Below are 57671 nucleotides of genomic sequence, written 5' to 3'. Positions count from 1 at the left end.
CAATCAACGCGACAATGCCAGAACCAAGTCCTGCTTTTGCCTCATCCACCATTGGCTTTAGATCACGCGGTGAAACGCCGCTGACAACACGGCCAAGGAACTTGACCCCATTGATCTCGCGTACGCCATCATCGCCGCCGCTTGATGCTGGACCTGCAAGTGCAAGCGCTTTGCGTGCTTCGGTTAATTCGCGTTCCATTTTCTTGCGCTCATCAAGCAAGCCTTCAACGCGGCTAACAACATCATCTGGTGATGTTTTAAGCAGGCCCGCTGTGCGGCGCATCAAAGCATCTTGATTTTGCAAATAGTGACGTGCCGCCTCGCCTGTCAGCGCTTCAATGCGGCGAACGCCGGATGAAACTGCGCTTTCGCCAATAATTTGCGCAACGCCGATTTCACCAGTCGCAGCAACATGTGTTCCGCCGCACAATTCAAGCGAATATGTCTGGCCTTGCTTGTCGCCGCGTAGCGCTGTGCCCATCGACACAACACGCACTTCGTCGCCATATTTTTCACCGAACAACGCCATAGCGCCAGCGTCGCGCGCATCATCAACATTCATCAGACGTGTCGTGACAGGACTATTTTGCAGCACGATTTCATTGGCAATATCTGACACTTTGGACAGATCATCATCTGAAATCGGTTTGTTGTGCGAGAAGTCAAACCGCAGGCGATCTTCTGCCACGAGCGAGCCTTTTTGAACAACATGTGTGCCCAGCACTTCGCGCAGCGCTTCATGCAGCAAATGGGTTGCTGAATGGTTTGAGCGCAGCTTTGAGCGACGTTGATGATCAACAATCAGTTCAACCGATGCGCCTTTGGCAACAGTGCCGCTGACCACTTCGCACACATGAACAAAAAGCCCGTTGGCTTTTTTCAGCGTGTCGACAACGTTTAGTTCAAAACCATCACCCTTGATGATGCCGCGGTCGCCTTGCTGGCCGCCAGATTCGCCATAAAATGGTGTCTGGTTCACGGTGACAGAAATTTTGTCACCTTTGGCCGCGCTATCTGCAATGTCGCCGTCTTTAACAATGGCGTTAATCACGCCTTCTGCTTTTTCGGTTTCATAGCCAAAGAATTCCGTTGCGCCGAATTCTTCGCGTAGGCCGAACCAGATTTTCTCATCGGCCGCATCGCCTGAACCGGACCAATTGGCACGCGCTTCAGCCTTCTGCTTTTCCATCGCCGTATCAAAACCGACTAGATCAACCTCGATATTGCGCGCACGCAAAGCGTCCTGTGTCAAATCAAGTGGGAAACCATAGGTATCATAGAGTTTGAAAGCGGTATCGCCAGCAAGCGCATCACCTTCTTTTAAATCTACAGTCGCTTCATTGAGCAAGCCAAGGCCGCGCTCGAGCGTTTTGCGGAATTTTGTTTCTTCCAGCTCTAGCGTTTCAGTAATCAAACCGCGCGCGCGATCAAGCTCAGGATAGGCTGCGCCCATCTGCGTGATCAGCGACGGTACAAGACGGTGCATCAATGGGTCTTTTGCACCCAGCAAATGCGCATGGCGCATCGCACGGCGCATGATACGGCGCAGCACATAACCGCGGCCCTCATTGGATGGCAAAACGCCATCGGCAATCAGAAAGCTGGTTGCGCGCAAGTGATCGGCAATAACACGGTGGCTGGCCTTATTGGCACCATCGGCTTTTGTCGATGTTAGTTCTTCGGACGCACGAATGAGCGCCTTGAAAAGATCGATATCGTAGTTGTCATGCACACCCTGCATGACCGCAGAAATACGTTCCAACCCCATGCCCGTATCAATTGATGGGCTCGGCAAATCATTGCGCACATCCGGTGAAATCTGCTCATATTGCATGAAAACGAGGTTCCAGATTTCAACAAATCTGTCACCATCTTCTTCAGGGCTACCTGGAGGGCCACCCCAGATGTGGTCGCCGTGATCGTAGAATATTTCTGAACATGGACCACATGGCCCTGTGTCACCTGCCGACCAGAAATTATCGCTTGTCGCAATGCGAATGATTTTCTCATCCGGCAGGCCAGCAATTTTTTTCCAAAGGTCAAAGGCCTGATCGTCGGTGTGATAGATCGTCACCAGCAATCTGTCTTTGTCCAAACCATATTCTTTGGTGATCAGGTTCCACGCATGGGTGATTGCTTCTTCTTTGAAATAATCGCCGAAAGAGAAATTGCCCAGCATTTCGAAAAATGTGTGGTGGCGTGCTGTATAGCCAACATTATCAAGGTCGTTGTGTTTGCCGCCTGCGCGCACGCATTTCTGCGATGTGGTCGCGCGGGTATAATCACGGGTTTCAAGTCCCGTGAACACGTTCTTGAACTGCACCATACCGGCGGCCGTGAACATCAATGTTGGATCATTGTGCGGCACCAAAGAACTCGACGGAACTTTGGCATGGCCGTTTGAGCCAAAATAGTCGAGGAATGTATTGCGTATCTCGTTAACGCCGCTCATTGGAATACCTGCCTGATCATCAGCATTGATAGTTATTAAGTGCGTGTTGCATCATTGTTTTTCAACTTTGCGCATTGCACTTAACGTTCAGCGCATTGATTAGTCGAAACTATGGGTCAGTGTCCAGCGGTTGCGGGCCTTTGTGGGGTACAAAGCAACGAAAACCCGCCTCTTGGTAAAGAAGCGGGTTAAATCGATCAGATTATGCGACGAATTATCTTATTTGCCGCCGCTTGCTGCATCGGGCAGATCGTCTTTTGAACCGTCAAAATCTTCGCCGGATTTTGCTTTGCCTGCCGTTTCATCATCATGCAGGAATTGTTCTGCAATCAATCCAGCATTCTGGCGCAAAGCCAATTCGATTTTGTCATAGACATCACGGTTATCAGCAAGGAATTGCTTGGCATTTTCACGGCCCTGTCCCAAGCGCTGGCTATCATAAGAGAACCAAGAGCCGGATTTTTCAACGATGCCAGCTTTCACGCCAAGATCGACCAATTCACCGGTTTTGGAAATGCCCTGACCATACATGATGTCAAAGATCACTTCTTTGAATGGCGGTGCGAGTTTGTTTTTAACAACTTTAACACGGGTCTGGTTGCCCACAACTTCGTCGCGGTCCTTAACGGCACCAATACGGCGAATATCGAGGCGAACAGAAGCATAGAACTTCAAAGCATTACCGCCGGTTGTTGTTTCGGGCGAACCGAACATCACACCGATTTTCATGCGAATCTGGTTGATGAAAATAACCATTGTGTTGGAGCGTGAAATCGAACCCGTTAATTTACGCAAAGCTTGGCTCATCAAGCGCGCTTGAAGGCCAGGCAGTGAATCGCCCATTTCGCCTTCGATCTCAGCACGCGGCGTCAATGCAGCAACAGAGTCGATAACAAGCACGTCACAAGCGCCTGAACGCACAAGCGTGTCGGCAATCTCAAGCGCCTGTTCACCATTGTCTGGCTGCGAAATCAAAAGATCTTCAAGATCAACGCCCAATTTACGCGCATAGACAGGGTCAAGCGCATGCTCGGCGTCCACAAAGGCGCAAATGCCGCCGCTTTTCTGGGCTTCGGCGATTGTGTGCAGCGCCAATGTTGTTTTACCTGAACTTTCAGGGCCGTAAATTTCAATGATGCGGCCTTTCGGCAAACCGCCAACGCCAAGCGCAATATCCAAAGACAATGAACCTGTTGGAATTGTCTCAATCTCTACGATCTGTTCATTCGCCCCTAAGCGCATGATTGAGCCCTTGCCAAAAGAGCGTTCAATCTGAGCCAAAGCGGCATCTAATGCTTTCGATTTATCCACTGATTTTCCTTCAACCAAACGCAAGCTATTCTGGGCCATATTTTCCACCTTTAGGTATCGCACAACTGGGGTACGAATTGTCAACGTGATTTATTTGTACCGCATTTGTTCTATCTTTGCAATGCATTCAACCTATTGTTTTTATGTATAAATTTAATTTTGTTCCACTTTCGTTTCACCGAAACACTATTCCATCCCAATCTCTTCACCACCAAAACACGGCCCGCTTTTGCCAATTTAAGGGAATCGGTTGCCGCAATTGGCTCAAGCACTTAAGTAGATTTGAGAAACATCACTCATTTGCGGATATAAGATAAATGACACCTGAAGTGGTCAGGCTCCTTGCCGTTGGCGGCGCCCATATAGACCGAACCGCACGCATGATTGCGCCGCATATTGCTGGTGCGTCAAATCCCGTGACCTTTAGCGAACATATTGGCGGCGGCGCATTTAATGTGCTGCGCGGTGCGCATATGCGCGGTGTTGGCTCTGCTGCCATGATGTCTGTGCGCGGCGGTGACAGCGTTGGTGCAGCTGTTGAGCAAGCAATTGAAGATGCCGGAATTGATGATTTCAGCGGCACATTTGTTGACCGTGCAACCCCAACATACACCGCTATTTTGGATACTGACGGCGAATTAATCACCGCCTTGGCCGATATGGCGCTTTATGATGTGGGTTTTGACAGGCAAGTGCGCCGGATTGAAGGCCGCTCGCGCATTGCCGCGGCCAAGGCTCTATTAGTGGATGCCAATTTGAGCGCGACTGCGCTGATTAAAACGGCAGAACTTAGCGAGCAGCCCTTATATGCAATGGGCATATCGCCGGCTAAAGTCACGCGGCTAAAACCGATTGCGCAGCGTATATCTGTGCTTTTTATCAACCGGCGAGAGCTGACCGCCTTAACCGGCAGCAATGATGCGAATGCGCTGACCTCTTTGGGGTTTCGCCGTGCGGTTATTACCGATGGTGCCAACAGCCTTCTAACTCTTGAAGACGGCGCTTTGTGCACGCATATCATTCCGGCAAGCGCGTCAATCGTGGATGTTACGGGTGCTGGCGATTCGCTGGCTGGCGGCACGATTGCTGCCTTAATCACACAGCGCGCAAACACATTGAAAGACGCAGTTAGATTTGGCATTGCCTGCGCACAAATGACCTTGCAGGCGAACGGTCCGGTGTGTCAAGCCCTCGCCAACGAAGAAGAATTTAACGCTGTCCACGCCCGCGTCCTTGCGGCGCAGTGATATCAGCGACCAACAGAAAGCTAAAACAATGGATATTCATTATACTGAAGAAGTCAGCAATGCGCTGAAAGAGAACCGTGCGGTCGTCGCGCTTGAATCAACCATCATCACGCATGGCATGCCCTACCCTGATAATTTGGAAATGGCGCGCTCAGTTGAAGCGATTATTCGCGACAATGGTGCCGTGCCTGCAACGATTGCCGTGATTGAGGGCAAGCTTCATGTGGGCCTTAACGACGATCAGGCCGAATGGCTTGCCCAGCAAAAAGGCACCATGAAGCTTTCGCGTGCTGATTTGGCATTTGCAATGGTGCGCGGCGCAACGGGCGGCACAACGGTTGCGGCCACCATGATGGCGGCGCAAGCAGCAGGCATTGCCGTGTTTGCCACGGGCGGTATTGGCGGCGTTCACCGCGGCGCAGAAGAAAGCTTTGATATATCGGCAGATCTCGACGAGCTTGGCCGCACGCCTGTTACCGTTGTGAGTGCTGGTGCCAAAGCTATTCTTGATATTCCAAAGACAATGGAAGCGCTGGAAACGCGCGGCGTGCCGGTGATTGCGTATGGCCAAGATGCGCTTCCGGCGTTCTGGTCACGCGATAGCGGTTTTACAGCCCCTCTTCGCCTTGATACAGCGTCGCAGATCGCTGAATTCATGCAGATGAGAACGCAGCAGGAAATCTTTGGCCATGGCGGTATATTGATTACCAATCCAGTGCCGGAAAGCAGCGAGATCCCCTATTCGGAAATGGCGACGATTATTACCGTTGCGCAAAACGAGGCGGATCAGAAAAACGTATCCGGTAAAGCTGTCACGCCTTGGTTGCTCAGCCGCATTGTTGAAATTTCAGGTGGCAAAAGCCTTGAGACCAATATTGCGCTGGTGAAGAATAATGCCGATCTTGCGGCTAAAATTGCCGTCGCATATTCAAAGCTCAAATAAATTTTGATTCCGAGGTCAAAATAAAATGCAAGCTTAGTTGCGAAAGTTTATGCAAATTCTTGCAATTGTCACAATTACAGCCTACGTAACTCTTATCGAACTTGACGGACTATTGAATTGCCTGCCCAAACTATCGGTCGCGCACGTTTAAGAATTCTGAGAATTTCGAAATAAACCGGAGTTGAGGAAATGTTTTTTCAGCTCCACGCGAAGACGATAGTGAGAAGGAATTCACATCATGGCTACAGGCACAGTTAAATTTTACAACGACCAAAAAGGCTACGGCTTTATTGCACCAGACGATGGCGCGAAAGACGTATTCGTACACGCAACAGCACTTGAGCGTGCTGGCATGAACGGCCTTACAGAAGGTCAAAAAGTTAACTTTGAAACTGATGTTGATCAGCGTTCAGGTAAAACAGCAGTTTCTACAATCTCTGCTGGTTAATTTATTTTTGTAACGTTTTCATAACGTTACAAACTGATCTTAAACCGCCGTATCATTTATGATGCGGCGGTTTTTGTTTGTCTTGATGATTGCGAACTGCGACGGCTCGTGAAATGGTTTCACCATGAACACCACGGCTCCTTTAGAGATTCGCGAAACTGTCAAAAACTTGCTGGGCGTTGAGTTTCAGCGGGCAAAACTTTTGCCTCCGCAAATACGCTCCACGGAGCAGCGCGCTCATGGCACAGCCAAAAGACTAAATTTCAAAACACAAGATGGCAGCAACATCGCGGCCATATTGCTTGAGCCAACGGGCGCAAATTCAGAATCACCTAGCCCGGCTATTTTGTACTGTCATGCCCATGGTGCGCGTTACGATATAGGGATTAATGAGCTTATCGACGGTCGCCCTGCACTTATAAATCCTTATGTCGATGATCTTTTAGCGCTTGGATTGGTTGTTCTGTGCTTAGAAATGCCTTGTTTTGGCGCGCGCGCTCACCCTGAAGAAAGCGCCGCATCTAAAACAGCATTATGGTTTGGCAAAACATTATTTGGCCAAATGCTGGCAGAGCTCTCCGCTGGACTGGATTATCTGAGCGATCTTTCCCATGTGGATTGCGCACGCATTGGCACGCTTGGCATTTCGATGGGCGGCACACATGCGTGGTGGCTGGCAGCGCTCGACACACGCATTAAGGCGGCGGCACATTTATGCTGTTTTGCTGATCTTGAATCGCTCGTCAAATTGGGCAATCACGATAATCACGGGCATTACATGACTGTTCCTGGCTTGCTTGCAACCTGTTCTAGCGGACAATTGGCAGGCCTAATTGCGCCGCGCGCGCAGTTTTGCGGTGTTGGGCTTCAAGATTGGAGCTCACCGCCAGATGCGTTCAAAATCGCAAAGGATGAGCTGATTGAAGCCTATGAAAACACGCCGACCATGCTGTCTTTTCATATTGAGCCAGATGTCGGACATGAGGAAACACCGGCGATGCGCGCAGCCGTACTAACTTTTCTGAAAAGACGCTTGATTGCGCGCTCGCTTTAAAAACCAAACAATTTATTTTTTTGCTCTTTCATCCCACACCTGCATAATACTGGGCATATTGATTTCAATCCAATCGGCCAGCTCACGAACTTTTTCAGCAGCTTCCAAACCAAGAGAGGTCAGGCTGTATTTTAATATCTGCTTAATCCAGCTTTTTTAATACGATCTGCAATCAATTTTTCTCGACTTTTAACAAACTCAGGTAGCTTATCAATAGACCAAAGCGTCTCATCAGATGGAATCAAATGCCTACTCAGGAAGTCTTCATCTCGAGTCTGAACCCACTCATTAAATGGAGTATCACTCTTTTCTCTGTTCTCACGTCCTATAAGTATTTGTAAATTACCAAGACGATTCACGCTTGCGAGAATTTCCTGAATTCGTACTTCTGGAATATTCATTTGCATAAGCCGTTCTCTATTCGCTAGAGATTGTGGGATTATATGATCGATATGAAATCCAGATGTGCCCCACTGATAAGAATCGTATAATAAACTCAGCACCAAGAAACAGTTTCTTTTTCCATAGGTAATTTCGAACAGCGCTGGAATATTTTCTTCATTAAAGGATGCAAGGCGTCCACGTCGAGCAAGGCCTGAAACAAGTTCAACCAAAGGAAAATCTGCTTGTGTCCTCAAAGCGTCTCGAATTAAGCCGCGCGATGTGGATATTGCCTGATCGGATGTTCCACTAAATGTGCCATTCAAAAGACTTCCTAAAAGGAAGCTCTGAATATTAGCGACATTCTCAGTCTCGAAAGCGGAACTACCGTCTAAACTTTGCTCAATGTTATGGAGATAATATGCAATAGGCATTAGGGCATTTGTAGAAGTAAGCGTCTCTTTATCGATACCGAGAGAATTAATTAAGCGAAGTGTTGCTTCTAAAGTTTTCTTTATCTTAGGCCAATTTTCTTCAATTATAGCCAAGTTAGCGTTTGTAAAGTTATTGATTTTATAGGCTACATCAAGATCGGTAAGCACCAAACAAGCCTTCATTAAGAAGTCTTTACTCAAGCTGTTCCGAGCGGATAGTCCGTCATTTAGATAATCAACTAAGTCAAATATTTCCTGCCTAGCGCTTACACCTTTCCATTTAGATGTAATCATCGAAAGAAGAAGATCTGACTTAGATAGTTTAGTGCCTCCATCGTTAGCACGTATAAAGATATCTAGTACTCGGTCTAAAGATTGATCCTTTTCCGTATAATATGAGATCACATCATCTTTCCATATTACTCGATACAAACGGCCTAAGTTTTGTTCAATTACACGTCGCTCAGATCTAAGGATTTCATTAGGCAAAGAATCTATAATATTATCTGTTAATTCGTCGAACAAATCGTCGGAAGTACAGTCAAGAATTTTTCCGACTTTGAACCACTGGTGAATTGAACTATTTTGTGGTGGATTCTCAAAAAACTTAAGCCCGTAAGTTATACCGATTTCGTTATCATCGGAATCATCAGAGACTTTGGATGACTTTAATAAATCTAGATAGAGTCGTTGCTTCGTCCATGCATCAGGATTATCTTTTCTGCCGTGTTTTCGGCGACTCGTATACGTTCCACGCAGTCCAATTAACAACGATGTTAAACGCTGTTGACCATCGAGAACCAATGTAATTTCTCGACCATCTGGTTCTGCTGGTTCATTATGGATACCACCCTGTCGAAAGTTATCAATAAACTTGTAAATTTCCCAATCAACACGACGTTCTGAATCAACATTCCAAAACAAAAAAGAACTGATCGGATACCCTTTCAGTAACGAATCAAAGAGCGCTACAATTTGATCATTCTCCCATACATAGGGACGTTGAATTGCAGGTAAAAAAAGAGAAACATTAATGTCATCAATGACAGTTGCAATTTGAGTTGATGCATAAGACATTCAATAATAACCTCTTTTTACTAAATTCTATATTTAGAGAAACTTAGTTTGAATCTTCTACTGTTATAAACGAATAAAAAAGCTATCGTTGACAATCCACCAGTAAAGCTAATCACAAGATAATCTTTATTCTTAGTTTTACAGAAATATCTTAGCGGCCCAGATCTTCCTAAATATCTATTTATGAATTCGCCTTTTCCGGCAGGCTACGGCGGGCAAAGGCGGCAATCAGGTCTGTTTGCGTAACAATGCCAACGATGGAATTGCCCTCGAGAACAGGTATTGCATCGACCTCACCTTGCGCCATCAATGGCAAAAGCTTGCCAATGGAAGTTGTCGGCGTTGCGCGCGGTCCATCAACATCCATCACCTCATGCGCCAATACGGGCCTGTCTGATTTTTTGGTCAGCAAACGCGCCATGGCAGCACTAAATCTGAGTGTTGAATTATCCGCATCTTGCGTGCCGCGGCTAATCAGATGAATTTGAAAAATCACCCCTAAATAATGGCCGTCATGATCGACAACAGGCAGTGCGGTAAATTTATGACGGCGAAACAGTGCCGCAATGTCCGCCAGCACGGTGTCCGGTTTTACCGTCACAAGATTGCGCGACATAATATCATCGGCGCTCAGCGGCCCTGTTCTGTGGGTTGCGGCTTGCATTTCGGCTGCACCAACAAGCCGTGCCAAATCTTCAACACCCAAATTGAATGATTGTTTATAGCGCTCCAGAATTTCAACCAATTCATCTTCTGTCAAGCCAAGGCGTTCTATGGGCGCCGGATCTTGCGTGCCATAATTGTTAGGTTCATCAAACTGGCGAAATGGATATCGACGGCCAGTTAGTTTTGCATAGATTGTAGCCGTGATAACGAGGAATATTGTACCTGTGGCTACCGGCGTTAGCGCAAACTGAAATCCGAGTTCAGCCACCGCATCAGAATTCAAGGCAGCTGTCATAGCCACTGCACCTGCTGGCGGGTGAACCGCCCGAAACAAAGATGTCGCAACGATGGTTAGGCCAACAGCCAGAGCAATGCGCAAAGTAGGATCAGGCACGGACAGGCACACGGCAACGCCAACTAAAGCTGCAATTATATTACCAACAATTGCCGACCAAGGCTGCGCCAATGGACTGTTTGGAACCGCAAAAAGCAAAACAGCGCTCGCACCAAAAGGCGCAATCAAATAGAGGCGCAGCTGCAAATCTATCGGCAGAAGCGAGAGAAAATAACCTGCAATTGCGAGGCCTAACAACGCCCCAAAGCCTGCTCGAAGCGCTTCTCTTGGCGATACAAGACCGATAGGCGGTCCAAGAGACCGCAGCATGTTGGATACAAATGTCATTGGTAAAATCTATGTGCCCTGCGTTGCACAGCGCTTTGTCACATGCATTTTGAATTGTATAGGCAAGTATTTTTCAAATAAGTGCGAATATTGAATTATCATTCTACAACGATAAAATGAGTGCAAAAAAGGCGGCCATTGCTGACCGCCTGATTTCTTTAAATTCGCTAAAATCTATTCAGCGTTTTTAGCAATCGCTTCACGCGCAGCTTTTACCAGCGCTGCACCATCGATGCCCTTGCCATCCATATCGGCAATCCAGTCCGCTTCAACTTCCGCACCGACTTTCATCCATGCTTCGCGCTGATCTTCCAGATCAATGATTGTATTGTCTGTTTCTTCAGCTTTCGAACGACCAACCTTATCCATGTCGTCCATGGCCAGACCAAAGATTTTGGACACTTCAGGACCGGAATTGTTGTCGATCACCGCTTTCAGATCATCCGGCAGGCTCTCATATTTTGCTTTGTTCATCGTCATGACGAATGTTGCTGTATAAAGGCCCGGCGCTTGGGAAAAACCAGAATGGTTTTTCGTCAATTCAGGTATTTTCAATGGGATTGTTACTTCCCAAGGAATAACTGCGCCATCGATAACCCCTTTTGAAACCGCTTCAGGCACAGCTGGAACCGGCATGCCGACAGGTGTCGCGCCGAGTTTACCGAGCAAATTCGTGATCACCTGAGTTGGGCCGCGTAGTTTTTGGCCCTTAATGTCTTCAATCGTTGCAACTGGTTTGATCGAATGGATAAAGCCCGGTCCGTGTGTGTGGAACACGATTGGATGCGAATCTGTGTATTCATCCATCGCATATTCATTGACGAATTCATGGAATGCTTTTGATGATGTTGCCGCATCGCCGCTCATGAACGGTAATTCAAACACTTCAGATTTCGGGAATCGGCCAGGCGTGTAGCCCACAACCGTCCACACAATATCGGCGACGCCATCAACAGCTTGGCTGTAAAGCGCTGGTGGTTTGCCGCCCAATTGCATTGACGGGAAATGCTCGATCTTGATGCGACCTTCTGATTCTGCTTCGACTTTCGCAATCCACGGCTCAATGGCGCGGCCTGGAATTGATGCCTGTGCTGGCAGAAATTGGTGCAAGCGCAGTGTAATTTCCTGCGCATAAGATGATGTTGTACTCATCATTGCTGCAAGTGCTGCACCAATGATTAAATGACGTCTATTCATAAAAGCCTCCCGTTTATTTGTCGCCCTATCGGGCTTGGCGGCATAATGTCATGTAAAAAATGCGTTGCAACGTTTATTCGGCACCACACTAGCAAAAACAGGCGCCCTAATTCAGGACACCTGTTTGTTTTTTCAGCAATATTACCAATTAGCGCGTTATTATTCAGCCGCGAACTGGTTCATTGTGTTGTCTTTACCGCCTGCTTTAAGCGCAGCTTCACCGGCAAAATATTCCTTATGATCGTCGCCCATATCAGAACCAGCCATGTTCTGGTGCTTAACGCAGGCAATACCTTGGCGAATCTCTTTGCGCTGAACACCTTCAACATAGCCAAGCATGCCCTGCTCGCCGAAATATTCCTTGGCAAGATTGTCGGTCGACAATGCAGCCGTGTGGTAAGTCGGCAACGTGATCAAATGGTGGAAAATACCCGCCTCACGCGCTGAATCTTTCTGGAATGTACGGATGCGTTCATCGGCCTCGATTGCCAATTCCGTTGCATCATAATCAACACTCATCAAACGGTCGCGCTGATAATCAGAAACATCCTTGCCCTGCTCCTGCCAAATATCGAAAACCTGCTGGCGGAAGTTAAGCGTCCAGTTAAATGACGGCGAATTGTTATAAACCAGTTTCGCATTTGGCATAACTTCGCGGATACGGTTCACCATACCGCCAATCTGGCCGATATGTGGCTTTTCAGTTTCAATCCAAAGCAGGTCGGCTCCATTTTGAAGCGACGTGATACAGTCAAGAACACAGCGATCTTCGCCCGTGCCAGCTTTGAACTGGAAGAGGTTTGAGGCTAAACGTTTTGGACGCAACAACTTGCCATCGCGCTTGATAACAACATCCGATGAACGCAGATCGTCGGCCGTTACTTCTTCGCAATCAAGGAAGCTGTTATATTGGTCGCCGATATCGCCGTCTGTTGCAGAATAAGCGATCTGTTTTGTAAGGCCCGCACCCAGCGAATCTGTGCGTGTAACGATGATGCCATCTTCAACGCCCAGCTCCATGAATGCATAGCGGCACGCGCGGATTTTCGCCAAAAAGTCATCATGGGGAACCGTAACTTTGCCGTCTTGGTGACCACATTGCTTTTCATCAGAAACCTGATTTTCGATTTGCAGCGCACAAGCGCCCGCTTCAATCATCTTTTTGGCCAGCAAATATGTCGCCTCAGCATTACCGAAACCCGCATCAATATCCGCGATGATCGGAACAATATGCGTCTGGTGCTCGTCGATCTCTTTTTGAATCGAGGCAGCTTTAACCTGATCGCCGCTCTCTTTGGCGCTATCTAAATCGCGGAAAAGACCGCCCAATTCACGCGCATCTGCTTGGCGCAAAAATGTGTAAAGCTCTTCGATCAATGCAGGAACCGATGTTTTTTCATGCATAGACTGGTCCGGCAATGGGCCAAATTCCGAGCGAAGCGCAGCAACCATCCAACCGGAAAGATATAAATAGCGCCCTTTTGTCGTGCCAAAATGTTTCTTGATAGAAATCATTTTCTGCTGACCGATAAAGCCATGCCAGCAACCAAGCGACTGGGTGTAATTGGCAGGGTCGGCATCATAAGCCGCCATGTCTTTGCGCATGATTGCCGCTGTGTAACGGGCAATATCAAGACCGGTCTGGAATTTGTTCTGCGCACGCATACGGGCAACTGATTCCGCATCAATGCCGCTCCATGATGGACCGTTCTTCGCGATTGTCGCTTTTGCTGCGTCGATTTCAGCTGTGTAGCTCATCTTACTTGCTCCTTGAGACGCTCTGCGCCTTTAGTTGTAAAAACTGTAACAACGAACGCATTCGCTGTGTTCATGGAGCAATGTCTAATGAGTGCGGTGCAGCAAAAGCCAGATAAATCGTGTTTCACCGCGCAAAAATGATGTAAATCCGTGACAGAAAATTAGGAGGGGTTTTGTCGGATTGTAAAAATTGTGACAGAATTGGTGGCATTTTAAACTTCAAGTAAGACCTTCGTAATTCAGAGGGTCAGCCTCCAATTCCTATCGCTTCCATACTCCCCGTCATTCCTGTGCTTGTCACAGGAATCCATAGCGGCATGTTTGCAACACGCTCAATTCTTCCAAGAATGTACTCTTCACCAGTTTCACGGAATGGATTCCTTCCCACGTCACTACGCTTGTTCTAGTCAAGCTCAGGAATGACGGCGGCGGTGATTTTAACCTCGCAAACTAAAATCTTATCCACCCCGCCGCTCCCTTCCTCATAATGTGCGCCAAACAACGGAGCGCGTATGAGCATCGCCGTCGCCATAGAAAGAAACAGGATTGCGCTTTTGCGCATTGTTTTCTGCTGGCTAAGTGCGGCCTATTTTATCAATGTGCGCGCAGACAAGCCGCTACCGCGTCGTTTGTCCGCATGGGTTCTCGATCTCATCATAAATGCTGAAAAAGCCACCCTGTGCTTGCTGGTTGCAATTTTCTATTCTGGCCAAACTAAAAAGCGTTTTGCGCCGGACTATGAGAAAGCGGCCAGTGTCCTTATGGCTTTCAACAGCGCGTTCACGCTTGGCACGCTTACAATTGGTGGCATCATCAAACGCCTAAAATCTTTGCGGCATATATTGCTTAATCTGCGCGCTATCATGCGGCGATTGGCCAACTTTATGGCTGCGCGTGCGCGGGTTGCAGCGATGAAACTTGCCGCGCAAAGCAATGCGTTTTCTGACGGCCTATCAATGACACACCCTGCCCCTATGCTTGAAGACGCCATCCCGCCCTGATGCCACTTACATTGTTGTGTCGTTTAAATTGCCTCAAACCAGAGTGCGATGATGCAGCTGCGCGAATACATCTCCGCGCGTCACACCCTCTTGGTGATTGGTTCGCAATACTGCTTTCGTTTAAACCGATTTAAAACATTTAAATTTACCAGGCCTGTGAATTCTTTATTATTTCAATCGTTTAATAAATTTCTGGAGGGTTTCGTTTTTAAAAAAATTAAACTAAGTGGCGGCGAAGATGTGTGCGTTAGCACTAAAAATTGGAGATTTTTAATGACTATTCGTGTTGCCATTAACGGGTTCGGACGCATTGGCCGACTAACATACCGCGCCATTCAAGAGCTTGGATGCGATGATATTGAGGTTGTTGCGATCAACAATTCCGGTCCAGTTTCCACCCACGCACATTTGCTCCGCTATGATTCTGTGCATGGTCTATTTCCGGGTGAAATTACCGAAACTGAAAAAGGGTTCGATACGGGTCGCGGTTTTGTGCCGTTCTTTGCAGACCGCAATCCAGCGAACTTGCCTTGGGATGATTTGGGCGTTGATATTGTGCTGGAATGTACGGGCGCGTTTAATTCGACGGAAAAATCCATGCCGCATATTGAGGCTGGCGCAAAACGCGTGTTGCTTTCTGCCCCTGGCAAACCCGCAGACAAAACAATTGTTTACGGCGTCAATCACGAAGAAATAACGCCGGATGATTTGGTTGTTTCAGCCGCATCATGCACCACCAATTGCCTTGCGCCGATGGCTTATGTTTTGAACAAAGCAATTGGCATTGAGCATGGCTTTATGACCACGGTTCACTCTTTTACCGGCGATCAGCCAACGCTCGACCGTCACCACAAGGATGTTTACCGCGCACGCGCTGCTGCCAACTCCATGATCCCCACATCAACCGGTGCCGCAAAAGCTGTTGGTCTCGTAATCCCTGAGCTTAACGGCAAATTGGACGGCTCATCTGTGCGCGTGCCAACGCCAAATGTTTCGCTGGTTGATTTGAAGTTCGTTGCCTCACGCGCCACCACAATCGACGAGATCAATGAGGCGATGCGCGTTGCCGCTGAAGGCCCGCTCAAGGGCATCGTGTCTTATGATCCTGCGCCAAAAGTTTCCATCGACTTTAACCACAACCCTGCATCATCATGCTTTGCCCCTGCGCAAACCAAGGTTATGAGCGACACAATGGTTCAGGTTATGGCTTGGTATGACAATGAATGGGGGTTTTCATGCCGCATGACTGATGTCGCGCGACATATGGGAAAAGTCATGCAAGCGGCTCAGCCCGTAAAAGCTGATAGATTGGTTGCCGCGGCTTAAGATCAGTTTAGATCGTCCACATCGCCTTTAGCGCCGTCAACTTTGGCGGCCAAGGCAGCTTCCATAAACGGGTCAAGCGCACCGTCGAGCACATCTTGCGGCGATGTTGATTCAACGCCGGTGCGCAAGTCTTTGACCAGCTGATAGGGTTGCATCACATAAGAGCGAATTTGGTGGCCCCAGCCAATATCGGTTTTGCCATCATGGGAGGCCGCAGCCGCATCTTCGCGCTTTTTCATTTCCATGTCATAAAGCCGCGCACGCAATGCTTTCATACAGTTCGCACGGTTTTGGTGCTGTGATTTTTCTGATGAAGTCACAACGATGCCCGTTGGAAAGTGTGTGATCCGAACCGCGGAATCCGTTGTGTTCACGTGCTGACCGCCTGCACCGGATGAGCGGAATGTATCGATGCGGATATCCTTATCCAACACTTCAACTTCAATGTTATCGTCAATCACAGGATAGACACCAACGGAGGAAAACGATGTGTGGCGGCGATCATTGGAATCAAATGGCGAAATGCGCACTAAGCGGTGAACGCCCGTTTCTGTTTTCAGCCAGCCATAGGCGTTGTGGCCTTTGACAAGAATGGTTGCGGATTTAATGCCAGCTTCATCACCGGCAGAATATTCCTGCAATTCCACTTTAAAGCCGCGGCGTTCTGCCCAGCGCGAATACATGCGGAACAGCATGCTCGCCCAGTCTTGGCTTTCCGTTCCGCCAGCACCAGAATGCACTTCAACAAAAGTATCGCTGGAATCAAGTTCGCCAGACAGCAAAGCCTCAATCGACATTTTCTCAATGTCGCCCTGCATGGATTTAATGATCTCTTCGGCGTCGGTTACCGTATCTTGGTCACCTTCTTCTTCGCCCATCGCAATGAGTTCAACACTATCGGCCAGATTTTGGTCAAATGCTTTGATCGCGCCTGTCATCTCTTCAAGGCGCTGGCGCTCTTGCATCAATTTTTGCGCTTCATCGGGGTCATTCCAAAGATCAGCATCTTCGGCGCGTGAATTTAGATAATCTAATCTTTTGGAAGCTGCATCCCAGTCAAAGATGCCTCCTCAACAGGGCAATCGCCTGCTTGATGTCATCGACAAGTGCCGAAATTTCCGCGCGCATAAATAAAGGTCCAAATTTGAAATGAGTTACAAATGATATCTCAGGCTTTTAGGAAAAGCCTGAGTACAATGTAAAGGGGTCAATGGTTAGAAAAGTCCACCGGAGTTTGTTTCTACAGCGCGTTGTGCATTGGGTGAAATTGCCCGCTGGCGTTCGCGCTGCTGCGCTACTTCTTCACCAATCACGAAATAAGTATCCGCAGGACCAGTGCCAGGCTTAAAGGCTTCAGCGATAATATCGCCGCCAACAGGACCATCCGCCTGCAAACCAGTTTTGCGGTTGATGTTGATGATCGTCATGCCGTCCGGCACTTTGAAGCTCACGGGCGCTACGCCCTCAAGCGCTTCGGACATAAAGGCTTGAAATACGGGCGCTGCAAGTTCACCGCCTGTCGACCCTCTGCCCATCGCACGTGGACGGTCGAAACCGATATAGACGCCGGTTACCATATTGGGCGTATAACCAACGAACCAAGCATCCTTTTCATCATTGGTCGTGCCCGTTTTACCAGCGATCGGACGGCCGAGCGCTTGAAGTTTCGTGGCAGTACCGCGCAGGACAACGCCTTCCATCATTGATGTGATTTGGTAAGCCGTCATCGGATCAAGAATTTGGTCACGCGTATCAACGAGCTCTGGCTCATCTTGGCCAACCCAGCGCGACGCGTTGCAGCCTTCACAAATCCGGCTGTCTTGCTTGTAAATCGTTTTGCCATAACGGTCTTGAACGCGGTCGATAATTGATGGCTTTATCTGACGTCCGCCATTTGCAAGCACAGAAAAGGCTGAAACCATGCGCATGACAGTTGTTTCACCAGAACCGAGCGACATCGCAAGGACCGGCAGCATTTTATCATAAATACCGAAATGCTCAGCATAATCAGCAACAAGGCGCATGCCCATATCTTTTGCAAGACGGACCGTCATCAAGTTACGTGAGCGCTCAATACCAAGACGCAATGTCGATGGTCCAGCACCGCCGCCTGAATAGTTTTTTGGCTCCCAGACTTCGCCGCCCGAAACAAGCTTAATAGGCGCATCTAAGATAACAGAAGCTGGCGTGTAGCCATTATCGAGCGCAGCGGCATAAACGAACGGTTTGAATGATGAGCCGGGCTGACGATTGGCTTGCGTGGCTCGGTTGAACTGCGATTCATAATAAGAAAAACCGCCCGCCATTGCCAATACACGTCCCGTATTTGGGTCCATAGACACCAAGGCGCCAGACACTTTGGGAACTTGGCGAAGGTCATATTCGTTGCCCTCACCTGATTTTTCGACAAAGATGACGTCGCCAGGTTTAAGAACATCATCAATTGATTTGGCGGTTACGCGATTGCTTTCTTTGTCGCGCATGCGGAAAGCCCATTTTAAGCCTTCGGCTTTAATGAAGCCGCGCTTACGCTCACCGTCGACGGCACCTGAAACCTCTGTAGCTGGTCTAAGACCGATATCTGCGCCATTTTCAGACACGGATAAAACAGCGGCAACATCCCATTCTGGACGATCTCGCAATGCTTTCTGCGCAGCAAGTGGGATACCCCAATCGCCAGAAATGTCGATTGTTTTTTCTGCACCACGCCAGCCCCAACCGCGGTCATATTTAATCAAAGCAGATTGTAATGAGCGCCGAGCAATATCCTGCAAGCGAGGGTCAAGTGTTGTACGAACCGATAAGCCGCCTTCATAAAGTGCATCTTCGCCATAGCGGTCGATCACTTCTTTGCGGGCTTCTTCGGTGAAATATTCAGCGGCAAAAACGTAAGAGCCAGATCGGCGATAATTAACGCCAAGGCCTTTGGCTTGCGCTAATTCAGCCTCTTCTCCAGTGACATAACCGTTTTCGACCATACGTTCGATAATCCAGTTACGGCGTTCGGTTGCAGCTTCTGTGTCATCAAATGGGTCATAATTGCTCGGTGCCTTTGGCAAGGTCGCCAAATATGCAGCTTCATGCAAATCAAGCTCATTAACGGATTTGCCAAAATAGGTGAGCGACGCACCAGCAATACCATATGCACCTGCTCCAAAGAAAATCTCATTAAGATAAAGCTCAAGAATACGGTCTTTTGAGTAAGCTTGTTCGATTCGGAACGATAGAATCGCTTCCTTGATTTTACGATCAACCGTTCTGTCATTTGTAAGAAGGAAGTTTTTCGCGACCTGCTGCGTGATCGTGGAGGCACCAATCATACGTTTATCGTTGCGATAATTTTGTATGTTCGTCACCATAGCCCGCGCTAAGGCCAAAAAGTCTACGCCCTGATGCTGATAAAAGTTTTTATCTTCAGCAGAAAGAAAAGCAGCTTTTACACGATCCGGCACAGCCTGAATTGGTATAAACAAACGCCGCTGGCGTGCAAATTCGCCCATTAGCTGCCCGTCGGAAGAGTGAATACGGGTCGTCACCGGAGGCTCATAACTGGCCAAAACTTCGTAATCAGGAAGATCTTTTGATAAGTCACCAATATAGATGAATACACCCGCCGCAACGAGTAAGAACATGACAACGCCTATGCCAAAAAAATAGCCTAGCAGTCTCAACATTATGAATTCACCTATTGAACCAGTGTCCAAGGACACTCTTAAATCTTCGTGTTTGCGCCTGAACGCCAAATTAGACGTTAAAATGGCAACCGCCAATCCACGCCAGCTATTTTCCCCTACACTTCGTGCTATCGTTGCTATTGTGCAACAAAAACGACAAGGGATTTATTGTTCAGATCATTCTTTCTCATTGGCCACTGAGAGTCTCCTGCCCGACAATTCAGCAAAACGACTCACAGATTCCGCAATTTGATTGACAATTTTTGCGCGCCAACTCGCTTGCTTTAGCTGCTTTTCATCTTCTGCGTTTGATAAATAACCAAGCTCTATCAATACAGACGGCACATCTGGAGCACGCAAAACTCTAAAACCAGCATGACGATGCGGGTTATTGATCATTTTAGTCTCTTCTTGGAGCTTTGATACAGCAAGCCGTGCGAACTGAACCGAAAAGCCAAGCGTTTCTCTGCGTGCGAGATCAACAAGTATATCTGCTACATCTTCAGGCTCATCGGCAAAATTGATACCGCCAATTTCATCGGCTCGGTTTTCAGACTCAGCAATGCTTGCAGCAACTCTATCCGATGCTTTGTCTGAAATCGTATAAACGGTCGCGCCGCGCACATAATTTTCACGAATAGAATCAGCATGAATAGAAATGAATAAGTCGGCATTACTTTGGCGCGCAAACTGGACCCGATCATTAAGCGGGATAAATACATCGCTGTCGCGGGTCAAAATCGCTTCGACATTGCCTTCAGTATCAAATTTTTTCTTCAATTCTTTGGCAAAGGCCAGAACGATTTCCTTTTCCAACGTTTGGTGACGTCCAACAGCCCCAGAATCAATGCCGCCATGGCCAGGGTCAATCACAACTGTAAATTTCTTTGACACTGCAGGTGCTGAAGACGCGCCGAGACGATCAGATTTCGTGTCGCGCTGCACCACTGCATTTGTGCGCATATTATCAATCATTGCCGCATTAAAAGTGTCGCTGTCACTCTGCTTTAACGAAAGTGTGAGGCTGAATGTATTATTGCCTTTGTTTTCCTGCGCTTTGACTTCAGCAATACGGAATGGTTTATCCATTTCAAAGATAATGCGCGAATTTACATCGCTCATATCGCCCCACCGCATATCAGAGGCAAAACCGGACCAGTCTTTCTGGTCAATTTCAAACCCAAAGCCAAGGCGCTCAAAATCAAGCACCAAACGCCATGGATGATTAAGCAATTGCGGAACCATATCAACTTTGCGGTCAAAGATAAGAGTGATCGACATATCTTCATCGCCGCCCTCAACTTTTGCTGACAGGGCGAGTGGTACACTGGTGTTTTGTGCGTAAGCGACGGAAATTCCGCCAATCAGCCAACCGATGAGCAGTAGCAAGGCAAAAATTTTGCGCAGGATGACCATTTGCGTCCAATTTGTTCGTTGATTTTGCTGCCGTGCTAACACGCAAACCATCCCGCTTGTTGGCATATACGCAATTACACGCATGATTGATCGCTATTTATCCTGCATTTTATGCATTTATGGTTAACCAGTGCTTTACAAATAATATTGAGCAAGAACTTGACGTTGCCTTAGGTTTAACACCTTACCACAGCAAGCATTACGTAAGAACAAGTATTCCAAGACAACAAATTCACACTAATCGTTCCTCTTAATGCGCCTCTGTGAATTAAATCACTTGCGACTTTGCATGCGAAAACCTAAGTTGAAGCAATCCACTGAGCGAATACGCGCCAGTGTGACAAAGAATTTACCACTGTCCGACATGCTAGGTCAGAGGTTTTTAACAGGGGCCAAGCGTCTTTAATTACGAGATTGCACGTCCTAGCCCGATACCGGGCACATATCACCGACTGCTATATGCGGTCATAAATTGGAATGCCGACGGGCCATGAGAATGTACAAAAACGCCATGAGGAATGAGACAACGCTTCGCGCGTTGCCCCTCTTAGCGATCATCATGAAGCTTCGTCGCAGCCACATCACACAAAAATCAGTTCGCCTCGGCACATTTACTTATCACCGCCTATCCGCAGCAGCGCATAGGCTTATAAGAGGTGTCACGTGGACTGTCGGAATAAACTACAATGTCCAACAAAATGCTTATCGATTCCTCCCACCCGGAGGAAACACGGGTTGTCGTCACTAAAGGGAATCGCCTCGAAGACTTCGATTTTGAATCACAACACAAACGCCAAATACGCGGTAATATCTATCTCGCAAAAGTAACGCGCGTAGAGCCATCGCTACAGGCTGCATTTGTCGATTATGGTGGCAACCGCCACGGATTTCTCGCATTCAGCGAGATACACCCTGATTATTATCAAATTCCGCTGGCAGACCGTCAGGCGCTTCTTGAAGAAGATGCCGCGATTGCGAATGCTGAAGAAGAAGATGATGACGCAGAAGCCGAAGCGCGCAGCCAAAACAAAGGTCGCGGACGCGGACGCCGTCGGCGTGGTCGCAAAGATGACCGCAACAGCAATGGCCGCAATCATCAACCAAACGCACAAAAATCTGTTCCTGAAGCCGAACCTGTCGCATTTGATGCGCTGCTGGCTATCTATGAAGAACGGATGAAAGCCAATAATGGCGAGAACGCTTTTGTTGAAGCTGTCGTCAATGTTGCAGCCGCAATAAACAATAATGATGTCATTTCAGAAGAAGTCGATCTTGATACATCAGATGATGATGAAGATGACGCCAATGAAACTGATGATCAAAACGACGAAGATGTCGATGTTGTTGCCGATGATGATGACGCGATTGAGGATTCACGCCCTCGCCGCCGTCCTTCGCGCAAACAATATAAAATTCAAGAAGTTATCAAACGTCGCCAAGTGATTTTGGTACAGGTTGTTAAAGAAGAGCGCGGCAACAAGGGCGCAGCTTTGACGACTTATATGTCGCTTGCGGGTCGCTATTCTGTTTTGATGCCAAACACCGCACGTGGCGGCGGCATTTCTCGCAAAATCACAAGCGCGGATGATCGCCGCCGTTTGAAAGACATGGTCAAGGATCTCGAAGTGCCGAAAGGCATGGGCGTTATCTTGCGGACTGCAGGTGCAAACCGCACACGCGGCGAAGTCAAGCGCGACTATGAATATCTGATGCGTCTTTGGGATAATGTGCGCGATCTGACATTGTCATCTTCTGCACCGTCTCTGGTCTATGAAGAAGGCAATCTGATCAAGCGTTCGATCCGCGATCTGTTTAACAAAGATATTAGCGAAATTACGGTTGCTGGCGAAGAAGGCTTCCGTCAGGCAAAAGACTTCATGCGGATGTTAATGCCGGGCAGCGCAAAGCTGGTGAAGCCTTGGCTTGATTCATCGCCCATTTTTGCCCGCACCGGCATGGAAGCGCAGCTTGATAAGCTGATGACACCGCAGGTGACGCTGAAATCGGGTGGTTACATTATTATCAACCAAACCGAAGCTTTGGTGGCCATTGATGTGAACTCGGGCAAATCCACCCGCGAGCATTCCATTGAGGAAACGGCAATAGCGACCAATCTGGAAGCTGCCGAAGAAGTTGCGCGCCAGCTACGCTTGCGTGACCTTGCCGGCCTTATCGTGGTCGATTTCATTGATATGGAAGAAAACCGCAACAACCGTGCGGTTGAAAAGAAGCTTAAAGACTGCCTGAAAAACGATCGCGCCCGCATTCAAGTTGGCCGGATATCGCATTTTGGTCTGCTTGAAATGAGCCGCCAACGTATGCGTGCCAGCGTGCTTGAAAGCACAATGCAGATCTGTCCGCATTGTGAAGGCACTGGTCTCGTGCGCTCGTCGCAGTCTGTTGCTCTTCATGTTATTCGTTCAATTGAGGATTATTTGATCCGCAATGATAAGAATCACGTGACAGTGCGCACACCTGGTTCGACTGCGCTCTACCTTCTAAACGACAAGCGCGAATCGCTTATCGACATGGAGCAGCGCTTTGGTCTCAAAATTACCGTTGAGATTGATGATAGTGTTGGTGCTGATATGGTCGCGATTGATCGCGGCGAGGTTTCAAACCTTCCAAAACGTGCGCCAACCCATGTGACCATTGATTACGACGACAGCGAAGACGAAAACTACGTCGAGATTGTTGAAGATGGTGATGACGAAATTCTCATTCAAAATGCGATTGGCGAAGAAACGCCGGAAGCACCAAAGACTGAGGAAGAACAAGGCAATCGCAATAAGCGCCGCCGCCGCCGCCGTGGGGGTAAAAACCGCGACAGCAATGGTGATGAGACACAAAATGCCGCATCCGATTCTGAAAATGATGAAAGCGGCACTCAAGAAAACCAAGATGGTGACGATAACGACGATAATGACAGCAACAATGGTCGCGGTAAGCGCCGCCGTCGTTCACGTGGTCGTCGCGGCGGTCGTGGTCGTAAAAACCGGTTCGACCGCGTTCCAAATGTAGAACTCATCGGCCCTATGGTTGAATTTGCGGCTGCTTGGGATGAAGCCAACCCGAAAGCTGAAAGCGAACAGCCTTCAGACAATGGCAACGATCAGCAGGACAATGGTTCATCTGACCAAGACGGTGATAATCAAGGCAACGCAAAAAGCCGTAACCGCCGAAATCGTGGACGTGGCCGAGGACGTAATCGTAATGAAAATGGCCGCGATAATACGGCCAATGGTTCCAGCGAGAATGATGCTGATACCAAGAACGATAATGATAAGGCCGCCTCTCCTGAGGTAGAATCTCAACCGGTTGCTGCACAAAGCAACAATGCGGTTCAAGTAACTGCTGCTCCCGTAGAGACGCCAAAAGTTGAAACAGCCGAAAAGCCTGTTCTGGCAAAGCGTGAAGAAGTGGCGGTTGAAGCTGCTGCCGAAACAGCGCCGCCTAGCAACAGCGAAGAAGATGCGCCTAAGCGTGTTCGGGCAACAGAGGCCAATATCAATAATGATGTTGAACCGATTGTTGTTTCTGAAACAAGCGACAAGCCGAAGCCTAAAAAAGGCGGATGGTGGGCACGCAAGCTGCTTGGCTAAAGCCTAACGATCTGAATCAAAAGCCCGCTCTATCTTATTGGTAGAGCGGGCTTTTTTGTATCTAGGATTTAAAAACTGGTATTAGACAGATACCCAGTTTTTCATTCTCTCGATTGATTCAGCAATCGCATCATGGTTTCCAGCATAGGAAAAACGCATGTAGCGATTGCCATTTATCGGGTCAAAATCAACGCCCGGCGCTGCGGCGACAAAAATCTCACGCAGCATCGTTTTGGCAAAGACCATCGAATCATTGGTATGTTTTGACACATCGCACCACGCATAAAATGCCCCATCTGGCGGCGCAGCGAAAGTGATGCCCATTTTCGGCAGTTCTTCCATCAAAAGCGCACGGTTGGCGCGGTAACCGTCCTTAATCAGTTCCAAACTCGTGGTCGCTTCAAATGCTTTGGGTGCAGCAATTTGGCTGATTTCAGGCGCACAAATATAAAGGCTTTGGGTCAGTCTTTCGACGGTTCTGACCATGTTTTGCGGCAGCACCATCCAGCCAATGCGCCAACCCGTCATGCAATAATATTTCGAGAATGAATTGATGACGATGGCATCATCACTGACCGACAATGCCGTTAGATCATCAGCCACATAGTTGAGGCGATGATAGATTTCATCAGAAATGAAACTAATGCCTTCGCGGTCACAAACCTCGATAATTTGCGTCAGCTCAGCCTTGCTCACTGTTGCACCCGTTGGATTTGCAGGGCTAGCAATCATCAGCGCATCAATCTTCTTCGTCCTATGCGCAGCAAGAAGCGCATCCAGGTCAAATACGCTGCTTGACGCATCACCAGACGGTATTTCGACAGCCTCAAGCGATAGCGATTTGATGATGTTGCGATAAGCAGGATATCCCGGCGCTGCAATGGCAATGCGCCCGCCCGGCTCTGTGATCGCTAAAAATGCCAGCATAAAACCAGCGGATGACCCAGTGGTAATTGCAATGCGATCCGGTGAGACGCTTACGCCATAATGGTCAGCATAATGCTGTGCAATCGCTTCGCGCGTATCGGCACGGCCAAGCGCATCAGTATAACCAATGGGCGCATGGAGCGCTGCCTGCGCTGCCGCATCGCGCACCCCTTGAGGGGCTGGCGACCCTGGCTGACCAACCGCCAATGATAAAACATTATTGCCTGCTGCTTTCAGCCGGTTTGCTTCTGCAAGCACGTCCATTGCGTGAAAAGGTTCAACATTGCTTCTTGTAGAGAGTTTCGGTTGCACAGACTTTTCCTAATTTGCTTTCGCTTTTGCACTTCACGTTGATGTTAAGTGCCATGATTTTGCTTTGTTTGATGCTCAAATGACGGTACGAATGGCTCAACACGAGGTAAGGCGTGTCTCATATGGAATCATTGGAAGGCTTTGCCAATTGATAAAAATCAGCTTTAAATCACTATGGCGCAAAAATATTGTCGCTGGCTTAATGCTGGTTGCTATTTCAATGGCACCCGTGAAGGCAGCCTATGCTCAATCAAACTTGCCGATTGTTCGCGATGCGGAAATTGAAGAGCTGCTGAATGACTATGTCGTGCCGCTTTTAAAAGTAGCTGGCATTCGGCGAAACCGCGTCGATGTGGTTCTTGTCAATTCCAAATCATTTAACGCATTTGTTTCTGGCACCAAAATCTTTGTCAATCTGGGCGCTATTGTGGACTCAGATACGCCTAATGAATTGATCGGCGTTTTGGCCCATGAAATTGGCCATTTGGCCGGTGGCCACCAAGATAGGCTTCGCCAACAGCTTGACCGCGCGCAAACAATTGCCGTTGTGTCATCCATTCTTGGGGCAGCAACCGTCGTTGCCGCAGCTTCTCAAGGCAGCGGCGATGGTGCAAGAGCTGGCGCTGGCATAGCCATGGGCGGCGCGGAGCTGGCACAACGTGGCCTGCTTTCATATCAGCGAACAGAAGAATTGGCCGCAGACCGCTCAGCCGTTGATTATCTGAATGCGACGAAACAATCGACCAAAGGTATTTTAATAACCTTTGAGCGCTTTCATAAAGATTTGTCGCTTGTGCGCGACCGCATCAACCCTTACCGCTTGAGCCACCCTCTGCCCCGCGAGCGCATTGCCGCACTTGAAATTCTGGCCAAGCAAAGCCCCTATTTTAACAAGCAAGATTCATCGTCGCTGCAAGTGCGCCATGATAAGGTTCGCGCTAAAATTCTTGCCTATACCTATGGTCCAAATGCTGCGGAAAGCGCGTTTTCTGGCGCAAAAGGCTCTGTTGCTCACCAATATGGACAAGCCATATCCACCTTTCTGTATCGCAATCCGCGCAATGCTGTTCCGATGATTGATAAGCTCATCAAGAGCAGCCCAAACAATGCCTATTATCATGAAATCAAAGGCGAAATACTGCTGCGTGCGCAAGATGCAAAAGGCGCGGCAAAAGCTTTTTCTGATGCTGTACGCATTGATGGTGCCCGTTCGCCGACCATGATGGTGGGTTTAGGCCATGCGCTTGTGCTAAGCGGTACAAATGAAGATTTGCGCCGCGCGGTGGGAGAGCTAGAAGTCGCCATTTCGCTTGATCCAAACAATTCCAATGCGCATCGGCATCTAGCAATGGCCTATGGCCGCTTGGGCGATACTGGCAGCGCTAATCTTGCCACAGCTGAAGCGCAGTTCTATGCAGGCCAATATAAGTCTGCAAAACAATTTGCGGCACGTGCTAAGCAGGCATTTCCCAAAAATGCACCGCAATGGTTACGTGCAGACGACATACTCCGATTCAAAAGTCCAAAAAGATAAACGGGATAATTATGACGCCAATTACACTTAAATCGACAGCACAACGCATTCAAACAAGCGTTTCTGCTATGGCTTTCGCATCCTGTTTGGCTGCATCTGGCATCATGATGTCTATCGGCACGGCCTCAGCATTTGATCAAGCTGAAAAAGAAGAGATTGGACAAATCGTTCGCGAATATCTGCTTGAAAATCCAGAGATCATGATCGAAGTTCAGCAGGCTCTCGAAACAAAGCAAGAGCAGGAATCGATAAAGCAAAAAAGCGAAATTCTCGCGCAATCTAGCGACGCTATTTTTAACAATCCATTTGATCCGGTTTTTGGTAATCCTGATGGCGATGTCACGATTGTTGAATTCTTCGATTATAATTGCAGTTATTGCCGCCGCAGTCTTCCCGACATGCAGCATATTCTTGAAACGGACCCAAATGTGAAATTCGTGCTTAAAGAATTTCCTATTTTCGGCCCGAATTCCATTGCCGTACACAAGGTCGCCCTTGCCTATAAAAACACTGCGCCAGAAAAGTATTTTGATTATCATGTGACAATGATGGGCCAAGACACAGAGCTTAACGAAGCACTCGCGCTCAAAATTGCAGAAGATAGCGGCGTTGATATGGATGCCTTGCGCGATGAAATGAACAATCCAGCAATCATTGATAGCTTTCGCCAAACGGACAGCCTAGCCGGCGGTTTAGGCATTACCGGTACTCCATCTTATGTTATTGGCGGCGAAGTTGTGGTTGGCGCACGTGGTAAAGACTTGCTGATCGAAAAAATTGAAAATATGCGCAAATGCGGCAGTACAAACTGTTAAATACGATAAAAAATGCGATTTAGTGTGGGTATAAGGTTGATTCTGCCCATAATTCAGGCACAAGCCTTGCAGCAAAGTTAAGGGCGTTCTACGCCTTTTACTCGTTGCGTTGGACAGGTAATATGAGCGCTAAAATACTAATCTTAAATGGACCTAACCTGAACATGCTGGGAAAGCGTGAACCAGGGGTTTATGGTTCCAAGACTTTGGACGATGTTATTTCAGCCTGTACGACCCTAGGTAATGAGGTTGGCTTGGCGGTTGAAAGCTATCAATCCAACCATGAAGGTGATCTGGTTACTCGCATTCAAGAAGCGGGTCTGGCAGGCACACCTATCGTTTTCAACCCCGGCGCATACTCACATACTTCGATTGCCCTGCGTGATGCGATCACCAGTGCAAAAGCGCATGTTATCGAGGTTCATATCTCGAATATTCATGCGCGCGAAGAATTTCGTCACGTGTCATACATTTCAGCGGTCGCCAATGGTGTGATTGCTGGATGCGGCACGGATGGTTATTTGATGGCAATTCGTGTAATCGCCAACCAGTTGCAACTTGCAGAACAGACAAAACAAGCTTAACCACGCCGCAGAGTAGTGGATATTGAGGATAAAATGGCAGAGAAAAAATCAGCGTTTGACAAAGAACTGGTCAGCGATCTGGCCAATATTTTGAACGATACAGATCTCACAGAGATTGAATTCGAACATGGTGAAATGCGCATTCGTGTAAGCCGCGAACCAGCACAACAAATGGTTAGCTACGCAAACGCACCGGTTGCTCAAGCAGCGCCTGCACCTGTGGCTGCACCCGCAGCGGCAGACAGCGCCCCTGCCTCAAAAGCTGCATCAGGCAGCGAAGTCCCTTCTCCAATGGTTGGCACCGCTTATATGGCGCCGAGCCCAGATGCGGACAATTTTATTGCTGTTGGCACTAAAGTTAAAGAAGGCGACACATTGCTGATTATTGAAGCGATGAAAGTGATGAACCAAATTCCTTCGCCGCGTTCAGGCACTGTTACTGCTATTCTTGTAACAGACAGCGAGCCGGTCGAATATGGCCAAGCACTCGTCGTGATTGAATGATAATTCTGCCCAAAGGCAAACCATATGTTTAACAAGGTTCTTATTGCCAACCGCGGTGAAATTGCATTGCGCATTCTGCGTGCCTGCCGTGAGCTTGGTATCCCAACTGTCGCTGTTCACTCAACAGCTGACGAAATGGCGATGCATGTACGTCTTGCAGATGAAAGCGTTTGTATTGGCCCGCCGCCATCACGTGACAGCTATCTGAATATTCATCAGATCGTTGCTGCCTGTGAGATTACTGGCGCAGATGCTGTGCACCCAGGTTATGGCTTTCTTTCAGAAAATGCGAAATTTGCAGAAATTCTGGAAGCGCATAATATTACATTTATCGGCCCGACTTCCGACCATATCAAAATTATGGGCGACAAGATCGAGGCGAAACGCACAGCTGCCAAGCTTGGCATTCCGGTTGTACCGGGTTCTGACGGCGGTGTGAGCGATGTAAATGAAGCAAAGCGCATTGCCAAAGACATTGGCTTTCCTGTGATTATTAAAGCGACTGCCGGCGGTGGCGGCCGCGGTATGAAGGTTGCTAAAAACGAAGCCGAACTTTCTAACGCACTCGACACAGCACGCCGCGAGGCAGAAGCTGCGTTTGGTAATGCGGAAGTTTATATCGAGAAATATCTTGGCAAACCGCGCCATATCGAAGTTCAAATTGTGGGCGACGGTAAAGGCAAGGCCATTCATTTGGGCGAACGCGACTGTTCATTGCAGCGCCGTCACCAGAAGGTTTGGGAAGAGGCTAACTCCCCTGCTCTGAACTCAGAACAACGCCATGAAATTGGTATGATCTGCGCCAATGCGGTTGCTAAACTTGGCTATCGCGGTGCTGGCACAATTGAGTTTCTCTATGAGAACGGCGAATTCTATTTCATTGAAATGAACACCCGTCTTCAGGTTGAGCATCCAATCACCGAGGCTATTACGGGCATCGATCTGGTGCATGAGCAATTGCGCGTTGCATCTGGTGCTGGCCTTTCGGTTACGCAGGATGAAATCAAGTTTAATGGTCATGCGATTGAATGTCGTTTGAACGCGGAACATCACCGGACTTTTGTGCCTTCACCGGGCAAAATCACGCATTATCATGCACCTGGTGGCCTTGGTATCCGTGTTGATTCAGGCGTTTATGCCGGTTACAGCATCCCGCCATATTATGACAGCTTGATCGGCAAACTGATCGTGCACGGCCGCAATCGGTTGGAATGTATGATGCGTTTGCGCCGTGCGCTTGATGAACTCGTTATTGACGGTATCAACACCACTGTTCCACTGTTTCAAGAACTGATTGATTGTCCTGATATTGCCAATGGTGATTATGATATTCACTGGCTTGAACAATATTTGGCCGCGAAAGAATAATAGTAAAGTTCTTTCAACGAAAGATATTTCATGTCCGGAAGCGATGAACACGATACGTTCATTACACCGCAAATTCTGTTAAAGGCCTATTCTTTAGGCCTTTTTCCTATGGCAGAAAAAGCCGATGATCCAACCATATTTTGGGTGGAACCGGAATTGCGCGGCGTCATGCCACTTGATGCATTCCACATTCCGCGCAGCTTGAAAAAAGAGGTGCGGCGCGGCACCTATGACATTACGTTCAATCAAGCTTTCGATACGGTTGTAAAAGCGTGTGCCGCCCCTGCACCAGGCCGCGAAGAAACATGGATCAACGATCCTATTCGCCTGTTGTATAATGAGTTACATGAAATTGGCCACGCGCACTCCGTTGAGGCTTGGTATGAAGACCAGATCGTCGGCGGCTTGTATGGCGTATCGCTCGGACGTGCATTTTTCGGTGAAAGCATGTTCAGCCGTCGCACCAACGCATCCAAAGTTGCGCTTGTTCATCTTGTTGAACGGCTGAAAGAACGTGGTTTTGTACTGCTTGATACGCAGTTCACCAATGAGCACCTTACGCAGTTCGGAACGATCGAAATACCGCGTGCTGAATATGAGATTTTGCTGGAAGCAGCCTTAGAAGAAACAGCTAAGTTCAACTAAAAGCTTGTCTAGCTTGGCGCTGGAATTTCTGATTCATTTTTGCAGCCTGTAAGCCACACATCATAAACAGCATGCTCAACGGCATTTAGGCCCGGACTATCGGCAAACATCCAGCCCGTAAAAATACGGCGGATCTTGCGTTCCAACGTAATTTCGTCAACTTCAACAAAACTATTTGATCCGGGTGCTTCATTTGCAGAGCGCGAATAGCAAACACGCGGCGTTATCTGAAGTGCACCAAATTGAACTGTCTCATCGATATAAACATCAAATGAAATGATCTTTCCTGTAATTTTATCAATACCGGAAAATTGAGCGATGGAGTTTTCAGCTTTTTCGGCGCTAACGGGCGTTCCCATTACAGAAGCTGCCGTGACCAAACAAGCGAATATTATTTTCTTAAAGTTCTTCAAAGGCGCCCACACAATAGTTTGAACAGTAACACTGTTCTTTCCAGTATAAGCCACATATGGCCAAAACAGGGTCAACAATTAATTAATGCTGAATATCTGATTCTTGCGCTTTGGCCTATTAGTTGCCCGGTGTCCAAGCATCATAATCGCCAGACACTTCCGGACGTGGCTCAGGATTAAGCATTGAGCCCTTCGGACGATAAGCGCCGACAGTGCCCGTCAAATTAGGCTGGTGTTCTTTTTGCCAAGCATGCGGCTTGTAATCTTCTTCAGACGGCGGTGTATCAACACGGTGATGCAGCCAACCATGCCAACCAGAACCAACCGCAGAACCTTCTGCTTCGCCAGCATAGATCACCCAGCGGCGTGTGTAGCCATCTACATCCTTGCCGCCTTCATAGTAGATATTGCCCATTTCATCTTCGCCAACTTTGGTGCCCGTGCGCCAAGTCCACAAGCGTGTTCCAAGCGTCTGTCCGTTCCACCAAGTGAAGAACTGCAAAAAGAAATTTTTCATAGGTCAATCCACATTCCGTTATATGTCCGCTTATGGCTTTGGTTTGCTGCAAATGCAAGGCAACAATGGGTATACACCCTTAAATTCAGGCAATTGGCCTTGTGTAATTTCGGCGTGGCCGTGCACGAACGTCAAATTTCTTGCACCTCAAGCCAACTCAGCAAAAGTATTGAATCTCACCATCGTTTGAGATGGTATATATTAACCACAGTATACGAGCGAGGAAACTGAAATGATCCGATTACGCATAGCGCTTACTCTCTCATCAATTCTGATAGCCATGCCCGCTATGGCTCAAGATGGCCCGCGCGGTATTGCCTTTGTTCAAGCACCTGAACAGGGCAGCGGTGTGGCAACAGGTGTAACAATGGAAGAAGCGTTTGGCAAAGCCACCGACCAATGCATGGAATCAGGCGCATTGGCAGAAGATTGCATCAAAACGAATTGGTGTTATCCGGCAGGTTGGAGCGTGGATATTTTTGTTCAACACAGCGAAGGCCCGCATTGGCACGAAGTTGTCTGCGGCCTACCCTCAAAAGCTGCTGCACAAGCAACTGCCCTGCACATATGCGACCGCAATGAGCGCGATTACCTTATCGAGTGTTCACCTGTTCAATTCTACGATGAACAAGGTGTGGCGCAGATGGAAAACTAATCCCATCTGCGCACAATCTGCATTTACCAGATAACTTTTTCCATGATGACAGCCGGAATACCGGAGCCTTTAACGCCGCAATCGGGTGATGTGCCGACCTTTTTAAAGCCATTGCGCTCATAAAATTTCATGGCACGATCATTGGCTTCTTCGACTTCCAGCCGAATTTTGCGCACATCAGGAAAACAGGCCTCAACCTCAATCAGAAGTTTTTCACCGAGACCCTGCCCCTGTGTCGATGGACGCACATAAAGCTGGTGAAGCATGGTTGTTTCATTATCAATTTGTGAGGCATAAGCCATAGCGCCGATTTCGGCGCCATCATCACAAATAATGAATTCTGACCGCGGCTTATTCAGGCGTTGTTTAAGCGCTGGAACCGAGTGCCATTGTGAGGTGAGTTCGGCCACTTTTTCGCGGCCATAAATCTGATCATATGTATCATGCCACGTTTCGGTGAGCATGTTTGAGACGATTTCTAAATCTTGTTGTGAAGCCGAGCGGACCCACATAATTACTGTTCTCCTATAGTATTCGTGTAATATTCCACGATTTGAACAGCTTATACAAGTAACAGAATTTACAACGGAATCAACAAGCGTGCGCGGCCGCCCAATAGCGACCGCGCTTAATCATAATTATTCAACGCCAAGTTTAGATTTAACCAATTGCTGAACGGCTTGTGGATTGGCCTTACCGCCGGTGGACTTCATCACCTGCCCAACAAACCAGCCAGCCAGTGCCGGTTTTTCTTTAACTTGCTCAACTTTTTCAGGGTTGGCAGCAATGATTTCATCGACAGCGGCTTCAATCGCGCTGGTGTCTGTGACCTGCTTCATGCCCCGCTCTTCAACGATTTTGGCAGGGTCGCCGCCTTCTTCGAAGATGATTTCGAACAGATCTTTTGCAATTTTACCTGAGATCGTGCCTTCCTTGATGAGATCAAGGATTGTGCCAAGCTGCTGCGGCGTAACGGACGTTGTTACAATGTCCTGTCCGGCTTTGTTTAACGCGCCCAGAAGATCATTGATCACCCAGTTTGCAGCCTGTTTTGCGTCGCGGCCTTCTGCCACTTTTTCGAAATAATCAGCAATCGCTTTTTCTGAAATAAGCACATTTGCATCATAGGCTGACAGGCCAGATTCGATAAAGCGCGCACGTTTTTCGTCTGGCAACTCCGGCAAATCTGCTTTCAGTGCTTCGATATAAGCATCGTCAAACTCAAGCGGCAGCAAATCTGGATCTGGGAAATAGCGATAATCATGCGCTTCTTCTTTTGAGCGCATAGAGCGTGTTTCGCCCTTTACCGGATCGAACAGACGCGTTTCCTGATCAATCGATCCACCATCTTCCAAAATGGCGATTTGGCGGCGTGCCTCATACTCAATTGCTTGGCCCATAAAGCGGATAGAGTTAACGTTCTTGATCTCGCAGCGTGTGCCGAAATCTTCGCCCGGACGGCGCACAGACACGTTCACATCTGCGCGCATGGAACCTTCATCCATATTGCCATCACATGTGCCAAGGTAGCGCACGATCTGGCGGATTTTCGTCACATAGGCTTTTGCTTCATCAGATGAGCGCATGTCAGGCTTTGACACGATCTCCATGAGGGCGACGCCCGAACGGTTCAAATCCACATAGGACATGGTTGGATGCTGATCGTGCATTGATTTGCCCGCATCCTGCTCAAGGTGCAGACGCTCGATGCCGATTTCGACGTCTTCGAAATTACCTTTTTTGTCTGGACCGACAGAAATATGCACAACGCCTTCGCCAACGATTGGCTGCTGGAACTGTGAAATCTGATAGCCTTGCGGCAAATCTGGGTAAAAATAGTTTTTGCGGTCAAAAACCGATTTCTTGTTGATTTGCGCTTTAAGGCCAAGGCCCGTGCGTACAGCCTGCGCCACGCACTCTTCGTTGATGACTGGCAACATGCCCGGCATTGCTGCGTCAACCAATGACACATTGGCATTTGGCTCAGAACCAAACTGCGTGGAAGAACCGGAAAACAGCTTTGACTGTGATGTCACCTGCGCATGAATTTCCAAACCGATAATCAATTCCCAGTCGCCAGTGGCACCAGGGATCAGGCGTTTTGCTTCGGTCGTGCGTGTATCTACAAGAGCGTTCATTGGTCTTCCATTTAAGCTTTGCGAAAAAGTCGCTTTTTACTCTGTGGGTTGGATAATCGAAGGGCTATGCCGATACAAGTGTTTCTATCGGTTTGTGGCTTATCTTCCATGCGAAAAGCTAGGAACGGATGATCGCGCGGCTGCTTTCCTCAATATTTTCGTTAAAATCACGCATATCCGGTATTCGGTTAAAGGCGATTTTGCCGCCCACATAGCCGCCCGGCATTTGATCAACGGGGCCAAGCGTTAGCGCTTTTGCGCCGAAGCGATCCCGCAAAGCATCCATTGTGTCGCTGGCAGCCTCCCATTTTCCATGGGTTTTAATGTCGCTTTGCGTATCAAAAAGATCCTCCATGAACCCCGCGCCTCCCTGATGTTCTGGCGCAACAAGACCGTGAAGCGTCACGCTTACCGACCTGATTTTATTAAACGGACGCTCTGCCTCAAAACGGCGGTGCAGCGCCTGCATCGCATGCAAAAATGTTGCATCATCCCGCGCCGCCGTAAAACGTATATCAGCGGACCATTTTTGCCGCTCAAGGCCGCGCAAACCATAGCTTAAATTGCACGCTCTGAAATTTTCGCGCCGCAACCTTCGCGCAGCGCTGGTCATCAGCATTCGGGCGCAGGTGAACGCACGTTGCGGCGAGCGCCAATCGCGCGGTAAAATACGGCCATGGCCAAACATGCGCCGCTTCGTCTCTTCGCGAATGGTTTCATAACCATGCAAGGACGCCCAGAATCGCTCGCCTTCCACATTGCCCCAAATGGCGCGCATATGTTTAGCGTCCAGCGCCCAAAGCTGCTTCACATCCATAATGCCCGATTGATGCAAACGCCGCTCAATGCCCGATGAAATACCGGGCAGATCGCGCAAATCCAGTTCAAACAGGCGGCCTGGCAGATCAGCCGGTTCAAACACGACAAAGCCGTTCGGCTTATTCATTTCAGCGGCGATTTTGGCAAGAAGTTCGGTGGGCGCAACGCCAATTGAACAGGGCAGCCCCTGCCCGATTTCAGCCTCAACACGCTGTTTGATGCGGGCGGCAAGTCCGGCAGCATCGCGGCTTTCAGACAGCATGAGATTGCAGACCATCTCATCAATGGAGCGCGTTTTGCTGACAGGCACGCAGTTTTCCACCGCCGCCACAATACGGTGATGCAGCCGCACATAAATGTCGTGCCGCGCAACGACAAAGCGAATACCGGGGCACATTTCGCGCGCGTCTTTCATCGACGTTCCGGTTTTAACGCCGAACTTTTTGGCCTCATAGCTGGCCGCAATACAGCCTGAATAATCCGAATCGAGCGGAATCACCCCGACGGGCCGCCCGCGCAGTTCAGGGTTTAAATGCTGCTCAACGCTGGCAAAAAAACTGTCAAAGTCGATATATAATTTTTCGGCAAATTCCGGCTTACGCATCACGCACCTCACCGGAACATAATAGGAACTTTTGCCTGTGCGGCGCAAGAGGGCGTGTGATTATTTTCCTAGGGAGATTCCCAAAGTGTCGTCATGCTCGGGCTTGACCCGATTCCTGAGCGTTCAACCCCTGCACCAACTTCACGGAATGGGTCCTAGGCTCAAGGCCTAGGATGACGGAGCATTAATAGGTAATACAACCTTCTAACATTCACCGTTTGCCAAACTCAATCAGATCATCAAACTGGCTCTCAACAATAATAGAAATCTGTTCGCCTTGCGCTATCAGCTCTTCTATTTTCAAGTGCTTACCCGTTTTTGGTTTGCCTTTGGTCGCATCCAAATCCACGGCCCCAACAACAAGTAAATCTAATTTCTTGGATGCATGCCGAACGACTTGAAAGCCTACGCTTGCAGCCGCATTTTCTAAATCTAATTTTGATTTATTAAAGTCACCAGTAAGCAATATAGTTTTGCCAAAAAACTTACCTGTCTTAGAAGGCTCATTTGGTTTCTGCGGCTTTTTAAATTTGCGCTTGGATTGATATTTTTCAGCCCATAATTGAGGGCTCATATTACTCTCATTAAACGCTAAACAGGCGATTTGACCTGCTACACGAGCATCAGAGAGAGCGTCATGGTGTTGAAGTTGCAACCCGAAATGCCGCGCTAAATTATTGAGAGCATAACCGCGATGAAAGAACTGGTCCCAAGTGTGCCGGACAACCAGAAAGTTGTTTAGCCAAATTGCATCAATGGGAACCAAACCATATTTCTTATAAGCTCCGTTGAAAGCACTTACATCAAATGGGCCATGGTGAACAACAACTCGACTTTCTATCGCTTTCTGAATTTGTGAGAAAGCGTCCGCAAAAGTAGGTTTTCCTACTACATCCAAAGGTTTGATTCCATGTATGGCAACATTGCCAGAATCAAAATGAGTTTCTGGATTGATCATTATATTCAATGCGTCGATAGGGATGCCGTTCTCGAACATCACAATACCAACTTGGCAAATGGAAGACGGATCAGAGTTTGCCGTCTCGACGTCTAGAGATACAAAACTCCAAGACAATTTGCACACTCCAATCTATAGATCATCACCATAATCTCAGTGTGAAGGTAGTTTCAAATATCTACCACCACTTTGTCGCTGTAAATTTACCAGCGGCTTGTTCAATCACATGGGCCGTTTTGAACAGAGTTTCTTCATCAAACGGCTTGCCGATAAGCTGAAGGCCGAGCGGTAGGCCTGTTGATGAAAGGCCTGCAGGCACCGCAATGCCCGGCAATCCGGCCATGTTCACAGTCACTGTAAACACGTCGTTCAAATACATTTTCACCGGATCAGCTTTCATGGCCTTGTCGCCAATGCCAAAGGCAGCGCTTGGTGTTGCTGGTGTCAAAATCGCGTCCACACCATCGGCAAACACATTTTCAAAATCGCGTTTGATGAGCGTGCGTACTTTTTGCGCTTTCAAATAATAAGCGTCGTAATAACCAGCCGACAGCACATAGGTGCCGATCATAATGCGGCGTTTAACTTCCGCGCCAAATCCGGCAGCGCGGGTCTGCTCATACATGTCTGTAATGTCTTTTCCCGGTACACGCAGGCCGTATTTTACGCCATCATAACGCGCAAGGTTTGACGATGCTTCGGCCGGAGCCACGATATAATAGGCTGGCAATGCGTATTTGGTGTTTGGCAGCGAAATATTGACGATTTCTGCGCCTGCATCTTTGAGCCATTGAATGCCCTGCTCCCAAAGCGCCTGAATTTCAGGGTCGAGACCATCGACGCGGTATTCAGCTGGAATACCGATTTTCATGCCTTTTACAGAGCCGCCAAGCGCTGCTTCATAATCTGGCACAGGCAAGTCAACGCTGGTTGTGTCTTTAGCATCAACAGATGCCATGGATTTCAGCATAATTGCCGCATCGCGCACATCGCGCGTGATTGGTCCTGCCTGATCGAGCGATGATGCAAAAGCTGCAACGCCCCAGCGTGAACAGCGGCCATAAGTTGGCTTAATACCGACGGTGCCTGTAAAGGCTGCAGGCTGGCGAATAGAGCCGCCCGTATCGGTTGCCGTTGCGCCAGCGCAAATATGTGCAGCAACAGCAGAGGCCGAACCACCAGACGAGCCACCTGGCACCAAATCAACGTCTGAGCCGTTCGCACGCCACGGGTTTTTGACCGGACCGTAATAAGATGTCTCGTTAGAAGAGCCCATCGCGAACTCATCCATATTGAGTTTGCCGAGCATCACCGCGCCGTCATCCCAAAGGTTCTGCGTGACGGTTGATTCATATTTTGGCTTAAAACCATCGAGAATATGCGATGCGGCCTGTGTGTGCACATCATATGTACCGAACAAATCCTTGATGCCAAGCGGAATACCTTCCAGCGCGCCAGCATTGCCAGATGCATATTTTGCATCCGATGCTTTTGCCATGTCGCGGGCTTTTTCAGGTGTCAGCGCAACATAGGCATTGAGCGCGCCATTGGCGGCATCAATCGCAGAAATGTAAGCATCGGTCAGTTCGACCGCTGTAATTTCTTTAGCGCGGAGTTTTTCGCGGGCTTCGGCAATCGTGAGGGCTGTCAGATCGGTCATAAATTGGTTCTTCTATGTCAAATATTTCGGTGCGGCGCAGGTCGGTTTATTCAACCACTTTGGGCACTTGGAAGAAGTTTTCGTCGCTGGCTGGCGCATTGGCGACAATGTCAGCGGCCTTGCTGCCGTCAGTGACTTCATCAATCCGCTTTTTCATATCCATTGCAACAACGGAAACCATCGGCTCCACATCACTCACATCCACCTCATCAAGCTGTTCAACAAAGCCCAAAATGGTGTTGAGTTCGCTTTCAAGGTTTTTTGCCTCATCATCTGTGACGGCAATGCGGGCAAGTTTGGCAACGCGCTTAACGGTAGCGGTATCGACGGACATTGGATTCTCCGGTGTTTTGTGTGTGCCCGCTATAGCGCTCGCAGCTTTGTGGTGCAATATGGAGTTTGACCATTTCACCAAGCAGCAATGACGGAACCACTGTGAGCGATCAAAAAGGCGAGATTATCGACGTTGGAACGCTAAACGCGCAACTGCCGCGTGGGGCACGTATACTTGGCCTTGATCTTGGCACCAAAACGATTGGTCTGGCGGTTTCTGATGCGAGGTTGACCCTTGCATCACCACGCAAAGTTATCAAACGCACAAAGTTCATGGCTGATCTGGCGATCATCAAAACGCTGATAGAGGCTGAAAACATTGGCGCGGTTGTGCTGGGCCTGCCGCTTAATATGGACGGTTCTGAAGGACCGCGTGCACAAGCAACACGCGCCTTTGCGCGCAATATGATGCAACATGTGCCCTTGCCTGTCGTGCTTTGGGATGAACGGCTATCGACGGTTGCCGCCGAACGCTCACTACTTGAGCAGGATGTTAGCCGCGCAAAAAGGGCCGAGCGGATTGATTCCGCTGCGGCCTCATTCATTTTGCAAGGTGTGCTCGACCGGCTTTACTCAGCCGCGACGACGGACGATTCTTGATTTGTCTCATAATTATCATCTGATGATTTTCGCTGCTGCCACCAAGCTTTGATTTGCTTGCGTTTGCGATAGGCAACAATCGCGCTGATGATGAATGAATCAAAGATACAGGCTTTGATAAAGCCAGTAACAATTGTCTCATAATCTGTGCCTAAAAGATTCGCATAAATGCCAAAGACAAGATTGTGGATGTCACGGCTCAAAAACGATAAACCGAAATTCATGTCGTAATAAGATAGACCAAACCACGCCCAAAAGAGCGACATCGGTATCAACCACAGAGCAAGAAAATATTTCATAAGATTTCCGTCAATTCATCGGTTGGAAGTTACGTTTTGGAACAAAGCGATTATTCCGATTTGCCGTCATATTTGTACTCATGGCGAGATTTGCATTCGGGCGCTGCATATTGCGCGCACCAGCCAAGCCAAAGCCTTCGTTTGCAGGCACAGGCATTTTGCGCCCTTCGGCCTCAATCATAAATACGCGATGTGCGATTCCCGCCAAGATCGTGGCAAAGGATGCGATACAGACCATTGCGCTTAAAACCGCTGCACTTGTGTAAATTGCCAAAGCTAGAATGACGGCAAACACGCAAAGGCAGATGCCCATCGAAAGCATGATCACCAAATCCAGCTGATTGTTCTCCACCCCGTTGGGTGCAGCGAAAATGATTGCCAGCAGCGCCCAAACAGCGGCGATCATCACGGTTAAAACGGCCGCATTGGTGAGTAATTTTGCCGTTACGGCTGGCAATTGCAGCCCCGCCTCGCCGCTGAGTGTTTCATTCAGTGCTGCGATCATGCCGCCTGATCCGTTTTCAAGACCAAAACCAACAATACCGAGCACGCAGAGCACTGCGAGCCAGTTCAACATTACAGCAATGGAAAAAAATCGATACATGCGGACCTCGTTGTGATGCGACTATCACAAGCAAGACCAGCGCCCGCAATATAAACCATTCATTAAGGTTAACGCGGCAGCTCAAATTGTGGATATCTCATTGCAGCGCCGTTCGATTTGCTTCAATAGAGTATCGAAAGGCTCCTACTATGCTCATCACGATTCAATCCATTCTGCCAATATTTCTTATCATCCTCGTCGGCAATTTGCTGCGCCAAGCTCCTGTTTTCACAAAAGAGTTTTGGATTGGCTTAGAGCGCCTTGGCTTTTATGTGCTTTATCCTACGCTTTTATTCGTGATGATATTGGACGCAGATTTTAGCGGGCTGTCACTTGGAAAAATTATTACTTCACTTGGATTGGCTTGGCTCACACTTTGCCTTTTAACGCTGGCTCTTTGGCCATTTGTGAAGAGAATCGGCATTGGCGGGCCGACTTTTTCATCAATCTATCAATCAAGCGTGCGCTGGAATGGTTTTATAGCGCTTGTGGTTGCAGAAAACATGTTCCCGCCTGAAGGCGCTGCTTTGGTCGCGCTGGTGATGGCTGCGATCGTTATTCCCATCAATGTTTCAACCGTTGCTGTTGTTGCTTGGTTTACCGATAGCCAGTCGGACATTGCTTCCGTTTTCAAGCGCGTTGCGGTCAACCCGCTTATCATTGGCGCTGCGCTTGGGCTATTGTGCCGTTTAATTCCTGGCGGTTTGCCTGATTTCATGATGGACGGGCTTCAATTGGTTAGCCGCGCCGCGCTCGGCATGGGGCTTTTGGCAATTGGTGCTGGTCTGCGCATGAGCGATGTCTTGCGTCCCTCCGCCGCCGTCTTGTTACCAACATTTATGAAGCTCGCACTGTTTCCCGTTATCGTTCTGAGCTTTGCAATCGCGTTTGGTGTTACAGGCCTTGAGCTTCAATATCTTGCGCTTTGCGCGGCGGTTCCAACGGCGATGAATGGCTATGTTTTGGCACGGCAAATGGGCGGCGACGCAGAAAACTATGCCGTTACCGCGACGTTGCAGACGCTGATTTCATTGTTCTCAATTCCAGCGGTGCTAACGCTTACAGCTTATGTGACTGGCGGATAAAGCGCGTCCAGTATCGTTTGATTGTCAAAGCGCTTACCAAGCATGCCGTAGCTTGCGCGCCAGTTGCCGCCTAAACGCGTATCGGCATAGGCATCCGCGAGCACACCTGTTTCCAAGCGATAAAGTTCCGACGCTGCAGCGGCAATGGCCAATTGTTCAACCAAAATACGCGCCGCACTTTCATCGTCCTGTGCCAGATCAAAAGCTGCCCTTAAAACGCTGCTTGTATTTCTTGCTCTGTCACCAAGATTTGCCTCAATGTCTTTTAAAATGACATCGAAAAGCTCCGGTGTTCGTTTGAGCACGCGGCACACTTCGAGCGCCATCATATTGCCGGAACCTTCTAACACCGATTGGTGCGGCGCTTCACGGTAATGGCGCGGCAATACGCTGCTTTCAACATAACCATTACCGCCCGTTGCCTCCATCGCCTCTGCAATAACGGTTGGTGCAATTTTTGACGTCAGATATTTAACCACCGGCGTCATCACATGGGCAAACGCGCCTTCTGTGTCGTTTGAGCGTGCACCATCAAATGCGCGCGCAAGGCGCATCGACAACGCTGTTGAAGCGGCAACATCAAGCGCAATGTCAGTTAAAACAGCACGCATGAGCGGCTGCTCGATGAGCAAACGTCCGCCAACTTTTCTGTGGCGCACATGATGCACCGCTTCGCTCAACGATGAATGCATGATCGCCGATGATATCAACGCGCTATCAAGACGCATCAACGTTTGCATTTCATGGATAGCGCGGCTGCCCTCGCCGTCGCGTCCAATCATTTGGGCAATGGAGCCGTTGATTTCAGCTTCTGCGGTCGCAGCAGACCTGTTGCCTAGCACATCCTTCAAACCAACAAGATTTATATGATTGTGCTCATCATCGGCTAAAAAGCGCGGCACCAAAAAACAGCTTGTGCCGTTGGGCGTGCGCGCAAGCATTAAAAAAGCATCAGCCATAGGCGATGATAAAAACCATTTATGGCCCGTTAAGCGAAACAAACCATTGCCAACGGTTTCGGCGCGTGTGGTGAGCGCTGTAAAATCCGTACCGGCCTGTTTTTCTGTTATGCCCATGCCAATTGTCAGGCATGATTTATCCACAGGCGACTTGTGAGCGCTGTCATATTTGCGCGTTGTAACGCGCGGCACCCATTCTTTAGCCAAATGCGGCGCTGTCATGAGGGCTGCAACCGCCCCATTGGTGCTGGAAAGGCTTGAAAGGTGCCCTGTATCGAGGCCTGCAAGCATGAAAAAGCGAACAGCGCGTTTTAAATGACCGTTATTGTTGCCGCGCGCTGCGTCTTCCCACACAGAACTACCAATGCCATAGCTCATCGAGCGGCGCATAAGTGCGTGATAAGACGGATGAAATTCCACCTGATCCACCCGCCGTCCGTAACGGTCATGCGCTTTTAATTGCGGTGGATTACGGTTTGCCATTTCAGCAAGTTCTTGGGCTTCGCTCGATAATGAATATCGCCCGATCTGGTCAAAATCTTTCAATGTCTCAGCGTTTGAGCTCGACGCGATCTGCAACAAAAGCGGATTGAGGCGAAATGCATTAAAACCAGACAGCGGCGGTGTCTGGTTGGTTACACGGTGATGATTTGTCGTCGCCATAATAGAAATCCGAATCGTGTTTTCTTATTCATATATCGAAATTATGGTGATGTGTTCACCTTAGAACGGTTTCCCCACTCTATAGTCCCGTAAAATTGTTCTGATGTTCTCTTTATTGCAATTGCGGACGTAAAACCGTTGTACACTTTTACTGCAATTGGGTTTGTCTGACGCAATTGCAGACGTAAAACCGTTGTACACTTTTACTGCAATTGCTCTTATGCCTTGCAGACAGATGTTTTTGGCCCTATTGCACCACTTTAAGATGACAAATTCAGCGACCTTTCCCGTTTACCCGCATCGCCACTTGCTTGGCATAACCGGTTTGAACGTACCAGATATTGCGTGTCTGCTCGACCGCGCCGATGAAGCCGTAGCTCTTTCGCGTCAGCGCGAAAAGAAAAAGTCGGTTTTCAGAGGGCTGACGCAGATAAATCTTTTCTTTGAAGCATCCACACGAACCCAAGCCTCATTTGAGCTTGCGGGCAAACGTCTTGGTGCTGATGTGATGAACATGTCTGTTGCCTCCTCATCGGTCAAAAAAGGTGAAACCTTAATTGACACAGCGATGACGCTGAACGCGATGCGTCCTGACATTCTAGTCATTCGCCACCAATCGGCAGGCGCTGCAGCATTGCTATCGCAAAAAGTCGGATGCGCGGTTATCAATGCTGGTGATGGTGCCCATGAGCATCCAACACAAGCATTGCTTGATGCGCTCACCATTCGCCGCGCTAAAGGGCGTTTTGATGGGCTAACCGTTGCGATATGCGGCGATGTTCTGCACAGCCGCGTGGCCCGCTCCAACATTATATTGCTTAATACGATGGGCGCGCGAGTGCGTGTTGTTGGGCCTTCGACCCTTATGCCAAACGGTATTGAGCATATGGGCGTTGATGTTCACACCAGCATGGCAACTGGCCTTAAAGATGCTGACGTTGTGATGATGCTGCGTTTGCAGCGCGAACGTATGGCCGGTGCATTTGTGCCTTCTATACGCGAATATTTCCGTCATTTTGGCCTTGATGCCGAAAAGCTCAGCTATGCCAAACCTGATGCCATGGTTATGCACCCCGGCCCTATGAACCGCGGCGTTGAAATTGCCTCTGAAATTGCGGACGGACCGCAATCTGTCATCGAAGAACAAGTCGAAATGGGGGTCGCTGTGCGTATGGCTGTCATGGAAGCGCTGCTTGATCCGGCAAAGAATATTGGCGGTGCGGCATGAGCGTGACAGTTTCCACAGGCACACAAGTTTACAATAATGCACGCATCGTTGATCCATCGCGCGGCATTGATGAACTGGGCACATTAATCGTTGAAGATGGTGTGATCGTTGCATCTGGCTCTGATGCCAATAATCAAGGCACGCCAGAAGACGCTGAAGTTCATGATTTGCGCGGCATGACGATCATTCCAGGCCTGGTTGATATGCGGGTGCATATTGGCGAACCTGGCGGCGAGCACCGCGAAACCATAGCATCGGCTTCTGAAGCTGCTGCCGCTGGCGGTGTCACGTCATTGGTCATGATGCCGGATACAAATCCCATTATCGACGATGTTCAATTGGTTGAATTTATCCGCCGTACAGCTTCCGAGACAGCAATCACTCGCATATTGCCGTCAGCCGCCATCACCAAAGGGCTTAATGGCGTTGAAATGACTGAAATGGGCATATTGCGCAATGCAGGCGCGATCATGTTTACCGATGGTCGTCAAACAATTGCCAATGCCGCTATTATGCGCCGCGCGATGACTTATGCGCGTGATTTTGGTGCGTTGATCTCGCACACAACTCAGGATGCAGATCTTGCTGGCAACGGCGTGATGAATGAGGGATTATTTGCCTCATGGCTTGGCCTTTCAGGCATGCCGCGCGAAGCCGAGCTTTTGCCGCTTGAGCGCGACTTGCGATTGGCAAGGCTTACGGGCTGCGCTTATCATGCAGCTAAAATATCCTGCGCGATGAGCGCTGACGCAATGCGCGCTGCAAAAGCCGAAGGGCTAAATGTAACGGCGGGCATTTCCATCAATCATCTGGCGCTCAACGAAAATGACATTGGCGAATACCGCACATTTTTCAAACTATCGCCGCCGCTGCGTTCAGAAGATGATCGCCAAGCAATGATTAATGCGCTGGCTGATGGTACAATTGATGTGATCGTATCAGACCATGACCCGCAAGATGTGGACACCAAGCGCCTGCCCTTTGCAGAAGCAGCAGATGGTGCTGTTGGACTTGAAAGCCTGCTTGCGGCAGGGCTTCGCCTCGTGAATTCGCAGCAGATCTCATTGCCCGTCTTAATCGGTGCCATGTCAACCAATCCAGCCAAAAGGCTTGGCATTGAAGCTGGCACACTTGGCAAAGGCGCGGCCGCTGATTTTGCAATCATTGATCTTGATGAGCCTTGGCTTCTCAAGACAACCGATCTTAAGTCCAAATCAAAAAACACCGCTTTTGAAGATGCACGCCTAACGGGTCGCGTTCAGAAAACATTTGTTGCAGGTACTTGCGTTTATAGCATTTGAGCTTTTCAATACGGCGCTAAATAAGAATGGATCCCGTCGATACATTTTTAGAAATTACTCCGTCAGATTGGATGACAATGTTTGAAATCTTCGTAGCACTTATCGGCGGTTATCTGCTCGGCTCAATTCCATTTGGCCTATTGCTCACACGTGCCGCTGGCATGGGTGATGTGCGCGCGATAGGCTCTGGCAATATTGGCGCAACAAATGTGCTGCGCATGGGCAATAAAAAAATAGCTGCCGCAACGCTTCTGCTCGATGCATTAAAAGGCACATTTGCAGTTGTTCTGGCCAACCAACTGTTTGGTATGGACGCTGCAATGGTCGCAGCTTTTGGTGCCTTTATGGGGCATTTATATCCCGTGTGGCTAAAATTCAAAGGCGGCAAAGGTGTTGCAACTTTTGCAGGCATTTCGCTTGGCTTCTCATGGCATGTGCTGGCACCATTCGCGATCATTTGGCTTTTGACAGCTTTTATCTCGCGCTATTCTTCTCTTGCGGCGCTGCTTGGCTCTGTTGCTGCAACCGCTGGCCTGTTCTGGGTCGAGCGCTATTCGCTTGGCTATTTATTCGTGGTTTTGACCGTGATTGTATTCTTTAAACATCGCGAGAATATTTCAAGGCTGCTGAAAGGCACAGAAAGCAAAATCGGCAAAAAGGGATAAAATTTGAACCAGCCGACCCATAGCGACATTACGCCTGCCCAGTTCGAACTCTCTGATCGGCAACGGCTTTCATGGCTTAGGCTTTATCGGTCTGAAAATGTGGGTCCGGCAACATTCCGCGACCTGATTAATCATTGTGGTTCTGCCAGTGCAGCCCTTGAAATGCTGCCAGAAATGGCCTCTCGCTCTGGCGGCAAGCGTTCTATTCGCATTGCAAGTCTTGATGATGTGGAGCGCGAATTAGAAGCCACCACGAAGTTCGGTGCGCGTATCATCGGGCTTGGCGAACCAGACTATCCATATTTATTGCGCTACACGGAACTTGCACCACCGCTTATCACCGTCATGGGCAATAGCAGTGCTCTGAATAGGCCTTCTATTTCTATTGTTGGGTCACGCAACGCTTCAATGGTTGGCATCAAAATGGCACAGCAATTGGCAGGCGCGCTGAGTGAATCTGGTCATGTGATTGTCTCTGGCCTTGCGCGCGGGATTGATCGTGCAGCGCATGAGGCGTCACTGGAAAATGGCACAGTCGCCGCTATGGCCGGCGGCATAGACCAGCCCTACCCGCCTGAAAACATTGCCTTGTTAAAAGATATCATCGCTTCTGGTGTGGGATGTGCCATTACAGATAAGCCTTTTGGCTGGGAGCCACGCGCACGCGATTTTCCGCGCCGCAACCGCGTTATCGCGGCATTATCGATGGGGTTGATTGTTATCGAGGCGGCGCAAAGATCAGGCTCTCTCATCTCTGCGCGCCTTGCCAATGAACTGGGGCGCACTGTGTTTGCGGTTCCAGGCTCACCGCTTGATCCACGCTCTCAAGGGACAAATAACCTCATCCGTGAAGGTGCAACGCTCATTACATCTGCCGATGATGTTCTGGAGTCATTAAAGCCTGTCAGCGAGGCGCGCCAACATGCTGTTCAAAACCAATTAGGACTTTTTGAAAAAGAAGAGTTCATGACTCTGCCGCCCAGCGATGATGCCCGCACAACCATTGTGTCGCTTCTAAGTCCATCTCCAACCGGCATTGATGATATTATCGCCCATAGCGGGTTTGCGCCTGCGCAAGTTGCACTCATTATATTAGAATTGGATTTAGCAGGCCAGATCGAGCGCCATTCAGCCAATAGAGTTTCCTTGCTTGGGACTGGTGACCGCTGACGGTTTCATTTCAACTGGCCGCTGTCCGTGCACAATATCATTGCTCTCTATATATGCCATCTCGATCATATAAGTGAGCATTTCACACCGTTCAGCTTGCGCAAGAGCTCGCAACTCTCCCAAAAGCGCGTGAATATAACGAATGCGTTCCATTCGTGCTGAATTAAGCTTATCTATCATATTGCAATCAAGTCCGTTGTGCGCCCTACTAAACATGGCCTTACGTCATGTGCGGCATAGTATATCGTTAAAGTTGTATTTCAATCCCGCATTTAGACATTTTTACAACCTATAAGGGAATTCATAGAGAGGAATAATTTCTCAATCTTGCAAATTATGCTGTTTGGGCTTGACCAAAGCCCCGCACGAAGCCATGTGCTGTCCAGTTATTTGATTGGTGCCCTAGGGCGCAAAACCTCGGGATATGTAATCATTATGGAAGTAGTAGTTGTTGAGTCACCCGCAAAAGCCAAGACAATCAACAAGTATCTAGGCCCGAATTATAAGGTGTTTGCATCCTTTGGTCATGTGCGTGACCTGCCGCCAAAAGACGGCTCTGTGTTGCCAGATGAAGACTTTGCAATGTCATGGCAGGTGGATACCGCGTCCAATAAACGCCTTAAAGAAATTGCGGATGCAGTAAAAACGGCCGATGGCCTTATTCTCGCGACCGACCCTGACCGTGAAGGTGAAGCCATTTCATGGCATGTGCTGGAAGTTCTTGCAAAAAAGAAAGTCCTGAAAGACAAACCAATTAGCCGCGTCGTCTTCAATGCGATTACGAAGAAAGCCGTGACGGATGCGATGGCGAGCCCACGCGAGATCGACCAGCCGCTGGTTGATGCCTATTTGGCGCGCCGCGCATTGGACTATCTGGTAGGCTTTAATCTTTCACCCGTATTATGGCGCAAATTGCCAGGCGCACGTTCTGCTGGACGTGTACAATCGGTGACATTGCGTCTGGTCACAGACCGCGAATCTGAAATCGAGCGCTTCAAGCCAGAAGAATATTGGAGTGTCATTGCACATCTGAAATCTGGGCAAGGCGCAAGTTTTGAAGCGCAGCTCAACACGATTGATGGCAAGAAAACCAACAAAATGACGCTCGCCAATGGTGAGGAAGCTGGTTCAATTAAGACAGCGCTTGAAGCTGCAAGCTTTGCGGTCACATCGGTTGAAGCAAAGCCAGTACGCCGCAATCCGCCGCCGCCTTTTACAACATCGAGCCTCCAACAGGCAGCCTCTGCCAAGCTTGGCTTTGCCCCTGCTCGTACCATGCAGATCGCGCAAAAGCTTTATGAGGGCATTGATGTGGGCGGTGAGACAACCGGTCTCATCACCTATATGCGTACAGATGGTGTGCAGATGGCACCGGAAGCGATTAGCAGTTCACGCGATGCGATTGGCCAGCGCTTTGGCGCAAATTTTGTGCCCGACAAGCCGCGTCATTATGAAACAAAAGCGAAAAACGCACAAGAAGCGCACGAAGCCATTCGTCCAACAGACTTTATGCGTGCGCCCGATGAGATAAAATCAAAGCTTAATGACGAACAATACAAGCTTTATGATCTGATTTGGAAACGTTCTATCGCATCGCAGATGGAATCTGCTCAAATGGAACGCACCACCGCTGAAATCGAAGCAAAAGGCGCTGGCCGCACGATTGGTCTTCGCGCTTCTGGCACCGTGGTCAAGTTTGAAGGCTTTTTGGCTGCCTACACTGAGCACCAAGACGATCAGAAAAAAGATGATGATGACAATGACGACGATAAGCGTCTGCCGGAATTAAAATCTGGCGAAACATGCCAAAAAGAGAAAATAGACGCCGAGCAGCACCATACAACACCGCCGCCACGTTACTCAGAAGCATCGCTTATCAAGAAAATGGAAGAACTCGGCATTGGCCGTCCTTCTACCTATTCAGCGACACTTTCAACGCTGCGCGACCGTGAATATGTGCGCCTTGAAAAACGTGCGCTTGTGCCCGAGGCAAAAGGCCGTTTGGTAACAGCGTTTCTGCAAGACTTCTTTGAACGTTATGTGGAGTTTGATTTCACCGCATCGCTGGAAGAAAAGCTCGACAAGATTTCAGATGGTTCTTTGCAGTGGAAAGACGTTCTGCGCCAATTCTGGGATGAGTTTTCTGCACAAATTGACAGCACAAAAGAACTGCGCATTACCAATGTTCTTGATGCACTGAATGAGCGCCTTGAACCGCTTGTATTTCCGGTGCGTGAAGATGGTTCAGACCCACGTATTTGCCCTAAATGCGGCGAAGGTAATTTGAGCCTGAAACTGGGCAAGTTTGGCTCTTTTGTTGGCTGTTCAAACTATCCAGAGTGTAATTTCACCCGCCAGCTTGGCCAAGAAGGTGAAGGCAGCGCCGATGCGCTTGCCGATGGTCCAAAGGAATTGGGCGCAGATCCATTTACCGAGGAAATGATTACGCTTCGCACAGGGCGCTTTGGCCCTTATGTGCAACGCGGCGAAGGCAAAGAAGCAAAACGTGCAGGCATTCCAAAAGGTTGGGATGTTGCAGAGATTGACCATGAAAAGGCATTGGCTTTGCTTGCATTGCCACGTGATGTCGGCGAGCACCCTGAAACCGGCAAAATGATTTCAGCTGGACTTGGCCGCTATGGTCCGTTTGTTTTGCATGATGGCAAATATGCCAATTTGGAAAGCGCAGAAGAAGTGTTCTCCATCGGTCTTAACCGGGCTGTATCTGTTATCGCTGACAAGGCGGCCAACCCTGGCCGTGGCCGTGCGGCTCCTGCCAAAGCGCTTAAAGAACTTGGCGAACATCCTGAAGTTGGCGGACCTATCTCTGTGAAAGACGGCCGCTATGGCCCTTATGTCAATCATGGAAAAATCAACGCGACAATTCCTAAGGGCACTGACCCGCAAAGCATTGATTTGGAAACAGCGGTTCGTATGATTGCGGAACGCGCTGAAAAAGCTGGCAAAAAAGTTGGCGGTGCAGCGACGAAAAAGAAAGCTGCACCAAAGAAAAAGCCAGCGGCCAAAAAGAAGGCACCCGCTAAGAAACCCGCCGCAAAAAAGCCTGCTGCAAAAAAAGCAGCCGCCAAAACAGCTGATGAAGCATAATGGCTGAAACCCGCGCACAAAGACGGGCAAAGCTTGAGGCTAGAAAACAGGCACGCGCAGGCACTGAAACCTCGCGCGCCAAAGGCCGAAGCAAAACAACAAGTGGCGCTGCTGGCAAAAGCAGCATGAAAATGCCATCGCGCGATGCGCTTTTGGCTTTTATACGCGATAATCCTGACCGCGCCACCAAGCGCGATATTGCCAAAGCCTTCAATTTGAAAGGCGATGACCGCATCGCGCTCAAGCACTTCCTCAAAGAATTGGAAGAAAATGGTGCGTTTGAAAAACGCGGCAAGCGCTTTGCGGAACCGGGCGCGCTTAACGGCACAACCGTTTTAGAAATTGTCTCGCGTGATAAAGATGGCGGCCTCATCGCCAAGCCACAAGATTGGGACGAAGCTGCGATGGGCGAACGTCCAAGCGTGCTTGTTTCAACACCGCATAATCCGCGAGCAAAAGTTATCATTCCGGGCGTTGGAGAACGTATTCTTGCGCGTGTTGGTCGTAATGGCGACGGTGAATATACCGCACGTGTTATCAAACGTCTTGAACGTCCAAAAGCTGCAACGCTCGGCATTGTGCGCAAACTCAAAGATGGTAGCTGGCGCTTAGTGCCGATTGAACGCAAAGAGAGCGAACTTGATATTCAGCCCAATAATTTGGGCGATGCGCAAGACGGCGATCTGGTTGAAATCAGCACTGTTAAGACAGGCCGCTACGGATTGGCTTCGGCCAAGGTTTTGAACGTAATCGGTTCACTGTCTTCTGAAAAAGCAGTGTCCATGATTGCGATCCATGCGCAAGGCATACCGCATATTTTCCCCGATGCTGTCTTGGATGAAGCCGAAGCGGCTCTACCGCCTAAGATTGCCGCCCCGCGCGAAGACTGGCGCGATGTGCCTCTCATCACGATCGATCCTGCCGATGCTAAAGATCATGATGATGCTGTTTATGCGCAAGCAGACCCTGACCATGAAGGCGGCTTTATTCTTTATGTGGCGATTGCCGATGTTGCCTATTTCGTGCGGCCCGGCTCACATATGGACCGTGAAGCTTTAAAGCGCGGCAACTCGGTTTATTTTCCTGACCGTGTTGTACCAATGCTGCCTGAGCGCATTTCGAATGATTTGTGCTCTCTGCGCGGCGGTGTGGACCGCCCTGCTCTTGCCGTTAAAATGTGGTTTGACGCTAAAGGCGAAAAGACCAAGCACACATTCCACCGCATCATGATGATGAGCCATGCCAAGGTTTCTTATCAGCAAGCACAGGCAGCAATTGACGGCGCAACGGATGAAGACACTGCGCCAATTATGGACAGTATTCTAAAGCCATTATGGGATTGTTATGCCTGCATGACGATTGGCCGCAAAAAGCGTGGCCCGTTAGAGCTTGATTTGCCAGAACGCAAAATCCTGCTGAAAGAAGACGGCACTGTCGACAAGGTTGTTGTTCCTGCACGTCTTGATGCACATAAGCTGATCGAAGAATGCATGATCCAAGCCAATGTGGCAGCGGCAGAAACTTTAGAGCAAAACGAGCAAGTGCTTGTTTACCGCACCCATGATGCACCATCGCTTTCCAAGCAAGAATCGCTCCGCGAATTCCTGAAAACATTGGATATTCCGCTGGCACATGGCGCGGCCCTCAAGCCGCAAGCTTTCAATGGTATTCTTGAACGTGTCAAAGGCACAGATCAGGCTGATCTGGTAAACTCCGTTGTCTTGCGCAGCCAAAGCCAAGCTGAATATACACCGGAAAATTACGGACACTTTGGCCTGAATTTACGCCGCTACGCGCATTTTACATCGCCAATACGCCGTTATGCCGATTTGATTGTCCACCGCGCTCTGATCAAAGCTCTGGGGCTTGGTGACGGCAAAGATGCTTTGCCTGACATGGAAATGGATGATTTACGCGAAATTGCGACCAGCATTAGCCAAGCTGAACGCCGTGCAGTTCAGGCAGAACGCTCCACCATTGACCGGTTGATTGCCCAGCATCTTGAAGATTGCATCGGTGATACTTTTGACGGCCGCGTTGCTGGCATGGCGAGCTCCGGCCTATTTGTCACACTCAATGTGACTGGCGCGGACGGTTTCGTTCCCATATCTAAGCTTGGTGATGACTATTATCATTTCGATGAAACCGCTCACGCCATGATTGGCGAAAAGTCTGGTCTTGGTTATCGTTTGGGTGACAGCGTCGAAGTGAAGGTCGTAGAAGTACAACCAATGGCTGGCGCCATGCGTTTTGAAATGATGTCTGAGCCTCGTGACTTGGGCATGGGAACACGTTCATTCCACAAAGCGCGGCGCAATAAATCAGCCAATAAGCCGTTTGGCAAAAGGTCCAAACGCGGCAAAAGATAGGAAAGCGAATGACCGAAGTTCAGGTTTTTGGCAATCACCCTGCTCAGGAAAAGCGCGCATTATGGCCAGCATTGAAAAATGGCATGCGCTGCAAATGCCCTAATTGCGGAGAAGGTAAGCTATTTAGTGGCTTTGCCAAATCAGCGGATGTTTGCGAAAATTGTGGTGAAGAAATTTTTCATCACCGCGCCGATGATCTACCTGCCTATCTTAATCTGTTTATCGTCGGGCATATCGTTGTTGGTGCCTATTTATTGTTTGACCGAATTACGGATTTATCCGCATGGACAGAGGTTGTTCTTTGGACAATTATTGCGGTTATCATGACAATTATTATGATGCAGCCGGTTAAAGGCTTTGTCATTGCTCTTCAATGGGCCAACCGTATGCACGGTTTTGGCGGTGAAGGCGAAGATGGCACGTTAGACACGAATATAGACCCGACACATTATGGCTAAGAATACCGCACCGGACTTTGGCAATGGCCCTGCGCCTAAGCGCTATGCGAACACACGTCCAAAGCCTGCGGCTTCTCTGGTCCTTGTCGATAACTCCGGCTCATCTCCGCGTTTCCTGATGGGGCGGCGCTCTATGAAACATGTTTTCATGCCTGGTTTCTTTGTCTTTCCAGGCGGACGCTTTGAGCGCTCTGACAATTCTATAAAAGCTGGCCTGCCAAGTGAAGATGAGACGCTCATTCATGCGCAAGCGGCCAAGACGCCCAGCGCTGGCGCGCTGCTTGCTTGTGCATTGCGTGAAACGCATGAGGAAACAGGCATAGAGTTGGAAAACGATGCGCTGAATGCGCGTTACCTTGCCCGTGCAATTACGCCGCCCGGACAAGTTCGCCGCTATGACACGCGCTTTTTTATCGGCCTATGTGATTCGAGCGCATTGTCCCCGACCAGCTCCACCGATGATGAATTATCCAGCATTGCATGGATAGGTATGGATGAAATGCCCGAGGGGCGAATCCACCGCATCACAGAACTTGTTTTAAAGTCATCTTTAGAGCGCCTTGAGAGAGACCCTGCTCTATCTAAGACTGTCAAAACACCGACCTTCCGCTTTCGTCATGGCAAACCCGTCATCGAGTACGACTAGCTTCTTATCTAATGTGGATGCAAAACCGCTGCGATCTCTCTGTTTGCCGCAATCGCGGACGCAAAACCGCTACACACTTTTGCTGCGATTGCTTTAACACTTGACATTGAGCGAGGGATAAGTAGGTTCGCACCAAATCTGGAGACGCGCCAACAGCGTGTGCCAGTCTTTTTTATTGAAAATATCAGGTGTTTCATCATGGCAAAAGCCACAACAATTAAAGTAAAAATGCTTTCCACTGAAGGCACTGGCTTTTTCTACACAGCCAAGAAAAACAGCCGTACAATGACCGAGAAAATGGTCATGCGTAAATATGATCCGGTTGTACGCAAACATGTTGAATTTAAAGAAGCTAAAATCAAGTAATCTTCTTTATATTTCAGTTTAAAAAGCCGCTGCAATGATATGATTTGCAGCGGCTTTTTCGTTTTTAGATTAGGCGGATGAGCATGGTCTACACTTTTGAAAATGCCCGTGAAGAACACTTAAACGACATTGTGCGCATTTGGCATGAAGGGTGGACTGATGCTCATGCTGCGATTGCGCCTGCTGAACTCACAAAGATGAGAACGATCGAAAGCCTTGAGACACGTGCCAATGACCGCTTAGATCTGATACGCGTCATGATGGTTGATGGTCAGGTGGCTGCGTTTCATATGATCAAGGATGACGAACTGGACCAGTTTTTCGTTGATCGCGCCTATCGCGGCAAAGGCGCTGCCAAAGCCTTGATGGCAGATGCAGAATCGGTCTTTTCAGAAAACAATATCAAAACCGCTTGGCTTGCCTGCGCTATCGGCAATGAGCGTGCTGCGGCGTTCTACCGTAAAGCAGGTTGGCATTTCGTGCGCGTAATGCCCCTTTCCGCTCATGTTGAATCAGGAAGCTTCATCTTGGATATATGGCGATTCGAAAAACAGATAGCTTAGGCTGCTTTTGCAACAACCTTGTTACGACCGCCCGCTTTCGCCTCATAAAGCGCTGTATCAGCCTGCTTTAAGAGATCACTCATATTATCGTCGCTGTTGCGGTTAAGCGTGGCAACGCCCACGCTTGTCGTGACAGACAGCACTTGGTCGCCACTGGCAAAGCCCGCCTCTTCCACACTTTCGCGAAGACGCTCGGCAACTTCTGCTGCCATCTGTGCAGATGTGTCAGGCATAACAATAACGAATTCTTCGCCGCCATAACGACAAGCCAAATCCATGCCCCGCACATTTTGGCGCAGACGGTTGGCAAATTCGCGCAGCACATCATCGCCTGCCGCATGGCCATGCGTGTCATTAATCCGCTTAAACTTATCAATATCCGTGATGAGCAAAGACAATTCGCGTCCGCGATTTCGTGCGCGTTCGACAAGTGTTTGCAAATGCGTATCAAGATAGCGTCTGTTATGCAGCCCCGTCAGACCGTCGGTTATAGCCAGCTCAATCGATTCGGCCACATTGGAGCGCAAACCATCATGGTAATGTTTGCGGCGCACCTGCGTGCGCAGACGTGCCGTGAATTCATTGGCATCAATCGGGCGCACCACATAATCATTGACGCCAAGTTCAAGCGCGCGTGATACCAGCGCGTCATTTTCCATATCGCATGCAAGGATAATCGGTAGGAACCGTGTGCGGTTGAGCGAGCGAATCTGGCTGCACACACGCAAGGGATCAAAGTCAGACAGATTTGCAGACAAAATCACGCAATCATAATTGCCTTCGGCAGCAGCAAATAGGCCGTCTTGCGGGTTTGAAACATGATGCAGTTTTGCAGATTTACGCAAGATTGACGAGAATCGCTCATAGACTGACACACGCTCATCAATCAGCAGAACATTCGGCTTTTCTTTTGTGAAATCTGCGCCTTTGGCCAGCAGTTCTTCAATCGCGATATCGCGCGTTGTAACAGCACGCAAACGAAGCTCATCGGTTAGCATTTTAAGACGCACGAGACTTTTGACCCGTGCCATGAGTTGCAATTCATTAACCGGTTTTGTCAAAAAGTCGTCAGCACCGCATTCTAAGCCGCGAACACGGTCCTGAGATTGGTCTAAAGCCGTCACCATGACCACTGGAATGTGACTTATCGCCGGATTTTCTTTCATGCGTTTGCACACTTCAAAGCCATCTATGCCCGGCATCATAATGTCCAAAAGCACCAAATCCACAGGTTCGCTATCCAACGTTTCAAGCGCTGTTTTACCGTCAAAAGCGGTTAAAACCTCGAAATATTCCTGTTCCAAGCGTGTTTTTAGCAAATCCACGTTTGGTTTAAGATCGTCAACAACGAGAATACGAGCGGTCATTGGATGCGTCTCCGGCTTTAATTATGCTCTTAGGCTTCACCAAGATACGACTTAATAGTTTCTATAAATTTAGGAACTGAGATTGGTTTTGAAATATACCCCTCACAACCGCCCTGACGGATGCGTTCTTCATCGCCTTTCATGGCGAAAGCCGTGACTGCAATCACCGGAATATGATGTAGATCATCATCTTCCTTCAGCCATTTGGTAACTTCCAAACCAGAGACTTCCGGTAGCTGAATATCCATCAAAATCAAATCAGGTTTATTCGTGCGCGCAAGTTCAAGTGCTTCCAACCCGCTATAGGTGCGGATAGTCTCGAATCCGGTTGCCTCAATTATGTCGCGAAAGAGCTTCATATTCAGCTCGTTATCCTCGACAATCATTACACGTTTCGCCATGCTTTACCTCATTACGGTTGCGCTGGAGAATCAGCCCCGTTTTCGACATTGTGCCCCGTGGCACCTGATAAAAGCTATAGTGCTGAATTATTGAGATAAAACAAACGTGCGAGCAAAAATATGAATGATTCTGCCAATAGCGCTATGAATGCCGACCATGAATCGATTGCTATCGGTGCTTTGTCATGGATTGCATCGGATGGTGAGTTGATGACGCGGTTTCTCGGTTTGACTGGTATTGAGCCCGATCAAATTCGCGATGTTGCCGCTGAGCCGGGCTTTCTTGCTGCTGTTTTAGATTTTTTGCTCGCGCATGAGCCTACACTCAACCGCTTTTGCGAGGACAATGGGCTAGAGCCAAAAT

At 48.8% G+C, this 57671-nt stretch carries 50 protein-coding genes (2 of these 50 cut by a window edge); 27 read left to right on the top strand and 23 right to left on the bottom strand.

From position 1 onward, the window contains the following. Both alaS and recA read right to left on the bottom strand, forming a co-directional pair. Positions 1 to 2452: the 5' portion of an alanine--tRNA ligase gene (alaS, locus tag C504_RS0102500; protein WP_018687726.1), read on the bottom strand. The gene continues 206 nt to the left of window position 1, outside the view; the window shows 2452 of its 2658 coding nt (coding positions 1-2452); it begins with the start codon at positions 2450 to 2452; its stop codon lies beyond the left edge, outside the window. 219 nt (positions 2453 to 2671) lie between these two features. Beyond that, positions 2672 to 3802: a recombinase RecA gene (recA, locus tag C504_RS0102495; RefSeq protein WP_018687725.1), complete on the bottom strand. Its 1131-nt coding sequence runs from the start codon at positions 3800 to 3802 to the stop codon at positions 2672 to 2674. Between the two features lie 278 nt (positions 3803 to 4080). Between recA and C504_RS0102490 the strand changes: the two genes are divergently transcribed. The 4 genes from C504_RS0102490 to C504_RS17055 all read left to right on the top strand — a co-directional run bounded on the left by C504_RS0102490 (position 4081) and on the right by C504_RS17055 (position 7455). Continuing rightward, on the top strand, positions 4081 to 5010 hold the full coding sequence (locus tag C504_RS0102490) for a carbohydrate kinase family protein (RefSeq protein WP_018687724.1): 930 nt from the start codon (positions 4081 to 4083) through the stop codon (positions 5008 to 5010). 28 nt (positions 5011 to 5038) lie between these two features. Then, positions 5039 to 5953 (top strand): pseudouridine-5'-phosphate glycosidase, encoded by a 915-nt coding sequence (locus C504_RS0102485; RefSeq protein ID WP_018687723.1) that lies wholly within the window; start codon positions 5039 to 5041, stop codon positions 5951 to 5953. Positions 5954 to 6191: 238 nt separating this feature from the next. Further along, entirely contained in the window at positions 6192 to 6401 is a 210-nt protein-coding gene (locus C504_RS0102480) for a cold-shock protein (RefSeq protein ID WP_018687722.1), read from the top strand. Between the two features lie 124 nt (positions 6402 to 6525). Further along, entirely contained in the window at positions 6526 to 7455 is a 930-nt protein-coding gene (locus tag C504_RS17055) for a dienelactone hydrolase family protein (RefSeq protein WP_018687721.1), read from the top strand. A gap of 131 nt (positions 7456 to 7586) precedes the next feature. Here the strand turns inward: C504_RS17055 and C504_RS0102460 are convergent, their stop codons facing one another. From C504_RS0102460 to C504_RS0102445, 4 genes are all read right to left on the bottom strand, one after another. Continuing rightward, positions 7587 to 9347, bottom strand: coding sequence for a DUF262 domain-containing protein (locus C504_RS0102460; protein WP_018687719.1), 1761 nt, complete (start codon positions 9345 to 9347; stop codon positions 7587 to 7589). Between the two features lie 181 nt (positions 9348 to 9528). Next, complete coding sequence (locus C504_RS0102455; protein ID WP_018687718.1) at positions 9529 to 10695, bottom strand: HPP family protein; 1167 nt, start codon at positions 10693 to 10695, stop codon at positions 9529 to 9531. A gap of 174 nt (positions 10696 to 10869) precedes the next feature. Further along, the gene (locus tag C504_RS0102450) at positions 10870 to 11892 is read right to left on the bottom strand and encodes a TRAP transporter substrate-binding protein (RefSeq protein ID WP_018687717.1); all 1023 of its coding nucleotides are present in this window, start codon (positions 11890 to 11892) and stop codon (positions 10870 to 10872) included. Positions 11893 to 12051: 159 nt separating this feature from the next. Then, the gene (locus C504_RS0102445; RefSeq protein WP_018687716.1) at positions 12052 to 13650 is read right to left on the bottom strand and encodes an isocitrate lyase; all 1599 of its coding nucleotides are present in this window, start codon (positions 13648 to 13650) and stop codon (positions 12052 to 12054) included. A gap of 512 nt (positions 13651 to 14162) precedes the next feature. Here C504_RS0102445 and C504_RS0102435 point away from each other — a divergent pair. Together C504_RS0102435 and gap are read left to right on the top strand one after the other, a co-directional pair. Then, a complete protein-coding gene (locus C504_RS0102435) occupies positions 14163 to 14651 on the top strand; it encodes a hypothetical protein (RefSeq protein ID WP_018687714.1) in 489 nt (162 codons plus the stop codon). 273 nt (positions 14652 to 14924) lie between these two features. Continuing rightward, the gene (gene gap / locus C504_RS17050) at positions 14925 to 15977 is read left to right on the top strand and encodes a type I glyceraldehyde-3-phosphate dehydrogenase (protein ID WP_041951542.1); all 1053 of its coding nucleotides are present in this window, start codon (positions 14925 to 14927) and stop codon (positions 15975 to 15977) included. A gap of 2 nt (positions 15978 to 15979) precedes the next feature. Here the strand turns inward: gap and prfB are convergent. The 3 genes from prfB to C504_RS0102415 form a co-directional block, all read right to left on the bottom strand. Further along, positions 15980 to 17105, bottom strand: a protein-coding gene (gene prfB, locus C504_RS0102425) for a peptide chain release factor 2 (protein ID WP_156815830.1) whose coding sequence is annotated in 2 segments (ribosomal slippage) — positions 15980 to 17035 and positions 17037 to 17105 — 1125 coding nt in all. Because the reading frame shifts where the segments join, the coding sequence is not laid out codon by codon here. An 86-nt stretch (positions 17106 to 17191) separates the two neighbouring features. Next, the gene (locus C504_RS0102420; protein WP_018687711.1) at positions 17192 to 19651 is read right to left on the bottom strand and encodes a penicillin-binding protein 1A; all 2460 of its coding nucleotides are present in this window, start codon (positions 19649 to 19651) and stop codon (positions 17192 to 17194) included. 177 nt (positions 19652 to 19828) lie between these two features. Next, entirely contained in the window at positions 19829 to 21067 is a 1239-nt protein-coding gene (locus tag C504_RS0102415; protein ID WP_026317162.1) for an N-acetylmuramoyl-L-alanine amidase family protein, read from the bottom strand. A gap of 686 nt (positions 21068 to 21753) precedes the next feature. Here C504_RS0102415 and C504_RS0102410 point away from each other — a divergent pair. Further along, positions 21754 to 24669, top strand: a complete 2916-nt coding sequence (locus C504_RS0102410) for an Rne/Rng family ribonuclease (protein ID WP_018687709.1) — start codon at positions 21754 to 21756, stop codon at positions 24667 to 24669. An 81-nt stretch (positions 24670 to 24750) separates the two neighbouring features. On the opposite strand, the gene C504_RS0102405 is transcribed toward C504_RS0102410, so the two are convergent. Further along, complete coding sequence (locus C504_RS0102405) at positions 24751 to 25860, bottom strand: pyridoxal phosphate-dependent aminotransferase (RefSeq protein ID WP_018687708.1); 1110 nt, start codon at positions 25858 to 25860, stop codon at positions 24751 to 24753. Between the two features lie 250 nt (positions 25861 to 26110). On the opposite strand from C504_RS0102405, the gene C504_RS0102400 reads away from it, so the two are divergent. The 6 genes from C504_RS0102400 (at position 26111) to aat (ending at position 31358) form a co-directional block, all read left to right on the top strand. After that, positions 26111 to 27442 carry a M48 family metalloprotease gene (locus C504_RS0102400; RefSeq protein WP_245555115.1) on the top strand — a complete coding sequence of 444 codons (1332 nt, stop codon included), beginning with the start codon at positions 26111 to 26113 and terminating at the stop codon, positions 27440 to 27442. An 11-nt stretch (positions 27443 to 27453) separates the two neighbouring features. Beyond that, the gene (locus C504_RS0102395) at positions 27454 to 28257 is read left to right on the top strand and encodes a DsbA family protein (protein ID WP_018687706.1); all 804 of its coding nucleotides are present in this window, start codon (positions 27454 to 27456) and stop codon (positions 28255 to 28257) included. 122 nt (positions 28258 to 28379) lie between these two features. After that, positions 28380 to 28841, top strand: coding sequence for a type II 3-dehydroquinate dehydratase (aroQ, locus tag C504_RS0102390; protein WP_018687705.1), 462 nt, complete (start codon positions 28380 to 28382; stop codon positions 28839 to 28841). 33 nt (positions 28842 to 28874) lie between these two features. Continuing rightward, positions 28875 to 29345, top strand: a complete 471-nt coding sequence (accB, locus tag C504_RS0102385) for an acetyl-CoA carboxylase biotin carboxyl carrier protein (protein ID WP_018687704.1) — start codon at positions 28875 to 28877, stop codon at positions 29343 to 29345. Positions 29346 to 29369: 24 nt separating this feature from the next. Then, positions 29370 to 30713, top strand: coding sequence for an acetyl-CoA carboxylase biotin carboxylase subunit (gene accC, locus C504_RS0102380; protein ID WP_018687703.1), 1344 nt, complete (start codon positions 29370 to 29372; stop codon positions 30711 to 30713). A gap of 30 nt (positions 30714 to 30743) precedes the next feature. Further along, a complete protein-coding gene (gene aat / locus C504_RS0102375) occupies positions 30744 to 31358 on the top strand; it encodes a leucyl/phenylalanyl-tRNA--protein transferase (RefSeq protein WP_018687702.1) in 615 nt (204 codons plus the stop codon). Positions 31359 to 31366: 8 nt separating this feature from the next. On the opposite strand, the gene C504_RS0102370 is transcribed toward aat, so the two are convergent. After that, on the bottom strand, positions 31367 to 31738 hold the full coding sequence (locus C504_RS0102370) for a DUF2155 domain-containing protein (protein WP_425393369.1): 372 nt from the start codon (positions 31736 to 31738) through the stop codon (positions 31367 to 31369). 151 nt (positions 31739 to 31889) lie between these two features. Then, complete coding sequence (locus C504_RS0102365) at positions 31890 to 32288, bottom strand: NADH:ubiquinone oxidoreductase subunit NDUFA12 (protein WP_018687700.1); 399 nt, start codon at positions 32286 to 32288, stop codon at positions 31890 to 31892. A 232-nt stretch (positions 32289 to 32520) separates the two neighbouring features. Between C504_RS0102365 and C504_RS0102360 the strand changes: the two genes are divergently transcribed. Then, a complete protein-coding gene (locus C504_RS0102360) occupies positions 32521 to 32943 on the top strand; it encodes a hypothetical protein (protein WP_018687699.1) in 423 nt (140 codons plus the stop codon). 23 nt (positions 32944 to 32966) lie between these two features. Here C504_RS0102360 and C504_RS0102355 read toward each other — a convergent pair whose 3' ends face one another. The 6 genes from C504_RS0102355 to gatC all read right to left on the bottom strand — a co-directional run bounded on the left by C504_RS0102355 (position 32967) and on the right by gatC (position 39456). Continuing rightward, positions 32967 to 33455, bottom strand: a complete 489-nt coding sequence (locus C504_RS0102355) for a GNAT family N-acetyltransferase (protein ID WP_018687698.1) — start codon at positions 33453 to 33455, stop codon at positions 32967 to 32969. Between the two features lie 126 nt (positions 33456 to 33581). Next, on the bottom strand, positions 33582 to 35081 hold the full coding sequence (gene gatB, locus C504_RS0102350) for an Asp-tRNA(Asn)/Glu-tRNA(Gln) amidotransferase subunit GatB (RefSeq protein ID WP_018687697.1): 1500 nt from the start codon (positions 35079 to 35081) through the stop codon (positions 33582 to 33584). A 118-nt stretch (positions 35082 to 35199) separates the two neighbouring features. Beyond that, complete coding sequence (locus C504_RS0102345; RefSeq protein WP_018687696.1) at positions 35200 to 36504, bottom strand: Y-family DNA polymerase; 1305 nt, start codon at positions 36502 to 36504, stop codon at positions 35200 to 35202. Positions 36505 to 36715: 211 nt separating this feature from the next. Then, complete coding sequence (locus C504_RS0102340; protein WP_281167575.1) at positions 36716 to 37588, bottom strand: exonuclease domain-containing protein; 873 nt, start codon at positions 37586 to 37588, stop codon at positions 36716 to 36718. 52 nt (positions 37589 to 37640) lie between these two features. Continuing rightward, complete coding sequence (gatA, locus tag C504_RS0102335; RefSeq protein WP_018687694.1) at positions 37641 to 39122, bottom strand: Asp-tRNA(Asn)/Glu-tRNA(Gln) amidotransferase subunit GatA; 1482 nt, start codon at positions 39120 to 39122, stop codon at positions 37641 to 37643. A 46-nt stretch (positions 39123 to 39168) separates the two neighbouring features. After that, positions 39169 to 39456: an Asp-tRNA(Asn)/Glu-tRNA(Gln) amidotransferase subunit GatC gene (gene gatC, locus C504_RS0102330; RefSeq protein ID WP_018687693.1), complete on the bottom strand. Its 288-nt coding sequence runs from the start codon at positions 39454 to 39456 to the stop codon at positions 39169 to 39171. Between the two features lie 101 nt (positions 39457 to 39557). Here gatC and ruvX point away from each other — a divergent pair, with 101 nt between their 5' ends. Beyond that, positions 39558 to 40055, top strand: a complete 498-nt coding sequence (gene ruvX / locus C504_RS0102325; RefSeq protein ID WP_245555089.1) for a Holliday junction resolvase RuvX — start codon at positions 39558 to 39560, stop codon at positions 40053 to 40055. On the opposite strand, the gene C504_RS0102320 is transcribed toward ruvX, so the two are convergent. After that, on the bottom strand, positions 40025 to 40354 hold the full coding sequence (locus tag C504_RS0102320) for a DUF6105 family protein (protein ID WP_018687691.1): 330 nt from the start codon (positions 40352 to 40354) through the stop codon (positions 40025 to 40027). The genes ruvX and C504_RS0102320 overlap by 31 nt on opposite strands. Positions 40355 to 40364: 10 nt before the next feature. Then, a complete protein-coding gene (locus C504_RS0102315; RefSeq protein ID WP_018687690.1) occupies positions 40365 to 40958 on the bottom strand; it encodes a hypothetical protein in 594 nt (197 codons plus the stop codon). Between the two features lie 149 nt (positions 40959 to 41107). On the opposite strand from C504_RS0102315, the gene C504_RS0102310 reads away from it, so the two are divergent. After that, the gene (locus C504_RS0102310; RefSeq protein WP_018687689.1) at positions 41108 to 42043 is read left to right on the top strand and encodes an AEC family transporter; all 936 of its coding nucleotides are present in this window, start codon (positions 41108 to 41110) and stop codon (positions 42041 to 42043) included. Here the strand turns inward: C504_RS0102310 and C504_RS0102305 are convergent. Then, positions 42025 to 43665 (bottom strand): acyl-CoA dehydrogenase family protein, encoded by a 1641-nt coding sequence (locus C504_RS0102305; protein WP_018687688.1) that lies wholly within the window; start codon positions 43663 to 43665, stop codon positions 42025 to 42027. The genes C504_RS0102310 and C504_RS0102305 overlap by 19 nt on opposite strands. A gap of 265 nt (positions 43666 to 43930) precedes the next feature. On the opposite strand from C504_RS0102305, the gene C504_RS0102300 reads away from it, so the two are divergent. The 10 genes from C504_RS0102300 (at position 43931) to C504_RS0102250 (ending at position 55539) form a co-directional block, all read left to right on the top strand. Beyond that, the gene (locus C504_RS0102300; protein WP_026317158.1) at positions 43931 to 44893 is read left to right on the top strand and encodes an aspartate carbamoyltransferase catalytic subunit; all 963 of its coding nucleotides are present in this window, start codon (positions 43931 to 43933) and stop codon (positions 44891 to 44893) included. Beyond that, entirely contained in the window at positions 44890 to 46194 is a 1305-nt protein-coding gene (locus C504_RS0102295; RefSeq protein ID WP_018687686.1) for a dihydroorotase, read from the top strand. Before C504_RS0102300 ends, C504_RS0102295 begins: the two co-directional genes overlap by 4 nt. A 71-nt stretch (positions 46195 to 46265) precedes the next feature. Continuing rightward, entirely contained in the window at positions 46266 to 46859 is a 594-nt protein-coding gene (plsY, locus tag C504_RS0102290; protein WP_026317157.1) for a glycerol-3-phosphate 1-O-acyltransferase PlsY, read from the top strand. 3 nt (positions 46860 to 46862) lie between these two features. Continuing rightward, a complete protein-coding gene (gene dprA, locus C504_RS0102285; protein ID WP_018687684.1) occupies positions 46863 to 48029 on the top strand; it encodes a DNA-processing protein DprA in 1167 nt (388 codons plus the stop codon). A gap of 435 nt (positions 48030 to 48464) precedes the next feature. After that, positions 48465 to 51137: a type I DNA topoisomerase gene (topA, locus tag C504_RS0102280; RefSeq protein ID WP_026317155.1), complete on the top strand. Its 2673-nt coding sequence runs from the start codon at positions 48465 to 48467 to the stop codon at positions 51135 to 51137. Next, complete coding sequence (gene rnr / locus C504_RS0102275) at positions 51137 to 53506, top strand: ribonuclease R (protein WP_018687682.1); 2370 nt, start codon at positions 51137 to 51139, stop codon at positions 53504 to 53506. The genes topA and rnr overlap by 1 nt, the downstream gene beginning before the upstream one ends. Positions 53507 to 53514: 8 nt before the next feature. Continuing rightward, on the top strand, positions 53515 to 53964 hold the full coding sequence (locus tag C504_RS0102270) for a DUF983 domain-containing protein (protein WP_018687681.1): 450 nt from the start codon (positions 53515 to 53517) through the stop codon (positions 53962 to 53964). Beyond that, positions 53957 to 54610, top strand: coding sequence for an NUDIX hydrolase (locus tag C504_RS17045; RefSeq protein WP_018687680.1), 654 nt, complete (start codon positions 53957 to 53959; stop codon positions 54608 to 54610). The genes C504_RS0102270 and C504_RS17045 overlap by 8 nt, the downstream gene beginning before the upstream one ends. 198 nt (positions 54611 to 54808) lie before the next feature. Next, positions 54809 to 54976 carry a 50S ribosomal protein L33 gene (gene rpmG, locus C504_RS0102255; protein ID WP_018687678.1) on the top strand — a complete coding sequence of 56 codons (168 nt, stop codon included), beginning with the start codon at positions 54809 to 54811 and terminating at the stop codon, positions 54974 to 54976. 83 nt (positions 54977 to 55059) lie between these two features. Beyond that, positions 55060 to 55539, top strand: a complete 480-nt coding sequence (locus C504_RS0102250) for a GNAT family N-acetyltransferase (RefSeq protein ID WP_018687677.1) — start codon at positions 55060 to 55062, stop codon at positions 55537 to 55539. On the opposite strand, the gene C504_RS0102245 is transcribed toward C504_RS0102250, so the two are convergent. Beyond that, a complete protein-coding gene (locus tag C504_RS0102245; RefSeq protein WP_018687676.1) occupies positions 55536 to 56906 on the bottom strand; it encodes a PleD family two-component system response regulator in 1371 nt (456 codons plus the stop codon). The genes C504_RS0102250 and C504_RS0102245 overlap by 4 nt on opposite strands. A gap of 29 nt (positions 56907 to 56935) precedes the next feature. Further along, on the bottom strand, positions 56936 to 57307 hold the full coding sequence (locus C504_RS0102240; protein ID WP_018687675.1) for a response regulator: 372 nt from the start codon (positions 57305 to 57307) through the stop codon (positions 56936 to 56938). Between the two features lie 120 nt (positions 57308 to 57427). Between C504_RS0102240 and C504_RS0102235 the strand changes: the two genes are divergently transcribed. Continuing rightward, positions 57428 to 57671, top strand: the 5' portion of a protein-coding gene (locus tag C504_RS0102235) for a DUF3572 domain-containing protein (RefSeq protein ID WP_018687674.1). Its footprint extends 68 nt past the window's final position; 244 of the gene's 312 nt are visible here — the first part of the coding sequence; the start codon lies at positions 57428 to 57430; its stop codon lies beyond the right edge, outside the window.

Origin of the sequence: Ahrensia kielensis DSM 5890 (assembly GCF_000374465.1) — a bacterium.
GTDB classification, from domain to species: domain Bacteria; phylum Pseudomonadota; class Alphaproteobacteria; order Rhizobiales; family Rhizobiaceae; genus Ahrensia; species Ahrensia kielensis.
The sequence above is the reverse complement of the archived record's forward strand: the minus strand, read 5'-3'. Positions and strand labels throughout refer to the sequence as shown.

Bases quoted from the DNA above. Each gene is read 5' to 3' on its own strand.
- recA (WP_018687725.1), bottom strand. From the start codon at position 3,802: ATGGCCCAGAATAGCTTGCGTTTGGTTGAAGGAAAATCAGTGGATAAA.
- C504_RS0102490 (WP_018687724.1), top strand. From the start codon at position 4,081: ATGACACCTGAAGTGGTCAGGCTCCTTGCCGTTGGCGGCGCCCATATA.
- C504_RS0102485 (WP_018687723.1), top strand. From the start codon at position 5,039: ATGGATATTCATTATACTGAAGAAGTCAGCAATGCGCTGAAAGAGAAC.
- C504_RS0102480 (WP_018687722.1), top strand. From the start codon at position 6,192: ATGGCTACAGGCACAGTTAAATTTTACAACGACCAAAAAGGCTACGGC.
- C504_RS17055 (WP_018687721.1), top strand. From the start codon at position 6,526: ATGAACACCACGGCTCCTTTAGAGATTCGCGAAACTGTCAAAAACTTG.
- C504_RS0102460 (WP_018687719.1), bottom strand. From the start codon at position 9,347: ATGTCTTATGCATCAACTCAAATTGCAACTGTCATTGATGACATTAAT.
- C504_RS0102455 (WP_018687718.1), bottom strand. From the start codon at position 10,695: ATGACATTTGTATCCAACATGCTGCGGTCTCTTGGACCGCCTATCGGT.
- C504_RS0102450 (WP_018687717.1), bottom strand. From the start codon at position 11,892: ATGAATAGACGTCATTTAATCATTGGTGCAGCACTTGCAGCAATGATG.
- C504_RS0102445 (WP_018687716.1), bottom strand. From the start codon at position 13,650: ATGAGCTACACAGCTGAAATCGACGCAGCAAAAGCGACAATCGCGAAG.
- C504_RS0102435 (WP_018687714.1), top strand. From the start codon at position 14,163: ATGAGCATCGCCGTCGCCATAGAAAGAAACAGGATTGCGCTTTTGCGC.
- gap (WP_041951542.1), top strand. From the start codon at position 14,925: ATGACTATTCGTGTTGCCATTAACGGGTTCGGACGCATTGGCCGACTA.
- C504_RS0102420 (WP_018687711.1), bottom strand. From the start codon at position 19,651: ATGTTGAGACTGCTAGGCTATTTTTTTGGCATAGGCGTTGTCATGTTC.
- C504_RS0102415 (WP_026317162.1), bottom strand. From the start codon at position 21,067: ATGGTCATCCTGCGCAAAATTTTTGCCTTGCTACTGCTCATCGGTTGG.
- C504_RS0102410 (WP_018687709.1), top strand. From the start codon at position 21,754: ATGTCCAACAAAATGCTTATCGATTCCTCCCACCCGGAGGAAACACGG.
- C504_RS0102405 (WP_018687708.1), bottom strand. From the start codon at position 25,860: ATGGACGTGCTTGCAGAAGCAAACCGGCTGAAAGCAGCAGGCAATAAT.
- C504_RS0102400 (WP_245555115.1), top strand. From the start codon at position 26,111: ATGCTGGTTGCTATTTCAATGGCACCCGTGAAGGCAGCCTATGCTCAA.
- C504_RS0102395 (WP_018687706.1), top strand. From the start codon at position 27,454: ATGACGCCAATTACACTTAAATCGACAGCACAACGCATTCAAACAAGC.
- aroQ (WP_018687705.1), top strand. From the start codon at position 28,380: ATGAGCGCTAAAATACTAATCTTAAATGGACCTAACCTGAACATGCTG.
- accB (WP_018687704.1), top strand. From the start codon at position 28,875: ATGGCAGAGAAAAAATCAGCGTTTGACAAAGAACTGGTCAGCGATCTG.
- accC (WP_018687703.1), top strand. From the start codon at position 29,370: ATGTTTAACAAGGTTCTTATTGCCAACCGCGGTGAAATTGCATTGCGC.
- aat (WP_018687702.1), top strand. From the start codon at position 30,744: ATGTCCGGAAGCGATGAACACGATACGTTCATTACACCGCAAATTCTG.
- C504_RS0102365 (WP_018687700.1), bottom strand. From the start codon at position 32,288: ATGAAAAATTTCTTTTTGCAGTTCTTCACTTGGTGGAACGGACAGACG.
- C504_RS0102360 (WP_018687699.1), top strand. From the start codon at position 32,521: ATGATCCGATTACGCATAGCGCTTACTCTCTCATCAATTCTGATAGCC.
- C504_RS0102355 (WP_018687698.1), bottom strand. From the start codon at position 33,455: ATGTGGGTCCGCTCGGCTTCACAACAAGATTTAGAAATCGTCTCAAAC.
- gatB (WP_018687697.1), bottom strand. From the start codon at position 35,081: ATGAACGCTCTTGTAGATACACGCACGACCGAAGCAAAACGCCTGATC.
- C504_RS0102345 (WP_018687696.1), bottom strand. From the start codon at position 36,504: ATGCGTAAGCCGGAATTTGCCGAAAAATTATATATCGACTTTGACAGT.
- gatA (WP_018687694.1), bottom strand. From the start codon at position 39,122: ATGACCGATCTGACAGCCCTCACGATTGCCGAAGCCCGCGAAAAACTC.
- gatC (WP_018687693.1), bottom strand. From the start codon at position 39,456: ATGTCCGTCGATACCGCTACCGTTAAGCGCGTTGCCAAACTTGCCCGC.
- C504_RS0102320 (WP_018687691.1), bottom strand. From the start codon at position 40,354: ATGAAATATTTTCTTGCTCTGTGGTTGATACCGATGTCGCTCTTTTGG.
- C504_RS0102315 (WP_018687690.1), bottom strand. From the start codon at position 40,958: ATGTATCGATTTTTTTCCATTGCTGTAATGTTGAACTGGCTCGCAGTG.
- C504_RS0102310 (WP_018687689.1), top strand. From the start codon at position 41,108: ATGCTCATCACGATTCAATCCATTCTGCCAATATTTCTTATCATCCTC.
- C504_RS0102305 (WP_018687688.1), bottom strand. From the start codon at position 43,665: ATGGCGACGACAAATCATCACCGTGTAACCAACCAGACACCGCCGCTG.
- C504_RS0102300 (WP_026317158.1), top strand. From the start codon at position 43,931: ATGACAAATTCAGCGACCTTTCCCGTTTACCCGCATCGCCACTTGCTT.
- C504_RS0102295 (WP_018687686.1), top strand. From the start codon at position 44,890: ATGAGCGTGACAGTTTCCACAGGCACACAAGTTTACAATAATGCACGC.
- plsY (WP_026317157.1), top strand. From the start codon at position 46,266: ATGACAATGTTTGAAATCTTCGTAGCACTTATCGGCGGTTATCTGCTC.
- topA (WP_026317155.1), top strand. From the start codon at position 48,465: ATGGAAGTAGTAGTTGTTGAGTCACCCGCAAAAGCCAAGACAATCAAC.
- rnr (WP_018687682.1), top strand. From the start codon at position 51,137: ATGGCTGAAACCCGCGCACAAAGACGGGCAAAGCTTGAGGCTAGAAAA.
- C504_RS0102270 (WP_018687681.1), top strand. From the start codon at position 53,515: ATGACCGAAGTTCAGGTTTTTGGCAATCACCCTGCTCAGGAAAAGCGC.
- C504_RS17045 (WP_018687680.1), top strand. From the start codon at position 53,957: ATGGCTAAGAATACCGCACCGGACTTTGGCAATGGCCCTGCGCCTAAG.
- rpmG (WP_018687678.1), top strand. From the start codon at position 54,809: ATGGCAAAAGCCACAACAATTAAAGTAAAAATGCTTTCCACTGAAGGC.
- C504_RS0102250 (WP_018687677.1), top strand. From the start codon at position 55,060: ATGGTCTACACTTTTGAAAATGCCCGTGAAGAACACTTAAACGACATT.
- C504_RS0102245 (WP_018687676.1), bottom strand. From the start codon at position 56,906: ATGACCGCTCGTATTCTCGTTGTTGACGATCTTAAACCAAACGTGGAT.
- C504_RS0102240 (WP_018687675.1), bottom strand. From the start codon at position 57,307: ATGGCGAAACGTGTAATGATTGTCGAGGATAACGAGCTGAATATGAAG.